Below are 55,381 nucleotides of genomic sequence, written 5' to 3'. Positions count from 1 at the left end.
CGTTCCCGCACTGGCGCTCGCACCGGCTCCCGCGCCGCGGCCGATTCCGGCACGCGCCCCGCGCGTCCACTGACGCTCGCGACCTGGCCCGCGAACGCTTGACCGCGGGCCGGGCGCGCGCTTTCAAGGGCTCGCGCTCGGCTCCGGGCGCCACGAGGAGGGGACCTGTTGCCGACCGCACGCTCTCGCACGCGCCGCAGGGCGCGTTTCTCCTGGCTCACGCGCCGCGCCGCACGGCGCGCGATCGCGCTCGGCGCCGTCGCGCTCGCGACGCTCGCCGGCTGCGGCGACGCCGGACCGCAGAGGCCGCAGCCGGGCGCGCTCGAGCCCTTCGGTGACGTCGACGCGTTTCTCACCGCGCGCGGCATCACCGGCTCGACGGAAGACCTCGCCTTCACGCCGGACGGCGAGCGCCTGGTGATGGGCGTGCCCGGCGGGTTGATCGCGCTCGACCCGCAGGGCGAGGCGAGCTCGCTGCCGCTCACCGGCGATCCGCTCCTGAACCCGCTCGGCGTCGCCTACGACCGCGCGGGCAACCTCTGGGTCGCCGACTCGGCGGGCAGCGCTCTGCGCCGCGTCTTGCCGTCGGGCGAGGTGACGACGCCGCTCACGACCGACGGCGAGCAGCCGCTCGTGGCGCCGAACTACGTCGCGATCGACCGCGAGGATCGCGTGCTGCTGAGCGACCCTTGCCTCGGCGAGCTGATCCGCTTCGACCCGGTGACGGGCCGCGTCGACGCCGTGCTGCGCTTCGACGTCGCGGACGAGGGCGGCCCGAACGGCTTCGCCTTCGCGCCCGACGGCCGGCTCTGGATCGCGACCGAGAACACGGCGCTGTTCTGCGGTCACTCCTTCGTCGGGCTCACCGACCCGGTCGCGAGCCTGCTCGTGGTCGACGTCGACGATGAGGGCTTCGGCACGCCGGAGACCGTGGTCGCGGACTTCGCGCTCTTCGGCGACGGCGTCGCCTTCGACGCGGCCGGCAACCTGTACGTGATCTTCGACACCGAGGTGAACTTCACGCTCGAGGAGAGCGCAATCTGGTTCCTGCCGCCGGGCGGCGCGGTGCTCGAGAAGCTGGTCGGCGTCTCGGACCGCGTGCTCGCGAACCTCGCGTTCGGCAGCCGGCCGTTCGGCGACCAGACGCTCTACGTCTCGCTGCTCGCGGTGCCGCCGTTCACCTCGCCGAATGCGCGCGGCGCGGAGCGCATCGAGGTCGGGATCCGCGGCTTGCCGCTCCTGCCGTGAGCGTCGCGACGTCCCTGCAGCATCTCGTCGGCGCCTGCGTGCGCCACGCGACCGGCGCCGTCGTGCGCCACGCGTTGGGCAGCGTCGTGCGCCACGCCGCCGGCGCGCTCGCGCGCTGAAGCAGGCGTAGACATGGAGCTCCCGCCCGGGGTCGCGCTGCTCGTCCTGCTCGCCGCCGCCTTGCACGCGGCGTGGAACGTGCTCGTCAAGATCGGCGGCGACCGCCTGCTCGTGCAGACGACGATCATCGGCACGGGGTCGCTCGCGAGCGCGCTGCTGCTGCCGTTCGTCGCGCTGCCGAACCCCGAGAGCGTGCCGTTCCTCGTCGCGAGCGTGGCGGTGCACAACGTGTACTTCTTCTTCCTGCTGCGCTCGTACGCGGTCGGCGACCTAAGCCAGGTCTATCCGATCGCGCGCGGCACCTCGCCGCTCGTGGTCGCGCTGCTCGCGGGACCCCTCGCGGGCGAGCAGCTCTTCGCGACCGGCTACCTCGGCGCGACGCTGGTCACGCTCGGCATCGCGAGCCTCGCGAGCGGGCGGCGCGCGATGGAGGACGGCCGCGCGGTGACCTACGCGTTGATCACCGGACTCCTGATCGCCTCCTTCACGCTGATCGACGGCATCGGCATCCGGCGCGCGGAGAGCGCGCTGTCCTTCATCTTCTGGATGCAGGCGCTCGAGATCGTGCCGCTCGGCGGCTTCGTGCTGCTCTTTCGTCGCGAGCGCGTGCGGCCGTTCCTTGCCACGAACGGCGTGCGCGGCGTGCTCGGCGGCATGCTCGGCGGGGTCATGGCGGCGACGGCGTACGCGCTCGTGCTCTGGGCCTACAGCCGCGCGGCGCTGGCGCCGGTGTCGGCGCTGCGCGAGACCAGCGTCGTGATGGCGGCGCTGTTTGGCGCGCTGTCGCTCGGCGAGCCGTTCGGCCTGCGTCGCGTCGTCGCGTCGGCGGTCGTCGTGCTCGGCGTCGCGCTGCTCAACCTTTGACGTTTGCACCCGGGCGACGTCGCGCAGACAATCGCCGCCCGATCTCATGCCGGCTCTCTCGGAGACGACGCGGCAGCGGCTCCTGCTGCTCGCGATGGCGCTGCTGCAGGCGGGCTTCCTCGTCGTGCGCGCGCGTCCCTACGGCAGCGCGGCGCACGGGCTCGTCGCGACGCTCGCCGGCGCGGGCTTCGCAGCCGCGCTCGCGCTCGCGTTCGTGCCGGCGTCGAGCGCGCTGCGCCTGCGCGAGCTGCTGCTCGGTGCTGCGGCGACGCGCGGGCGCGCGCTCGCCGTGCTGCTTGCCGCGACCGTGGGCGTCGGCGTCGCGAGCGCGTTCACGCAGCAGGCGCCGAGCTGGGACGAGAAGTGGGTCCTGCACGCCGCCGAGACCTGGGCGCGCGGCGGCGCGCGGGAGCTGTTCGCGCGCTACGGCGAGAACCCGTGGCTCGGCCCGCAGCACCCGCCGCTCGTGCCGATGCTCTACGGTACGCTCGCGGATCTCGTCGGACCGCGTCTCAAGGCGCTGCGCCTCCTGAACCTCGTCTTCGGCTGCGGCGCGATCGCCGCCGCCTACCTGATCTTCGAGCAGCTCTACGACCGCGCGACGGCGTTGGTCGCGAGCCTCGTGCTGCTCGCGTCGCCGCTCTTCGTGCGCATCGCGTCGGCCGCGACCAACGACATGCCGCTCACGTTCTTCTTCCTGCTCGCGGTGCTGCTCGCGCTGCGACTCGTCCGGGAGCCGCGCGACGGGCTCGCGGTCGCGCTCGGGCTCGCGATCGGCGTCGGCATGCTCGTCAAGTACACGATGCTGCTCGTCGTGCCGGTGCTGCTCGTGCTCGTCCTGATCTTCCGCGCGACGCCGCTCTTGCCCCGCTACCTGCCGACGGTGGGCGCGATCGCGCTCGCCATCGTGCTCCTGTGGCTCGACTTCGCGTGGGAGGCGGGTCTTCTCGGTGCGCAGCAGGACCGCATCGCCCAGCTGGTGACCGTCGCGAGCCGCTCGCCCGGCTGGGCGCTCGACTCGATCTTCACCAAGACGCCGTCGGCGCTCGGCGTCTACGTCGTCCCCTTCGTGCTGCTCGGCGCCGTGCGCGCGTTTCGCGACCGCAGCGCGAGCGACGTGCTGGTGCTCGCGTGGATCGCGCTCGTCAGCGTGCCGCTCGTCCTGACGCTGCCCGACAACCGCTACTTCCTGCCCGCGTTCCCGGCCTTCGCGCTGCTCGCCGCGCGCGCGCTGCTCGCGCGTCCCGCGTGGACCGTGCCCGCGCTCGCGCTCGCCTGGGTGCTGTGCGCGCTGACGCTCGTCTTCTACGCGCGCATCGACCTCGCGCAGAGGGTATTCCTCTTCCATTGACGGCGACGCCGAAGAGCGACGGAGAACTTCGCCGCGTGGTTCTCGACGCGGCACGCGAGTTCAACGCCGGGCGCTTCTTCGAGGCGCACGAGGTGCTCGAGGAAGCGCTCGACGACGTGCCCGACGCGCTGTGGCCGCTCTTCCTCGGCCTGATCCAGGTCGCAGTCGGCTACCACAAGCTCGCGCACGGCTACGACGGCGCGGCGCGCATGCTCGAGCTCGGGCTCGTCAAGCTCGCAGATCTGCCGGACGACGCGCTCGGCATCGCGCTCGGCGCGCTGCGCGCGCGTGCGGCATCCGACCTTGCGCGGCTGCAGGCAGGGCAGGGCGACGCGATCGACCTGCGCGCGACGCCGCCGCGTCTCCTGCCGGCGCGCTGAGCTCTGCCGTGCGCGCGGGCGTCGGCGTGCTGCAGCGGAGCGTCGCGTGCCCAGCTCCGCCCGTGCGCGCGCTGCTCACTCGTCCTTCTGCTCGATCGCCTCGCCCGCGAGCACGAGCTCGCCGCGCTGGTTGCGGCAGGTCGTGCGGCAGCGCAGCCGCTTCTGCGCGGGCAGGATCTGCACGACCTCGGAGCGCGCGGTGATCGTGTCGCCGACCCGCACCGGGCGCAGGAAGCGCAGCGTCTGCTCGACCGACAGCGCGCCCGGGACGCCGAGCAGGAGCGCGTTCGCCGCCGACACCAGGCTCGCGGTCAGCATGCCGTGCACGACCCGGCTGCCGAAGCGCGACGCGCGCCCGTAGGCCTCGTCGAGGTGCGCGGGGTGGTGATCGCCGCTGAGCCGCGCGAAGGTCTCGACGTCCTCCTGCGTGAAGGTGCGCGTGACCTCGGCGTGGTCGCCGACGCGGAAGTCGGCGAAGCGCTTCTCTGCGTAGGTCGGTGGCACCGCGGCGCACTGTAGCGAACCGGGCGACGCTCGGACACGAGCCTCGCCGCGCCGGACGACGTGCTAGTGGCGTCCGGCGCGGTCTGGTAGTCGTGGGCCGTGTCTTGGGACGAGCGCTGCCCGGTCGAGCGGACGTCGTGCGTGGCGAAGCGAGCCCGCGCGAGCGTCGCTCCGCGCTCGACGCGCTCGCAGATCCGCGGGCCCCGCACGCCGACGCGCGCGGTGCGCCGCACGCCGGCGCTCTGACGCGCGCCCCGCACGGCGGGACGGCTTCCCCAATGGCGAACGACGCGCGCTGGGACCGCCTGCGCTACGGGCCGCTGCTGCGGCTCGCGAGCGCGTCGCCCGCGGGCGCCCGGCTGTTCGCCGCGCTCGCCTCGCACGTCGAGCACCGCCGCGACCCCGAGCGTCGCCGCGTCGCGGAAGACCGCATCATGCGCTGGCTCGGTGCGACTCCGAGCGAGGCGGCGCGGATCTTCCGCGCGGGTCTCTACTCCGAAGCCCTCGAGGAAGCCGATTCGGCGCGCTGGATGCGCCTCGAGAGGCCGCCCGTCGAGGAGGTCGAGCTCGCCGGCTTTTCCCGGCAGGGCGGCAGGCCGCGCATCTACGGCGCGCTGCACGCCGGCAGCCCGGTGCACGCCTACCTCGCGATGCGCGCGCGCGACGAGCCCGACGTGCGCATCATCGCGCGCGAGCTCGACGAGCGAAACCCGATGCCGCGCGCGAAGCTCGCGTTCGCGATGCGCAAGGTGGCGTGGGTCGAGCGGATGGCGGGGACGCGCTTCATCGACACCGACGCGAGCGCGATCCTGCTGGCGCGCGACCACCTGCTCGCCGGGCGTCCGCTCTTCGCCGCGATCGACGTCCCCGGCGACGTCGTCGCGCGCGCGGGACGCGTGTCGCTGTTCGGCGAGCCGGTGCTGATCGCGGCGGGCGTCTTCCACCTCGCCGCGATGACCGGCGCGGACATGCAGCTCGTCGTGTCGATGCGCCGTGGTGACGGATTCGTCGCCCGCTGCCGTCCGCCGATCGAGGGCAAGAGCGTCGACGAGCTGCTCGCGGCGATGGCGCGCGAGATGGAGGCCGTCATCCGCGAGCAGCCGGGCGAGCTCTGGTTCTGGCCGTACTTCGTCGCGGCGGAAAGCGGCGGTCGCGAACGGAGTCCGTAACGGAGGGCAGCGCAGTGCCGGACGAGACGCTCGACGACAAGGTGCAGAACTGGTTCCAGCGCCAGACGCGCGAGGTGGCCGAGCCCGCGACGCCGCCGTCGCTCGCGGCGCTGATCGCGCGCCGCGGCGCGGAGCCGCCGGCGGAAGCCGCGCTGCGCGCGCACGCGCTCGGTGCGCGCGGTCTGCGCCTGCCGCCGCAGGAGCTCATCGACTGGGTCGGCGGCGGCGACGTGCACGTCTTCCAGACCGTCGGCCTGCTCAACACCTGGCAGGTGCTGGTGTACTGCCGGCTGCGTCCCGACGAGCGCGTCCTCGAGCCGGGCTGCGGCTGCGGACGCAACGCGCGCTGGCTCGCGCCGTACCTCTCGAACGGCGGCAGCTTCGACGGCTTCGACGTCCACCGGCCGTCGATCGAGTGGGCCGCGGAGGCGATCACGCGCGTCTACCCGAACGTCCGCTTCCGCCACGCCGACGTCGCGAACAGCAACTACAACCCGTCGGGCACGCTGCGCGACTCGGAGTACGTCTTTCCGTACGACGCCGGCGCGTTCGACGTCGTGTTCCTGCCGTCGGTGTTCACGCACCTGACGCGCTCGGGCTTCGAGCACTACGCGCGCGAGATCGCGCGCGTGCTGGCGCCGGGCGGCCGGGTGCTCTCGTGGCATTTCTTGCTTGACGATACCGCGCGCGAGCTCGTGCGTGCGGGACGCTCCGCGCTGCCGCTCGCTCCGTGGGACGACGTCTCGTGGGTGATGGAGCCCGAGAACCCGTGCGCGGCGATCGCGTTCGACGAGGCGTACGTGCTCGAAACCTTCGAGCGGGTCGGGCTGCGTCCCGAGTTCGTCTCGCACGGGACGTGGTCGGGGCGGGTGCCGGACGGCCTGGTCGACGCGCAGGACCGCGTCCTGGCGGTGAAGCCCGGCTAGCGCGGGCTCACGCGCTGGGTGGCTAGGCGCTCGACGTCTGCGAGACCAGCGACTCGACCAGCGCGACCAGGTCGTTCACCGAGCGCGCGTCGATCAGCCCCTCGCTCGGCACGCGGACGTCGAACTCCGAGTCGAGCGCGGTCGCGATCTCGGCGAGCGTCAGCGAGTCGGTCTCGCCGAGCTCCTCGATCGGCACCGTCGGCCGCACGTCCTCGAGCGGCACGCGCATCACCTCGGCCACCACCTTGCGCACCCGGTCCAGCGTCGTCATGGCAGGCAACCGACGTCGGGTAGCACGCGCTCCTTCGCGCCGCCACGCGACGGGAAGCGCTTGCCGCGCTCCGCGGGGCGCGATAGGCGCAGACTCGGCGCGGGACGCAGCCGAGCGAGCCGCGCGAGCGAGGAACGCCTACGGAGCGTGCGAGGTCGAAAGGGCGGGCCCGCACGGGCGGGTCGAAGGCCGGCGAGCCGGAAGGTGGCCGCGCCGCCGCGTCGCTGCGCTACGCGGCGCTGGTCGACACGGACGGCGAGCGGCTGATCGCGGACTTCCCCGACTGCCCCGGCTGCCGCGCGGTCGCCGACGCCGAGGAGGAGATGCGCCGGGTGGCGCGCGACGCGCTCGAGCGCTGGCTCGAGCAGTCGCTCGCGGCGAAGCGCGTGCCGCCCAAGCCGTCGATCGCGGTGATCTCGCGCGACTGGTTCGAGTGGATCGAGATCTCGCCGGCGCTCGCCGAGAAGCTGGAGCAGCGCTGGGCGGAGGTGCGACGCACGGCGGGTCCGCCGCGGACGCGACGCTGACGGCGTCGCCGGGCGTCGGGGGTCAGGAGGAGAGCAGCAAAAGGAAAGGGCTCCGCACGGCCGCTGCCGCGCGGAGCCCTTTCTCGTTTCAGTTGTTCGCCGCGCCCTCGAGGATCCAGCGGCGGATCGCGTCGAGCTGCTCCTGCGTGAGCGGCGGCGCGTTGAGCGGCATGCGCGAGCCGATGCCGGTGCCCTCGACCTTGTTGAACAGGTAGCTCAGGTCGGGATCGAACGGGTCGACGTAGAACTTCTGCCGATCCTGCGTCGACGTCACCAGGAACGTTCCGGCCCACGAGTGGCCCGTGCTCAGGTCGACGGGGCCCGCGCCGCCCTCGACGTGGCACGCGAGGTTGGTCGCGCACGTGGCGGTGAAGATCGGCTGCACGTTGCCGCTCAGCGTCGACGCGGTGCCCGGCGGGTAGAGGAACGAGCCCGGCAGCGTCACCTCGGAGATCTGCACGAACGAGCCCGGGTTGCACGGCGCCTCGGCGCACGGACCGGCGCCGAAGCAGCGGAAGCTGAACTGCGACTCGGCAGGGTTCGGGGACGGCGCCTCGCCGATCTGCTCGCACCAGATGAACTGCGGCTCCGCGCTGTCGTCGGTGAAAAAGACGTTGCCGGTGATGGTGCGGTCCTCGAGGTTCCAGGTGATCGCCCAGCGCTGGTTGGGCGGCACGTCCTTGTTGATCAGGTAGCGCCCCGAGTCGGGCGTGAGCTGGATCCCGGACGTGCGCTGCGCGTGCGCGGCGTCCGCGAGTCCGAAGGCGATGACCGTCGCGATGGCGGCCCGGCTTCCCCAGGCCAGCAGAAGGCTCTTGCCGTGTCGTGACATCCGTAGCTCCTCTTTTCCCCGTGCGTCCCGTGCGGTGACCGCAGCGGGATGCGCCGACGCGATGGGCCCTCCGGCCACGCGTCCCTGCGACTTCATGGATCGGCCCGTGCGGTGGGACCCCACCCGGCCGCGGGCCGATGGTGTCACAGGGCCTGCGGGCCGACAATGCATAGACGGGGTTCCGGGGGCCGCGTTACGTCCGTACGCACGTCGATTCCGCCCGCTCGCGCGGACCAGGTTGGTGCGGCGGGCGCTCGCGCCCGCCGTCGGCGTCGCTACTGCTCGATCCGCACCGTCAGCGTCACCTGACCGCGGAGCTCGATCTCGCCGGCGCTGATCGTGGTCTCGGGCGCCGCCTCGGCGTCGGCGACCGCGGCCTTCATCATCATCGGCACTGGACGCGGCGGGAAGATGCGCTGCTCCTCGATGCGCAGCACCGGTCCGACCCGCACGCCGGCTCCGGTCGCCGCGGCCTCGGCGCGGGCGCGCGCGTCGTCGACCGCGAGACGCAGCGCCTCGCGCTCGAGCGCGTCGCGCTCCTTGAGGTCGAAGCGCACGCCGCCGACGTTGGTCGCGCCGGCCGACACCGCGGCGTCGATGATCTTGCCGACGCTCGCGACGTCGTCGAGCCGCACCTCGATCGCGTCGCGCGACAGGTAGTCGCGCGCGATGCGGCGTCCCTGGTCCCAGTCGTACTCGAGCTGCAGGTCGTAGGCGACGGTCTTGATCTGGTCGTCCTTGACGCCCGCGGCGGCGAGCTTCTTGCGGACCGCGTCCATCGCGGCTGCGGTCTCGCGTTGCGCCTCGCTCGGGTTCTTGTCGCGCGACTCGACCGAGACGGTGACGAACGCGCGGTCCGGCGCCGCGCGCACGACGCCCTCGCCGTTGACCACGATCGAGGGCGGCTTCTGCTCCTCCTGTCCCTGCGCGCGCGCCGCGGGCGCCAACGCCAAGGGGACCAGAGCGAAAACCGAGAGGGTCGCGACCAGGTGCCTCATGGGGCCGTCCTATACGGGGGGTCGCGGCCTGTCGAATCGGGCAGTACAGTCGCCAGGGTGGCGCGGCGGAACCGGGTCGGGACCATCTCGCTGACGGTCGCGGTGGCTGGCGCCGTCGCCTCCCGAGCTGCGCTCGCGGTCGGACCCTACGCGGGCGCGCCCTGGCTCGAGGTGATCGCCGCGGGCTTCGAGGCGGCCGTGGTCGGCGGGCTCGCCGACTGGTTCGCCGTGACCGCGCTCTTCCGCCACCCGCTCGGCCTGCCGATCCCGCACACCGCGATCATCCCGCGCCGGCGCGAGAAGATCATCGAGAGCATCGTCTCGATGGTGCAGAACGAGTGGCTCTCGCCCGAGGTGATCGGCGCGCGGCTCGCGCGCATCGCGCCGAGCGCGCTGCTGCTCGAGTGGCTCGAGGACCCGTCGCACGTCGAGCGCCTCGGCGGTCCGATGCGCGATCTCTTGCGCGCGCTCGCGCGCACGCTCGGCGAGGAGGAGGTGCACGCGTTCCTCGAGCGCACGATCCGCAACCAGCTGCGCGACGTGCCCGCCGATCGCACGGCCGCGCGCTGGCTCGCGACCGCGGTCGACAGCGAGGACGCGGCCGCGGTCGTGCAGTCGCTCGCGCTGTCGCTCGCGAACCTCGCCGACCGGCCGAGCACCGCGGCCGAGCTGCAGTGGTGGATCGAGCGCTCGGCGGAGAAGCTGCGCGAGAGCGGCAAGCGGGTCGTGCCGTTCTTCCTGCGGCGTCCGGTCGTGCAGCGGAAGATCGTCGAGGCGGCGTGCTCCTACGCGTCCTCCGAGCTGCGGCTCGCGGCGCACGACCCCGAGCACCCGCTGCGTCGCGCGGCGCTCGCGACCGTGCGCCGCTACGCGCAACGCCTCGCCGACGGCGATCCCGAAGCGACCGCGCAGCTCGCGCGCGTGCGCGACGCGCTCTTCGAGAGCATGGAGCTGCGCCCGATCGTCGCCGATGCGCTCGCGCGCCTGCGCGAGCAGCTCGACCGCGAGCTCGCCGACCCGCGCGGCGCGCTGTCGACCTTCCTCGACCGTCAGATGCGCGACGGCATCATCCGCCTGCTGTCCGACCCGCAGCGCCGCGAGACCTTCGACCACTGGGTGCGCGCGACCGCGATCGACCTGCTCGAGCGTCACCACGACCAGATTGGCTTGACGGTGCGCGAGAACCTCGAGGCGCTCGAGACCGGCCAGCTCGTGCAGCAGATCGAGGACCGCGTCGGCTCGGACCTGCAGTTCATCCGCCTGAACGGCGCGCTCGTGGGCGGGCTGATCGGGCTCGTGCTGGCGGTGCTGAACCGCGTGCTCGGCTGAGCGCCGCCGCGTGCTCGGCGGAAGCGCTCCGTGTGACGGACGTGTCGGGGCGCCGCCGCAGCGGCAGCAACGGCGAGCGCCGCTTCACGGCACATCACCGCGCGGAAGCGCACGCGTCCCTCGACCCCGCGGCGCGCACGGCAACGCGTGCGGCGTCGGCTCGCGGAGAAAAGCGGTCACGTCGGCGGGCGACGAACGCTCACGCGCCGCCGCTGAACGGCGTTCAAGCCGATTGAACGCCTCGGCGACGGACACGCAGGAGAAAGGAGGTCCGCCATGAACATCCTGCTGTCGGCGACGGCCGTGGTCGCGCTGCTCGTCGCCGGATCTGCGCACGCGTCGGAGCTCTCGACGTTCGAGTCGAAGCTGCAAAAGTACGCAAAGCGCAACAATCGGATCAACTCGGTCTGCGTCTGCCAGGATGGCGGCGCGATGCACGGTCGGGCCGGGTACGTCGGCGACGAAACGGTCACGCCGCAGTCCGGGACGCGAGCCGTCAGCGTGAGCTGCGGGATCCCGAGCTTCGGCCCCACCGGGAACCTCACCGGGGTCCACCTCTGCCACCCGTTCGTGGTGCTTGCCCAGTGAGGAGCGACGCGATGAAGAAGCCCGCCATTCTCGCCGTGCTCGCCGTTTCGACCGGGTTGCTCGCCTCCGCGACCGCGGCAGGCGCCGCGACGGATCTGCAGAAGCTCAAGAAGAGAGTCGCCGCCTATGCGGCGCGTCGGACCGACGGCCTCGAGGGCTTCTGCACGTGCCCGAACGGAAGCTCGCCCTACGGCCGCGCCGGCCGCCTGCGCTACCAGCTTTCGACGACTTCGTCGGGCCAGCGCGGGATCACGGTCTGGTGCCAGACGGAGCTCTACGACGCGCAGGGCGATCGCCTGTCGACCGACGTCTGCTTGACGTTCCAGCCGATCGGCAAGTGATCCCGCCGCGCGGCTAGATCCGCGCTTCTTCGAGATCGTCGAGCGCAGCGCGTGGTACGCGCGGTCCGAGCGCGCCGCACCAGCGGTCGCCCGGGCCGCGCACCATGGCGCCGTCGTCGGCGATCCCGAGCTCGCTGCGCACCTCCGCGAGCGGGCGCTCGACCACGCTCCACGGATCCCAGTCCAGCGCGACGACGTCCTCCGTGCAGCACTCGCCGCGCTCGACCGCGGCGACGTAGGCGCGCGGGTCGAACTCGGCGCGCCACGTGGAGAGCGTCGGGTCCGCCTGCACGGCGATCTGCAGCTGGAGGAACAGCAGCGCGGTCGAGCCGCCGTAGCCCTGGCCGCCGGCGCCGCTGTAGAAGCCCGCGAGCGCGAGCTCGCCGCGCGGCGTGGTGTCGTAGCCGGTCAGCACGTGGTGCACGTCGTGCTTGAACAGCATGCGCGAGTGCATCGCGCCCGGCTCGCCGGGGATGCCGAGCTCGTTGTCGCGCCAGTAGTCGAGCAGCGCTCGGCCGACGGTTCCCTCGGGATGCGCCGCGAAGGCGTGCACGCGCGCGGCGAGCTCGGGGTCGGCGTCGCGGTGCACGAGCCCGCGCAGGTAGAGCGCCACCGAGCGCGCGAAGCTCGAGCGGCCGACGTCGGCGCGCGAGCCGCGGTAGGCGTCGAGCGCGAGCATCGTGTAGTGGCGGCGCGCGGTCCGCTCGGCGCTCTCGACGTCGTGCTCGCTCGCGCGGAAGCGCTCCGCGAGCCGGCGCACGACGCGTCCGCGGTCGTGCTGGTACTCGGCCTCGAGCAGCGGCAGCGCGACCGACAGATGAAGCAGGTTGGCCCGGACCTCGGGATCGAGCACGCGGCGCTCGATCTCGTTGGGCAGGGTCACCGGCAGATCGTCGAGGTCGACGCGGGCGCGCAGCACGTGCTGGCGCAGACCCTCGAGCGTCGTTTGGTGCACCGGGTCGAAGGGCAGCAGGCCTTCCGCCGTGGCGACCGCCTTCAGGGTCTGCAGGATGACGCTGGCCTCGGCCGGCGTGCGATCGAACAGCTTGCGCATCTCTCCTCCGTCCGCGGCCGCGCGTGGGCCGATGCCCTAACGTCGGCCGGGTACGGAGGAGACTTGATCCTCGACGCTCAGCGGCGCTCGACGATCACGCCGGGCGGCGGCTCGGCGAGCAGGAACGGCGCGAAGCTGCGGTCGCCCGCGAGGTAGACCTTGAGGAAGGGCAGAACCCAGCGCTTGACGCGCTCGTGCGCCTCGTCCTGCGTGAGCGTCGCCGGCGGATTGCAGTCGGGGCCGGGGAAGCAGCCGTCGGAGAAGGCGTAGTGCCCAGCATCCTCGATGCCGACCAGCAGCTTCGGAGCGCTCGAGCGCTCGTAGGCGGCGAGGATGCCGGGGTTGTTCACCACCGAATCGATCGCGCCGAACATGGTGAGCGACGGGACGTCGAGCGACGAGTTCGGCCCGGTCGCGGCCGCGAGCGGCATCGCGACCACGAAGCGCTCGTCGATCGCGGTCGCGAGATAGGTCGTGAGCCCGCCGAAGGAGTGGCCGCTCATGCCGAGGCGCCGCTCGTCGATCGCGCCGAAGAGCGGCGAGCTCGGGTCGCGGTTCGCCTCGAGCATCTGGTCGAGCGTGAACACGACGTCCTGCGGGCGCTCGACGGCCGCGGCGGCGAGCGCCGACTGCGCCTGGCAGTCCGGGAACTCGAAGATCGTGTTCCCCGGGTGCGGCGGCGCGACGACGATGAAGCCGTGCGAGGCGAGCCACGGCGTCAAGAACAGGCTCTGACGGGGATAGCCGCACGAGCCGTGCGAGAAGACGAGCAGCGGGTACGGTCCGCCGGAGAGCTCGAGCGGCGCGTCGCGCACCGCACGCTCCCCTTCGTCGATCGGTCCCGAGCCGTCCTGCGCCGGGTACCAGACGAGCACGTCGAGGACGCGCTCCTGCGACGGATCGACGGCGGACGGCTTGACCAGACGCAGCTCGCGGACGCCCGGGGTGTACGGCCCGTTCTCGCGGGTGTCGACGCAGGTGCCGGCGGTCCACTCGAGGACGTCGGCGCAGGTCTCGAGCTCGGTGCACGGACGCCGTCCGGTCGGGCTGCGCAGCGGGCTCACCGGACGGCGCAGCGACGTGTCGAGCGCGGGCGGCGGCGTGATCGGCAGCCGCGTGACCCCGCCGCCGGTCGTGCGGCAGCTCGCCGGCGACGTGATCCGGCACGAGATCCCGGCGCCGGTGCCGCGCGGCACGCTCGCGCAGGCGACGTCGTTCGTGCCGCACACCGAGCCGCGCACGACGTCGCGCGCGGTCGCGGCGCAGCCCTCGCTCAGCTCGCCGCGCTCGCGCGCGAGCTCGATCTGCGCTCTCGCGCAGGTCTCGTAGTCCGCGCGCGTCCGACCCGGCGTGCCGTCGTACGAATCACACGGACACTCCTCGTCGATCGCGGCGCGCACCGCGGCGAGCGCGCGCTCGTCGGCGAGCGCCGTTTCGCCTTCGCGGCACTGCGCGCGCGCGTCGGGCGCGCCCGGGCCGAGGGCCAGGGCGGCGAGCAGCAGAAGCGTGGTGAGCGAGATCCGGGTCGGCGTCATGCGCGGGATCATGATTGCGCCGAGGCTCGCGCACAAGACCGATAGCGCACGTCAGGGCGCGTACGCGTGGCGCGGGAACGCGTTGCCGATGCGCCGCAGGATCTCGAAGATCCAGAAGATCTGCGGGTAGACGATCGGCTTGCCGCTGGTCAGCAGCGCCCCTGCGACGTCGCGCTCGGGATCGGCCCAGGTGACGATGTTGGTGAAGCCGATGTGGCCGTAGGCGTGCGGCGTGTACGGTCCGTAGAGGCTGAACCACTCGCCGCCGAGCATGAAGCCGAGGCCGTAGCGGAACGGCAGGACGAGCGTGAAGTCGGGCTCGAGGTAGGAGTGCTCGGCGGTCGCGCGCCGCACGGTGCGGCGGTCGAAGATGCGCACGCCGTCGAGCTCGCCGCCGCGGCGCAGCAGCTCGTAGAAGCGCGACGCCTCGTTCGCCGTCGCGACGACGTTGCCGGACGGGAAGATGCTCGTCAGGAAGCGTCGGTCGTTGCTCATCTCGACCACCTGCTGCACGGGCAGGCCGAGCGCGCGCTGGAAGAGCGTCGAGACCGGCGGCAGCGGCGGCGGACCGGTGAAGGCGTTGACGGCGACCTGCGGCACGTCCTCGGGGGCGACGCCGTAGTTCATCCAGCGGAAGCCGAGCGGCGCGAGGATGCTCTCCGCGAGGTAGGTGCGGATGTCCTTGCCGGTCACCCGGCGCACGACCTCGCCGAGCAGGAAGCCCGTCGTCACCGCGTGGTAGGCGAGGCGAGTGCCCGGCCGCCACAGCGGACGCTGCTCGCAGAGCAGCTCGACGATGCGGTCGGGGTGCTCGAGCAGCGTCGGGTCCATCGAGTCGGCGGGCGGGTTCGGCACGCCCGCGCGGTGCGCGAGGATGTGCCGGAACGTGATGCTCTCCTTGCCGTGGCGCGCGAACTCCGGGATGTACTCCGCGATCGCGTCGTCGAGCCGGATCAGATTGCGCTGGTCCATGAGGTGCAGGACCATCGCGGTCACCGGCTTCGAGCCCGACAGCAGGCAGAAAGGCGTGTCGGGCGTCGCCAGCACCTTCGGCGCGTCGGGCGGGTCGTTCGGCGAGTTGCCGCGCGCGTGGCCGATCGCGCGGTCGAGCACGACGTGGCCGCGCCAGCGCACGCAGAGCGCGATCGCCGGGTGCGCGCCGCTCGCATAGAGGCTCTGCACCGCCTGCCAGATGCTCTCGACGGCGTCGCGGTCGAGCCCGAGGTCGCGCGGCGGGACCTCGGCGTCGGGTCGCACCGTGGTCACCTCGTCGAGCGACTCGGGCACGCGGCACAGCGGGTAGAGCGCGGACAGCATCGGAGCGGCTTCGCTCTAGCGGAGGCGCGGAGAGCGGGCCATACGCTTCGTGCGACGCGGCCGAGGCGCTGCTGCGCGCAGCCGCCGCGGCGCGTGGCGCACCGTCGGGACCAGCGCGACGCTCACGTCCGCTTCGTGGCCTTCCCGTCCTTCCCGTCCGCGCCGTCCGCCTCGTCGGGCTTGCTCGCGTCGTCCCGCTTCTGACGCAGCCAGACGCGCATCGCGCCGTCGTTGCCGTCGCGGTCGAGCTCGCGCTCGAAGCGCTCGACCAGGTCCGTCTTGTGCTGCTCGAGCCAGCCGGGGATGGCTTGACGCAGCACGCCGACGCCGCCCGGGCTGCCGCGGCCCTTGCCGTAGACGATCCGGATCACGGTCTCGCCGGCGGCGTGCGCCTCGGTGACGAAGCGCTCGGTCGCCTCGATCGCCTCGCGCGGACGGAGACCGTGCAGGTCGAGCGTCGGAACGAGCCCGAAGACGTCGCGCAGCACGGTGCGCAGCCGCGCGCGAAAGCCAGTCATCCTCGTCGTCAGCGCCCCCTTGCGACCGCCGGCTCCCGCGTGCCGCCGAGGAAGAGCACGAAGGCGAGCAGCGCGGCGCCCGCGGCACAAACGAACATCGTACGGTGGCCGAAGGCGTTCACCACCGGACCCAGCGCGAACGAGCCCGAGGTGATGCCGAGGTTGAAGGTGCCGTTGTAGAACGCCTGCACGCGACCCAGCTGACCTTCCGCGGCGAGGTCGACGCTGAACGCGTTCAGGGTCGGGTAGACGACGCCCTGCGCGAGCCCGAACGACACGCCGGCGACGAGGAAGGTGAGCGTCGAGTCGACGCGGGCGAGCCCGTAGATCGAGACCGCGAGCCACGCCATGCCGGGCAGGATCATGCGCCTGAGCCCGATGTCGTCGGCGAGCTTGCCGGCCCAGAGCCGCGTCATGATCGCCATCGACGTGTAGGCCAGGAAGAAGACCGACACCGGGCCGAGCCGCGCGTCGACCGCGAAGGTCGGCACGAAGGTCATCACGGCGCCGAACGCGACGCCGCAGCAGAGCGTCGCGGCCAGGCTCACGACGAGCGCGCGCGGCATCGGCGCGCTCGCGCCGCTCGGCGCCTTGGGCAGCTCGGGCTCGGGCAGCGTCCAGGCGAGCGCGAGCCCGATCACCGAGAAGGCCGCTGCGACCGCGAACAGCACGTGGAAGCTCGCGACACGGAGGATCTGCTCGCCGAGCGTCGGGGCGAGGGCGTGCGTCGTGAGCGTCGAGATGCCGAAGAAGCCGAGCGCGGTGGCGCGGCGCTCGGGCGGCGCGAACGCCGCCGCGAGCGTCGACGCCGCGTTGAAGCCCGCCGCGAACGCGAGACCCTGCAGCCCGCGCAGCACGAACAGCGGCCAGCCGAGCTCGCGCACGAAGGCGAACGCGAGCGACACGACCGCCATCAGCGCGAGCCCGCTGCGCAGGAACACGCGGCAGCCGACGCGGTCGATCAGCGTGCCGACCAGGAAGACGCCGACCAGCCCCGCGATTCCCGTCGTCCCCATGACGAAGCCGACGGTCCGGTCCGTGCCGCCGAGCGCGCGCACGTGCAGCGGCAGCAGGAAGAAGGACGCGAACGTCATGAAGAAGCAGAAGTTCGCGACCGTCAGGCGCAGGAAGCGGCCGGACAGGACGCGAGCGTGCACGGGTTGCGCTGGGGCCGACAGCATGCGGCATCATGTGTCGCCGTTGCGCCGACCCGACGCAAAACCCGGCTCAGAGCGTCTTCAGGAACGCGACCAGATCTTCCTTCTCCTGCTGCGTGAGCTGCGTGCCCAGGACGAGGTTGAAGAACTCGACCGTGTCCGCGAGCGTCAAGAGCCGATCGTCGTGCAGATACGGTGGCGACTCCTTGATGCCGCGCAGCGGGAAGGTCTTGATCGGGCCGTCCGCGGCGGCGACGCGGCCGTTGATCATCTGCGCCTTGTAGAAGCGCTCGACCTGCAGGTTGTGCATCAGGTTGTCGGTGTAATACGGCGGGACGTGGCAGGACGCGCACTGGCCCTTGCCGAAGAAGATCTCCTCGCCGCGTAGCTCCTGCTCGGTCGCGCGCTCGCGGATCAGGCGTCCGAAGACGTCGAGCTTCGGCGCCGGCGGGAAGTCGAGTAGCTCCTGGAACTCCGCCATCGCGTGCACCTGGCTGCCGCGCTCGAGCGGGTTGATGCCCTTCTTGGTCGCGATCACCGGGTCGCCGTCGAAGTAGGCGGCGCGCTGCTCGAACTCGGTGAAGTCCTCGATCGTCTTGAGCGCGCGCTGCGAGCCGAACAGGCGCTGGATGTTGACCCCGCGCAGCGACGGCGTGTCGATGCGGTGGCGGAAGGCCTGCGGGCGGATGTCGCCGACGAGGTGCGTCGACGCGTTGGTGTGGCCGTTCGCGTGGCAGTCGAAGCAGGCGACGCCGCGGTGCGGCTCGGCCGAGCGGCGGTCGTCGGTGAAGTTGAACTGCTGCTGCGGGAACGGCGTGACGAGCAGGCGCAGGCCGTCGAGCTGCTTCGGGTTCAGGATGCCGTTGAACAGCTCGTAGAAGTTCTCGTTGGTGACCAGCTGGCCCTGCGAGACGTCGCCGAGGTCCGGACGCGTCGTCAAGTAGATCGCCGGCGGGAACTCGGGCAGGAAGTGCTCCGGGATGTCGAAGTCGACGTCGAAGCGCGTCAGGTCACGGCCCTCCTGACGCTTGATCTCGTCGATGTGCATCTTCGGGAACACCATGCCGCCTTCCTCGTGCTTCGGGTGCGGCAGCGGCAGGAAGCCCTTCGGGAAGAGGTCGCGCTCGCGGATCTCGTCGGGGGTCATCTGCGCGAGCTGCTCCCAGGTGACGCCGGGCGGCAGCTTGACGCGCACGCCTTCCTGGATCGGCTTGCCGCGCGACATCTTGGTGTCGGTCGACGGCTTGTTCGACAGGTCGTAGCGGCTCTCGAGGAGCTCCTGCTGGCGGCGCATGAACTGCGGCTTCTCGTCGCTCAGCTGCTTCATCAGCGCCGGGAAATCGATCTTCTCCGCGACCGGCGCGAAGCTCGTGTCGCCGCGCTGCGCGATGCCCGCCTGCTTCAGCTCCTCACCGATGCGCTGCGCGGGCGTGAGATCCTGCGCTTGCTGTCCTTGCGCCTGGGCTTGCTGGCGCGCTGCGGGCTGCCGTTGCTGCTCGGTCTGGGCGCTCGCGGGAAACGGCGCGGCGAGCGAAGTCGTGAGTAGGGTCGCCGCGAGCGCGGCGAGCGAAGCACGAAGATCCATGTAACCCTCCCCGATCCGTCGACGATGGTCGTCGTCGGGCCTCACTTTGTCGTGCGCCCGATGCAGGAGCAATGGCTCGGCCGCATGGCTTTCGCTCGTGCAGGCGCGCGATCAAGCGGTCGCCGCGCGTGGCCGATACGCCGGCAGGAGCCGTCTCGTACGGGCGGCTGGAGGCGCGCCCATGTCCCAATTCCTCGAGGTCATCGAATGGCTCGACGAGACCGGCACCGAGATCGTGCACCGGGTGCCCGAGTCCGGCTCGGGTGAGACCAAGCTCGGTGCGCAGCTCATCGTGCGCGACAGCCAGGCGGCGATCTTCTTCAAGAGCGGCCGCGGGCTCGACGTCTTCGGACCGGGACGGCACACGCTGTCGACGCTCAACCTGCCGATCCTGACCAAGGTCCTGGCGCTGCCCTGGGGCTTCACGAGCCCGTTCCGCGCCGAGGTCTACTTCGTCAACCTCAAGGTCTTCACCAACCTGCGCTGGGGGACGAAGGATCCGGTCGCGTTCAAGGACCGCGAGCTGGGGCTCGTGCGGCTGCGCGCGTTCGGCGCCTTCACCATGCGCGTCGTCGAGCCGCTGCTGTTCGTGAACAGCCTGGTCGGCACGCAGGGCGTGTTCTCGACCGCCGACATCGAGGACTACCTGCGCGAGGTGATCGTCTCGCGCCTGAACGACTACCTCGGCGAGAACGTCGAGAGCGTGCTCGACCTGCCGCAGCGCTACGACGAGATGGGTCAGGCCGTGCGGGCGCGCCTCGAGAGCGACTTCGCGAAGTACGGCATCGCACTCGTCGACTTCCTGATCGGACGCATCACGCCGCCCGAGGAGGTCCAGCGCAGGATCGACGACCGCGCCGGCATGGCGGCGATCGGCGACCTCGACGCCTACTTGAAGTTCCGCGCCGCGAACGCGCTCGGCGGCACGGGCCATGGTGGCGGCGGTGGGGCGAACGGAAGCGGCGCCGGGCACGACGCTGGCGCGGCGAACGCGATGGAGATCGGCCTTGGCGCCGGTCTCGGCATGCTGCTGCCCGGCATGGTGCTGCGCTCGCTGCGCGGCGAGCCGATCACGTCGTCCGCGATGCTCGAGCGCGAGGGCTTGCACTGTCCCGAGTGCCACGCCGCGGTGTCGCCGGACTGCCGCTTCTGTCCGCACTGCGGGCACCAGCTGGTGGTCGCGCGCAAGTGTCCGCGCTGCGACAAGAACGTCACCGCGCAGGCGAACTTCTGCCCGGCGTGCGGCGTCGATCTGAGCCGCAAGCTGACCTGCACCGCCTGCGCGACGCGGCTCCCGCACGGAACGCGCTTCTGCTTCCACTGCGGCGAGAAGGTGGTCGAGCCCGCTCCGCCGCAGGCGCGCTAGATGATGCGCGCCGCCGCGACGTGGGGCGCAGCCGCGCAGGCGTCGCACGTCGTCGCGACGAGCTGTCCGCGCTGCGGCGCGCCGCTCGACTTCGCCGAGGCGAGCAACGCGGTGCGCTGCGCGCACTGCGGGGTCGTGCTGCTCGTCACCGGGCGGCGGCAGGTGCTGAGCTACACGGTCGCGCCGCGCATCGGCCGGCGCGAGGCGCGCGAGCTCGTGGGTGGCGTGCGTCCCGTGCGTGCGCCCGCGACGTCGCACGCGGAGCCGCGTCTGCTGCTCGTGCCGTACTACCGGCTCACGGCCGAGGAGCTCTCGTGGCAGCGCCAGCGGATCGTCACGCGCCGTCGTTCGCCGCTCGAGCGGCTCGATCACCTCGGCGAGAGCCTGCTCGACCTCGCGTCCTCAGCTGGCGTGGCCAGCGAGAAGCGCGAGACGATCGAGCTCGTCGGCCGCCGCATCGAGCGCAGCTTCCTCGCCTGCGAGGCGGGCGGCGTCGCGAGCTGGTCGCTGGGCGTGCGCACCGGTGTGCTGCGCCTCGAGCTCTTCCGGCGAGACGCGCTCGACCCGACCACCACCGTGCTGCCGCCGACGCTCGCGCGCGACGCCGCGCTCGCCCGCGCGCTGACGCCGCTGCGCGACGTCGACCTCGTGCACCGCGACGTCCTGCGCGCGACGCTGTCGCTGATCTACTTCCCGCTGTGGGTCGTCGAGACCTCGGCGCGCGGCATGCGAGGCGTGACCGCGCGTGTGGCTGTGCTCGACGCCGTGTCGGGCGCGATCGTCGCGCGCGACCTGGATCCCGCGGCGCTGGCCTCCGCGGCGTCGGCGAGCGCGCCGCCCGATCGCGTGCTCGGCTTCCGGCCGCTCACCTGCCCGAACTGCGGCTGGGATCTGCCGCTGCGTCCGGAGGACGTCGTCTTCCACTGCGCGTCGTGCGAGCGGACGTGGGAGCTCCTCGGCGAGGAGCTCGAGCAGATCGCGAGCACGGTGGTGACGCCGCCGACGGCGACGACGCGAGGCGAGGGGCGAGGTGCGCGCGCTGTCGCCGCGCATGCGGGCGCGCACCGTCTGCCGGTGTGGGAGGTCAGCGCCGCGACGCGCGTCGTCGGGCGTAGCGTTTCGCGGCAGGGCGCGTTCGTCGACCGTGGCAGTCGCGCGGAGCTGCCGCAGCGTCTCTACGCACCCGCGTTTCGCTGGCGCGCGCTGAAGGCGCTCTGCGACCTCGGCGCGCGTCTCTCGCGTCGCGCGCCGGAGATCGAGGACGAGCTCAGCAAGGCGCCGCCGCTCGTCGGCTGCTCGCTCGACCGCAGCGACGCCGTGACGCTCGCGCGGTTGATCGCGCTGCGACTCGTCACGCCGCACGAGGTGCCGTCGATGCGCCGTGACGACCTGCCGACGGTCGAGCTCGGCGCGCCGCGCCTGCGGCTCCTGTGGCTGCCGTTCGCGGGCGACGCGTACTCGGTGCGCGAGCCCTTCACCGGCAGCGCGCTCGCGCGCCGGTCGGTGGAGGAGCTGGTGGCGCGAAATTGATGTCCTGACGTCTGTTTGTGCTGGTCCGACGGGGATCTTACCGCGTGCCGCATCTTTTTCTTGAAGACGTCCGTCGTCTGCTCTAGGCAGGGAGCGTCCTGCCTCTCGAGCGAAAGGTATCCTCATGATCCGGCGCGCCTTCCGCATCCTCTGGTGCTTCCTCGCTCTCGGGCTGGCGCTCGCCTGCGCGGCGAGCGTCGACGCGCTCGCCGAGGCCGCGGCGTCCGATGGCGATCCGCCGATCGCCGAGATCGTCGTCCGGTTTCGCGACGAGTGGCGGCGCGAAGCCCCCGACGAGCGGCGTCTCCAGCTCGTTCGCGACGCATCCGGCCTCGCCGTGGTCGCCGCGCGCACGAACCGCGACGGATCGGAGGTCTTTCGACTCCCCGAGCCGCTCTCGACCGGAGCGCTTCAGACACCGCTGAACGCGATCCGCATGCAGGACGAGGTTCTCTACGCGGACCCGGTCGTCCCGCCGTCGACGCTCGCTCGCGCGCAAAGCGCGAGTGCGCCGAGCGAGGAGCGGATCGAGGAGATCGTCGTCAAGCTCAAGGATGAGCAGTCGCAGCTCGACGCCGCGAACGATCGCCCGCTAGCGGACGCCACGGTGCGTGCGCTGTCGCAGATCGCCGGCGTCGAGCTGCGCTACGCGCGACCGATGTCGGGCGGCGCGCACGTCCTGCAGCTCGCAAGCGCTCTGAGCCTTTCCGAGGCGCAAGCGATCGCGTCCCGCCTGCACGAGGACTCCGCCGTGGAGTACGCCGACGTCGTGACGCGCGCGGTGCCGCTGCGGGTTCCGAACGATCCGTTCTACGGACTGCAATGGCACTACTTCGAGCCCGTCGGCGGCGTGAACCTGCCGGCCGCGTGGGACGTGACGACGGGGTCTCCGAACGTCGTCGTGGCCGTCGTCGATACCGGGATCCTGCCGGATCACCCCGATCTCGCCGGGCGCATCGTGCCCGGCTACGACTTCATCAAGGATCCACAGCGGGCCAACGACGGGGACGGCAGGGACCCCGACCCGCGCGACCCCGGAGACTGGTCGTCCCCGGGCCAGTGCGGTTCCTCCGATCCTGGCGAATGGAGCTCGTGGCACGGCACCCACGTGGCGGGCACGATTGGCGCCGCGTCGAACAACACGCTCGGAGTCGCCGGGGTCAACTGGACGTCGAAGATCCTTCCGGTTCGCGTTCTCGGCCGCTGCGGCGGGACCCTGGTCGACGTCGCCGACGGCATCCGCTGGGCAGCGGGGCTTGCGGTCGCCGGAGCGCCGACCAATCAGAACCCGGCACGCGTGATCAACCTGAGCCTGGGCAGCGAGCGGCCATGCGGCGCGCTGTACCAGTCGGCGATCGACGACGCCGTGGCTGCCGGTGCAATCGTCGTCGTCGCGGCCGGTAATGCCGCGACCAACGTCGCGAACCACGCGCCAGCCAACTGCAATGGCGTCATCACCGTCGTCGCGACGAACCGCGAAGGAGGCCGTGCGTACTACAGCAACTTCGGCCAGCTGGCCGAGGTCTCGGCGCCCGGCGGGGATCTGAGACCTCGGTACGACGGTCCGTACGGCGTCTTGCCCTACGACGCCGTCTTGTCGACGTCGAACGAGGGCTTGGGCGCGGCGGCCGCCCACGATTACAACTACAAACAAGGCACCAGCATGGCGGCGCCGCACGTCTCGGGCATCGTCTCGCTGATGCTGTCGGTGAACCCCTCGCTGACTCCGTCCCAGGCGCTCGCCCTTCTGCAGAGCACGGCGCGACCCTTTCCCTTCGGCAGCACCTGCAGCACCTCGCTGTGCGGCGCCGGCATCGCGAACGCCGCAGCCGCCGTCGCCGCCGCAAAGCCGGTCTCGCCGTCGCTCGGCGTGCTGGAGAACCCACCCCCGGGCGGCGCCGTCAGCGGCATCGGCCTCTTCTCCGGCTGGCACTGCGACGCGAAGGACGTTCGGTTGGTGGTCGACGGTACGCACGTGATCGAGGCGGCGTACGGGACCTCGCGCAACGACACGCGCACCGCATGCGGCGACACCGACAACGGCTTCGGCGCGCTCTTCAACATGGCCATCCTGGGTGACGGGATGCACGAGGTCGTGGCGTACGCGGACGGCCTCGAGTTCGGCCGCGCGCGCTTCCGCGTGACGACCTTGGGCGAGCCGTTCGTCCGCAACGCTTCGGCCACGTACACGCTGCAGCACTTCCCCGCCTTGGGCGCGAGGACGCGCGTGCGCTGGCAGGAAGCCAACCAGAACTTCGTCATCATCCCTGCGGTGCAAGACGCGCAACCGGAGGGAGCTTCGATCGTCGCGTCAGTCGCGAAAAAGACCGACATCTCGACGGAGCCATCGGCCACGGGCGCTGGCGTCCTCGAGATCCCGCACCACGGATCCTTCCAGAGCGGAATCGGCGTGATGTCCGGCTGGCACTGCGACGCCTCCGAGATCACCATCGTGGTCGACGGCACGACCACGATTCGTCCCAGCTACGGCACGTCCCGAAGCGACACGCGCGGAATCTGCGGCGACACCGACAACGGCTTCGGCGTGCTGTTCAACTACGCCAACCTCGGCGCAGGAACCCACGAGGCGGTGGTGTACGCCGACGGCGTCGAGTTCGGCCGCTCGACCTTCACCGTCACGACCTTCGGCAGCCCCTTCGTGACCGGCCTTGCCGGGAGCTACCTGCTCCCCGACTTCCCGGCTCCCGGCACCGACGTCGTCATCACCTGGCAGCAGAGCGCGCAGAACTTCGTGATCACCGAGCGCCGCACGCGCCCCGGCGACACCTCCTCCGCCGCGTTCCTGGAGCAGCCAATCGACCTCTTCGAGTAGCGGCGCCAACGCCCACCGGCACGGACGCATCCGCGCGCGAGCCCGCGCCGTGCGCACCCGCAGGGACGCAAGCCGTCCGCGAGCTGCACGTCGCTCGCGTTCAGCAACGGACGCGCGCCGTGCTCAGGCGAAAGCGCGGCGCGCGTAGTGACGAATGCGCCTACTCGACGTCCTGAAACCGCGCGTCGCGCTTCTCCAGGTTCGCCTGCACCGCCTCGATCTGATTCGGCGACCCAATGAGCGCGCGCTGCAGCGTCGCCTCGAGCCGCAGACCGTCCGCCGGCGGCCCGAACCAGCTCTCCTGGAACAGCCGCTTCGCAGCGCGGATCGCGTCCGGGCTCTTCGTCGCGATCTCGCGCGCCATGTCGAGCGCGCTCTCGCGCGGCGTCGCGGACGTGCGCGTCGCGAGCCCGAGCTCGACCGCCTCGCTGCCGCTCACGATGCGACCGGTGAAGGTCAGCTCCTTCGCGACGTCGAGGCGCACGAGATGCCGCAGCGTCTGGCTGCCGGTCATGTCGGGGATGAGCCCCCACTTGATCTCCATCACCGACAGGCGCGCGTCCGGCGCGACCACGCGGATGTCGGCGCCGAGCGCGATCTGCAGACCGCCGCCGAACGCGACGCCGTGCACCGCGGCGATCACCGGCACCGGCAGCTCGGCCCACACGTACGCCGCGGACTGGGCGAAGTTCGCGGGCGAGCCGTCGTGGTGCTCGAGCAGGTTCGGACCGGGGCGCGAGCCGCCCGCCATGCTCATGAAGCTCATGAAGTCGAGTCCGGCGCAGAAGCCGCGACCCTCGCCCGACAGGACGACCGCGCGCACCTTGCGATTGCGCGCGAGGGATCGCCCGGTCTCGACGAGCGCCTCGAACATCGCCTGGTCGAGTGCGTTCAGTTTCTCCGGACGGTTCATGCGCACATCGGCCACGCCGCCGTCGATCGCCACGGTCACCCTGTCGGACATCGCTTTCTCCTGGTTGCCATCGGCGCAGAACCCGCGCCGGTGCCGGACTCTGCCATGCGAGGGGCGCTCGTTCCATCCTCGCCCCCGGCGCGCTAAGCACGCGCAGGACCGCATCGCACGGAGGACGCGATGCACGACCACGACGAGGTGTGCCGCGTGAGCGACGTCGAGAACGAGCAGGGGTGTGCCGTCGACTGGAGCTGGCTCGAGGGCTGGACGGTGGAGTCCGCGACCTCGGACCTGCAGCACCTGCGCATCCGCTTCACCAACGGCGAGACGCTGCTCGTGCAGGCGGCGCTCTGGCAGGGCAAGCCGTTCCTCGCCTTCAAGCCGCACACGGCGCCGCGTCGCAGCGGCGACGAGGCGGGCACCGGCGGCAAGACGGACGGCGGCGACTGACGGAGCCGCGCACGCCCGTCGCACGGACGAGCGTCGGCGAGCCCCCGACCTCGCGAGCGCGACCGCTCGCCGAGCCGGACGCGGGGCTCGCGCGGGAGCGCCGCGCTAGTTCTCGCTGGGACGCACGACCCGCAGGCGTCCGGGGCGCCGCCTGGGCGGCGTGATGCGCAGCTCGACGTCGTGGTTGAGCTGCATCAGGTGGCGCAGCAAGCGAAAGATCGAGACCTCTCCGAGCCGGCCGTTGATCAGGTTCGAGATGCGCGCCTGACCCACGCCGAGCGCCTTCGCGGCGTCGACGCGCGACAGCCGTCTCGTCTGGATCACGCGGACGATTTCCGCGGCAAGCGCGGCCTTGATCGCTTCGGTCTCGCGCGCGTGCGCTCGCGGTGTCGCCCCGCGACACTGAGCCGTTCCGGCTCCTGTCGGTCCGCGGCACGGCGGCGCTTATGAACGATCGTCTCGCGGCGGTCAACGGCTGGCCGGGGAGGGGATCGGTTGGCACCGGCGCCGCGCCATGCCCGCCGTCCGCTCGCAATCCGACCTCGGGACGCGGCCGCCCGAGCTCAGTTCAGCTCGTCGAGCGTCATCGAGAAGCTCGGCGCGAAGTGCTCGAGGAAGTACGCCACCTCGGGCTGCGGGAGCGCGCGCACGTCGCGCGCGAGCGCCTGCGCGGCCTTGGCGAAGTCCTCGTTGCCGGCGCGGATCTCCTCGAGGCACTTGAGGTAGGCGCAGAGCTTGTCGGCCGCGTGCACGAGCTCCCACTCGGTTCGCTCCGCGTCGGTCGGGAAGAGCAGCGCCGCGTACGCCTCGCGCAGCGCCTCCGGCAGCATCCCCCAGAGCCGCTGCCGCGCAACCTCCTCGATTTCGGCGTGCGCCTGGCGGATCTTCGGGTTGAAGTGCTTGATCGGCGACACGATGTCGCCCGTGATGACCTCGCCTGCGTCGTGGAACAGCGCGAGCGTCGCGACCCGCTCGGGGCTCACGGCGCCGCCGAAGTGCGTGTTGCGGACGACGGCGAGGGCGTGCGCCACCAGCGCCACCTGGAGGCTGTGCTCCTGCAGGTTCTCGACGTAGGTGTTGCGCATCAGCCCCCAGCGCTTCACGAAGCGCATCTTCGACAGGTAGGCGAAGAAGTGGCTCATGCCGGCTCTCTTACCACGGCCGCGGCATGGGCCCCGCGGGCGGCGGCGCCTCGGGCCGGTGGGGGCCGGGCGGCCGACCGCTCGGGCGAGCGCCGCGGCAGGCGCCGTGTCGGGACGCGCTCAAGGTTTGCCCGCGACCTGCCGATGTCACCGCATATGGGTCTCTCCGGGCGCGCCGCCCGGTCGCTCGCGCTGGCGTGCGGGTCGTTGCTCGTCGCCGTCGTGGGCGGCGCCGGCGAGGTCGCTGCGGCGACCGCGGGCGCCGAGGCTCGCGCGAGCTCGGTCGCGATCGCCGTCACGGCGCTGCTCGCGCTGTCCTGCGTCGCGCTGATCGTGCTGCTCGCGCTGCTCGTCCGTCAGCGCCGCCGGCTGCGGATCGTCGCGCGCGAGCGCGACCACGTCGTGGCGCTCGGCGCGTTTCACGCTTCGCTCCTCGAGCAGGTCAACAACGCCATCGTCGCGAGCGACCTCGAGCACGTCATCACCTACTGGAACCCGTGCGCCGAGGCGCTCTACCAGTGGCGCGCCGACGAGGTGCTCGGGCGCAAGAGCCACGAGGTCGGCTTCCTGCAGATCGACGACACGCTCGGCCGCACGATCACGCAACGCCTGAAGGAGGCCGGAAGCTGGGCGGGCGAGATGACGACGCTGCGGCGCGACGGCAGCCCGCTGCCCGTGTACTGCACGATCGCGCTGCTGCGCGACGCGAGCGGACGCGCGGTCGGGCACGTCGCCGTGCTGAACGACGTCAGCGAGAAGCACGCGGCCGAGGAGAGCCTGCGCCGCAGCGAGCGTCGCTACCGCGAGCTGGTCGAGACCTCGCACGATCTCATCTGGTCGGTCGACGCGGACGGTCGGCTGTCGTTCGTCAATCGCCACGCGGCGCACCGCATGCTCGGCGTCGCGCCCGAGCAGATCGAGGGCCGCCACTTCACGGAGCTGATCCCGCCCGCGCTCGTGCAGGGCGACGTCGACGCCTTCCAGCGCGCGCGCGCCGGCGAGCCGCGCTTCCACTTCGAGATCGCGTACCGGCGCGCCGACGGACGTCCGCTCCACCTCGACGTGAGCGGCGTCACGGTCTGCGACGACCAAGGACGGCTCGTACACTCGACCGGCACCGTCGCCGACGTCGCCGAGCGCAAGCTCAAGGAAGAGGAGAGACTCCGCTACACGAAGCAGCTCCAGGAGCTCGCGCGCGCGGCGGTGCTCGTGACCTCGGAGCTGTCGAGCGACGCCGTGCTGCGCATCGTCGCCGAGCACGCGCGGGCGATCATCGGCGCGCGGCGCGCGTTCGCCGGTGCCGAGATCGGACGCTCCGAGACGCCGCTCTTCGCGGCCGCGCCGGCGTCGGAAGAGAAGACGCGCGCCGGCATGCGCGAGTTCGTCGTCCGCGGCGCGCCGTTCGCGCAGCCGTCCGCGCGCGCCGGCTGTCTCGTGAGCGCGCTCACGCGCCGCGACGGCAGCGCGATGGGCAGCGTCGTCGTCGAGGACAAGATCGACGGCGAGTTCAGCGCGAGCGACCAGTCGATCCTCGCGCAGCTCGCGAGCCTCGCCTCGGTCGCGATCGTCAATGCGGAGCTGTTCGACGAGATCCAGCGCGCCTCGGCGCGGCTCGAGGAGCGGGTCGCCGAGCGCACGGCCGAGCTGCGCGAGGCGAACGCGAGCCTCGAGGCGTTCACCTACACCGTGTCGCACGACCTGCGTGCGCCGCTGAACGCCATGCGCGGCTTCGCGGACGTCCTGGTCGAGGACTTCGCGCAGCAGCTCGACCCGGCGGGCCAGCGCCACCTCGAGATGATCGTCAAGGCGGCTGATCGCATGGAGAAGCTGATCGCCGACCTGCTCGAGTTCTGCCGCATCGGCGGCAACGACCTGCCGCGCGAGCCGCTCGAGCTGAACGCGGTGGTGCGCGCCGCTGTGCTGCAGGTCGAGACCGTGCTGCGCCGCCAGCGCGCGCGCGTCACGGTCACCGGGCCGTCGCTGGTCGTGATGGGACACCAGGGCAGCCTCGTCCAGGCGATCGCGAACCTGCTGCTCAACGCCGTCAAGTTCGTCGCGCCGGACACGATCCCGCGCGTCCGCGTCGAGCTCGAGGCGGGAAGCGGCGTCGCGCGGGTCTGGGTGCGCGACAACGGCATCGGCATCGCCGAGGAGGACCGCGAGCGCATCTTCGACCCGTTCGAGCGCCTGCACGCGCGCGACGTCTACCCCGGCAGCGGGCTCGGGCTCGCGATCGTGCGCCGCGCGCTCGCGCGCATGGACGGGCGCGTCGGCGTCGAGTCGACGCTCGGCAAGGGCAGCTCGTTCTGGATCGAGCTGCCGCTCGCGGACGGGGCGCGCGTGGGCGGGGCCGAGCGCTCAGCGGCGCCGAAGCGCGGACCCGAGCGCGCCGACGCGACGGACGAGGGCGGCTCGGCGCACGAGGTCGTAGCGGCGGTGCGCGCCTGGGCCGGCCGCTGAGCGCGCGCGCCGTCGCGCACTCGTGCGCTTCGCGCGCTACTCGCCGAACAGCTCGCGCAGGTGGCCGTTCAGGAAGACGCCGTACGGGTCGAGGCGTCGGCGCAGCGCGCGGAAGTCGTCCCAGCGCGGGTAGAGCGTCGCGAGCTGCGCCGCCGTGAGGTTGTGCAGCTTGCCCCAGTGCGGGCGTCCGCCGTGCTCGCGGAAGATCGGCTCGACGTCGGCGAAGAACTCGTCGCACGGCAGCGACGCGTCCTGGTGCAGCGAGATCGCGACGCTGTCGCGCTGGTAGGCCGGGCTCAGCCAGCCGTCGTCGGCCGCGACCGTGCGGTACTCGACCGGCCACACCACGTCGGGATGGCGCTCGCGCATCCGCGCCCGCACCGCGCGGAAGCACGCCAGACCCGCCTCGGCCGGGACGGAGTACTCCATCTCGTTGAAGCGCAGCTCGCGGACGCTCGGAAAGATCTTGTAGCTCCAGTCGATCCGCTCGCCCTTGCGTCCCTCGAGCGGATCGGCCGGGGCGTCGGTCGGGTCGAGCGCCTTCATCTCGGCGTAGTCCTTGTGCGGGTACCAGAAGAACTCGAAGTGCCGGTGCGCGCGGACGTGCTCGTCGAGGTGGTCGAGGCACTCCTCGACGCCGACCTTCCAGATGCGCTCGTGCAGCCGGTAGGCGGGAACGAGCTGCAGCCGCGCCGCGGTGACCACGCCGAGCGCGCCGAGCGAGACGCGCGCCGCCGCGAGCAGGTCGGGATCGCGCGTGCCGTCGATCACGAGCAGCTCGCCCGTGCCTGTCAGCAGACGCAGCCCGACGAGGCGCGACGAGAGGTTGCCGAGCGTCGCGCCGGTGCCGTGCGTTCCCGTCGCGAGCGCGCCGGCGAGCGCCTGCACGTCGACGTCGCCCTGGTTCGCGAGCGCGAGCCCCGCCTCGCGCAGCGGCTCGCCGAGCGACGACAGCCTGGAGCCGGCGCGAATCGTCGCCTGCTGCGTCGCGCCGTCGATCGACTCGATGCCCTGCCACGCGTCGAGCGACAGCAGCACGTCGTCGGTCGCGACGAGCGGCGTGAACGAGTGTCCGCTGCCCGCGACGCGCACGCCGCGCTGCGCTTCCGCCGCGCTCACGACCGCGGTGGCGATCTCCGCTTCGTCCGTCGGACGCAGCCACCTCGCAGGCGTGCAGCGCACGCGCCCCGACCAATTCGTCCACAGCTCCGACACGACTCGTCGTTCTCTCTCGCGAGCGACGGTTTGGCAAACTTTCCGCGTACGGCGCTCGTGCGTCGCGCGCGGTTTTTGTGATAAAGCGGCGGCGCTCGTCCGGGGCTGCGTCAAGCGCAGGTCGCGGCACGCGGAGGGAAGGACGCGATCGGGAATGCGCAGCGGACCCGGGACGGCGATCTCACGGGCGCGTGACGCGAAAGGGAAGGGGGTGAGCTGCAGGGCCTAGCGAACGGAACGATCCACTCTCCTTGAGTCGCGAAAGCTTCACGGAAGAAACCGAATTCTTGTCGCACGCCTTTCGAGGAAGCGTGCGCACCGAAACCTCGTCGCCGCGTGCGGCGTCGCAATGGAGTGCGAAAGGAGAGCTCCACGATGCTCAGGAACGCTCGCCCCATTCCGTTCCTCGTTCTCTTCCCGTTCCTCTTCCTGTCGTCGTTCCTCGCAGTACCTGCCGCGGAGGCGGTTCAGACCGGTGGCTCGATCTCGCTGTACCCCAGCAGCTGGGGACGGCTGGTGAAGGGCGACGTCATCGACGTCGACATCGTGGTCAACAACACCAGCACGGACACCCCGGCGCTCGACTTCCCGAACGACGGCGTCGACCCGGTTCCCGCGAAGCTCACCGGCTCGATCACCGTCTTCCTGGCGTGCCTCGACCACGACTGCACGAGCCAGGCTTCGGGCAAGCTGCGGTTCGTTCCCGGCAACAAGAACGGCTGCACCGCGAAGCACGCGAACACCGCGTCGTGCGTGCCGGCCGGCGACGACGCCGTGATCGTCAACCTGAAGCCGGCCGGGATCACGATCCCCGGCGGCGGCAGCGTCGACGTCGCGACGATCCAGCTCGAGGTGCTCGAGGTCAACGTCCTCGAGCTCGGGCTCAAGGCGATGACCGGTCCGGCGGCGCTCGAGGCCTGCTCGTCGAGCCTCGGCACGATCTGCGCGCAGTGCGACGCGATGGGCTGCACGACGCTCGCCTTCAAGTCGATCGAGAGCCCGCCCGTCGTGCCGTGCGCGCCGGCGCGGATCATCCTGCGCGGCAACGCCGCGACCCCGGACTTCTTCGAGTTCCACGCCTTCGCCGAGGCCGGGGTGATCGATCCGACGACGGAGCCGTTCACCATCTCGCTCGGCAACGCCGCCGTCGACCCGATCTTCGCCTTCACGATCCCGCCAGGTCAGTTCAAGCGGCAGGGTCAGACGTTCACCTACCGGAACAACGCCGCACGCCAGACCGGCGGCGTCGCCTTCGTGAAGATCTCGCCGCGCGCCGGCGTCAACGGCGTGTACAAGGTGGACATCCAGGTGTTCGACGCCGGGATCGAGAGCGCGGCCACGCGGCCGCAGATGACGGTGCGCTTCTCGATCGGCAACGACTCCTTCGTGTCGACCGACGTCTGGAGCCAGAAGCCGAACGGCTGGTTGCTGCGCGCCCCGACGCTCGCACCGTAGCGTCGGGAGCGGGGTGGGGGACCCGGCGAGGCATGCGGGAGGGGCATGCCTCGCCGGGGGAACGTCCGGGGCGGGGGAAACGGCCGGGGAGTGCCGGCGCCCGGACGGGGGAGTCGTCAGTCGGCGCGTGTCCTCACTCGACCGTCACCGTCAAGCTCGCCGCTGCGGAACGTAGATCTGCTGCAGCGTCGCGTGCTCGACGACACGCACGCCGAGCGGGCTGCTCGTGATCCCGTCGAGGCTCGCGGTGATCGACGCGTCACCGGCGGCGTGCGCGGTCGCGAGACCGTTCGCCGCGACCGTGACGATCGCTTGCGCCGAGCTCGACCAGCGCACCTGCTCGGTGAGATCGCGCCACGCGCCGGTGTCGTACTCGCCGTTCGCGCGCAGCGTCAGCAGGTCGCCGCGCAGCATGGTGACGACGGTGGTGCAGCCATCGCCAGCGCAGGGCAGGGTGTCGCTGTCGCTCGATGAGCCGGGCGGAGGAGCGCCCTCCGCGAACGGCAGCCCGATGCCGCCGTCGGCGTAGACGTAGATCGCCTGCAGCGTCGGCTCGCTGACGACGGTCACGGAGGAGGGTTCGCTCGTGGTCTCGCCGAGGCGCGCGCGCAGCTCGCCCGCGCCCGCACGCGCGCCGGTGAAGACGCCGTCCGTGACGCTGCCGAGATCGGCGGGCGAGACGGTCCACTGCACCTCCTCGCTCAGGTCCTCGACCGAGCCGTCCTCGTACTCGCCGACGGCGGCGAAGCGCAGGCGGCCGCCGATCTCGACGACCTTGCGGCACGCAGGCGCCCAGAGGCCCCGGTCGCTGGGCGGCGTCGCGCCGAGCGAGGGCTCGTCGCGTCCGGTCCGCCGCGCCGGGTGGTAGCAGTCGACGTTCTGCACCTCGATGCGCTCGAGCGGAGGCCGCGCGATCACCTCGAGCGCCATCGGACCGCTCGCGAGCTCGCCGAGCTGCGCCTCGATCGTCGTCGCGCCGGGAGCGAGCGGCGTGATCTCGCCGAAGGCGTCGACCGCGGCGACAGCGGGGTTCGACGAGCGCCAGCGCACGAGCGCGCTCACGTCGAGCACGCCGCCGTCGTCGAGCAGCAGCGTCGCGTGCGCCTCGGCGCGCTGTCCGACGCGCAGCCGCTCGGGGGCCGCGACCTGCAGCGCCTCGATCTCCACCACGACGCAGGTCGCGACCTCGCGCAGCACCGTGCAGCGGTCGAACGCGCCGTCGCGATCGGTGTCCTGCCAGAGGCGCGTGCCGTCACCGAGCTCGACGATGCGCCCGCCCTCGAGGACGACGTGCACGTCGTGCGGTGCGAAGATCTCCTCGACCTCGCGGCCGCCGCGCGTGAACCACGACGTCGTGCGCGCGCGCCCCCAGGCGATCTCGCCGAGCACCGACGCCGTGCCGCGCTCGCCGACCGAGAACGGCAGCGTGGCGGTGACCAGGTCGCCGCCGAGCGAGCGCGTGATGCGCAGCGTGTGACGACCGGGCGCGAGGCCGCCGATCTGGAAGGTGCCGTCGCCGGCGGTCGTGCCGGTCGGTCCGCCGTCGATCGACCAGTCGGCGTGCGCGAGCGCGGCGCGGCGTCGCGCGCCGCCGCCCTCGTCGCTCCACGACTCGGGCGGCGTGCCGAGCGCCCGCGCGTCGCGGCGCGCCACCTCGTCCTGCACCACGAGCAGCCCGGTCACGACCGCCGCCGGGGCGGCGGGTCCGCCGCTGCCGCCACCGCAGCCGGCGAGCAGCAGCAGGGCGGCCGCCACCGTGCGTGCCGATCCCCGACGCGACCTCCGACGCGACCTCGAAGCCCCCTCGCGCATCGTCGAACCCCTCTCGGACGGCAGCCTATAAACAAGAGTTGTTAGTTTGGCAAGCGAGTTTCGTTTTGGTAGCTCGAAAGGTCATGTCCGCCCCGTCCGCGAACGCCCGCAAGGGGATCCGCGACATCTTCTACGAGACCCGCGTGCTCGCCGGCCGCGAGTACACGCTGAAGCGGTTCGCCGAGGAGGTGCTCGGCGCGAGCATCGACCCGGTGATGCTCGGCTACATCGAGAAGGGAAAGCGCTTCCCGAGCGAGGCGCTGGTGCGTCGCCTCGCCGCGTTCCGCAAGCAGGACCCGCGCGAGCTGCTCGCGATCCTCGCTCGCGACCGCATGCTGCACGCCTTCGGCAAGGAGCTGCGCCGCGTGCTCAACGCGCCGGCCGCGCTCGGCCACGTCGACGACATCGAGCTCGCGCTGCTCGCCAGCCAGGCGATCGCGGCGCTACCGGACGACGGCTCGCCGATCACGCTCGCGCGCTGGCGGCGCGAGATCCGCGCCAGCGCCAAGGACGAGATCGACGCCGAAGCGCTCGCGCAGGTCGAGAAGCTGCTCGCGCAGCGCGAGCTGATCGCCATCGAGCGCGGCAAGGTGCGCCGCCTCGGACGTCACTTCGTCGCGGTCGAGACCGAGGAGCGTCAAGCACTGGCGCTCGAGTTCTGCGCGCTGTTCGCGAAGGGGCTGCTCGACAAGCTCGTCCTGCCCGACAAGCCGACGGGTACCTACATCCGCAACCACTACCTCAACATCGACCGCTCGCGCCTCGAGGAGTTCGAGCGCCGGCTCGATGCCGAGCTGCGCAAGCTCGCCGAGGAGTACGCGGCCGACGCTTCGGAGGAGACGAGCTTCCTGAACGTTCTCGTGACGGCGACGGTGCTGTGAGGGATCGAACGATGAACGGTGGATGCACGCGCTGGTCGGTCGTCGTCGCGTCGTGGGCGGCGCTGACGGTGCTCGCGTCGCTCCCCGGCTGCGGCGGCAGCGGCTCGAGCGGCTTCGACCCGGCCTTTCTGGAGGGGCTGGTGATCGAGCAGGCGCTCGACGGGCGCACGTGCCTGCCGCACGACGAGCTCGTCATCTGCGCCGCGGGCGCGAGCGCCGGCGGACCGCCGAACCTGCCGGGGCTCGACGCGCTGAGCATCGACGGCCGCGTCGATCGCGAGGCGTTCGAAGGCTGTCTGCGTGCGCGCGGCGAGGCGTGCCGGCTCGACATGGAGCTGACGGGGCAGGGCGTGCCCGAGGGCGCGGAGCTCCGCCTTGCGGTCCGGCTGCTGCCCGACGGCGTGTGGCGGGTCGGGGCGCCCTTTCAGCTGCCGGTGATGCCGGGCACCGTCGCGCCGACGCGCGCGGATCTCGAGGTGGGTCCGCTCGGCGACGACGTGCGCGGGCTGCAGGTCGCGGTGCTGGTGTTCGCCGCGCCGAGGGACGTGCCGCAGCAGGTCGGGGAGCTCGCGAGGACGGGGGCGCGCTGGGCGTTCGTCGTCGCGCTCGAGGCGACGCGCTGACGCGGTAGCCGCCAGGCGCTGAGGAGCCGGCGTCGCGCGCGACGCGGGCGGTGTCGCGCGCGCGGTGCGGCCGAGCTCGTCGTGACGCGCGCTCGCGCCCGCCGCTCACGCGACGATCGGCACGCCGTGCGCGCGATCGTCGGTGAGGATCTCGAACGCGGCGCGGTGCCGCGTCGCGAGCGTGACCGGCGCTCCGCCCGCGCGCTTGTCGACCAGCGTCAGCTCGCACGACGCGAGCTTGCTGTTCAGGCAGTGCTTGACGCCGCCCGGAGGGTTGTCGTAGCGCAGCCCGACGAACGCCGCGCGCGGCGCCGAGATCCGCCCCTCGACGGCGTAGGCCGCGTCCTCCGAGCGGAACGTCCAGTCGAAGTACGTGAACCGCCCGCGCGCGCGCACCGACCGAAGGAGCGAGTTGAGCGCGATCTCGCGCCCCTCGTGACGCAGCACGAGCAGCGTCATGAACGGCGTCCACACGGGACCGAGCTTGAGACGCGCGGTCGCGACCTCGAGGAAGCTCTCCGGCGCGTCGTCGAAGCCCGCGACCTGACCCCAGGCGTAGTGGTCGGTGTGACGCGAGCCCCAGTTGTGGTTCTGGCTGCCGACCCAGTCGAAGACCGGGTACGCCTTGCCGTCGACCGTGAGCGTGCCGCGGAACGTCGCGAGCGGCAGCGGCACGAGCGTCTTCGCGCGCGGCAGCTTCGCGTCGTAGAGAGCGGGCGGCAGCGCGAGCAGCGGCTCCGCGTCGCCGGTGAAGCTCAGGTCCCAGGCGATGGTGTGACCGCCGCTCGCCGCGGCGCCCACGACGCGTCCGGGCTCGAGCCGCGCGTCGGCGACGTAGGCGCCGAGACGATCGTTGCGGAACTCGCACTGCGCGATCGGCACCTCGGTCTTCGCCGCGGTGTGGATGCCGCGCTTGCCGTCGAACACGACGGCCCAGAGCTCGCCGCGCGCGTCCTCGGGGCGGCCCTCGGGCGAGAAGATCGTGTAGCGGATCCAGAACGCCTGCGGGCGCCTCGGGTCGTTGGCGCGCACGAAGAAGCTCTCGTAGTGGCCGGTGCGCCATCCCGGCTGCCAGCGCGTGTCGTTGGCGCGCCGACGCGCCTCGTCGACGGTCGCCGGCATCGTCAGCGGGCGTCGTCCTTTGCGGACCGAGCGGCGACGGCGAGCGCACGCGTGTGCATGGCGCTCCCATTCACCGTTCGGCCGACGGACGCAAGGCGTCCGCCGGCTCGTTCCTCGGAGACGTCAGAGGAGCTGCACGATCCCCGTCGAGAGGTCGTAGACGCCGCCGACGATCGCGATGTGACCGTCCACCTCCGCCTCGCGCAGGATCGGGCTCTGCTCGCGGATCGTCTGCATGACCGCGACGACGTTGTCGGTGATCGCCTCGCTCAGCGTCTGTGCGCCTGCGATCCCCGGCGTGATCGCGTCGACGATCGACTGGATGTGGCCCGGCGGCGTGGCGCCGGTGAATGCGGCGTTGATCGCGCCGCAGCTCGAGTGCCCGAGCACGAGAAGGACCTGTGCGCCGAGCGACACGTAACCGAACTCGAGGCTGCCGAGGTTGGTCGGCGAGGCGGCGATGTTGCCGGCTTCGCGGACGACGAAGATGTCGCCGATGAACTGATCGAAGATCAGCTCGGGCGCGAGCCGCGAGTCGGCGCAGCTCAGGATGCTCGCGAACGGCGCCTGCGACGTCGCGTTGTCGGTCCAGATGCGCTCGATCTCCGCCGTCGAGCGGACGCGCGGCGTCTGGTCGATCCAGCGCTGGTTGCCCTCGATCAGAAGCTGCAGCGCCTCCTGTGGATTCTGCGGGTCGGGCGGCGGCGGAGGATCCTCGTCGCTCGACCCGCCGCAGCCGAGGCCCATGGTCAGGCCGGCGGCGACGGGCACCGCTGCGAGGGCGCCGCGCAGCAGCGACCGGCGGTCGATCTCCGTTGGGGGACGGCTCCGGCAAGCCGTGGAGCCTTCTCTTTGCTTCGAGCTCGGCATGAGCACCTCCGGTCCGTGAGCGTCCGACGCTCCGGACGTGAACGGGCTCCGACGGCGCAAACCCGTGTGCGACGCTTACGTCGCGTCACCGTCCTATCGGCCAGTGGCGCGGGAGCATTAGGACCGCGTCACGACGGGAGCTGCGGCTCGTCTCGTGAACGGGCGGAGCGGGGGCGCCGGCCGCAGCGTCGTGAGCGCGCAGCGATCCGCCGCTCACGGCGTCCGCACGCGCACGCGCGGCCGAGCGAGCGCGGAGCTGGGGCTCCGTCGAGCTCGGCTCGACGGGACGAGGGGGCGCGTGCCCCCTCGCGACGTCAGCTCAAGAATCCGAGCTGCCTGTCCATCGCCTCGGCGTCGAAGTCCTCGAACTGCAGGATCCCGAGCCGGTCGAAGGCCTCGCGCACGCGCGGCGTGAGCATGCCGAGCTTCTTCAGATTCGGCACGATGCGCGTGAACAGCAGCCGGCGGAACATCTGCAGCGACTCCGACTCGAGCACGTGCCGGCGGACGTCCTCGGGGTTCCAGCCCATCATGTCGGCGATGTCGCTGCCGATCAGGCGGTCGCGCATCAGCTCGCACGCGTAGATGACGAAGTCCTCACGGTCGCGCCGCTCGCCGGGCGACAGATCGTCGTAGTAGCCGCGCAGCGACAGCACGCCGAAGGCGACGTGCCGCGACTCGTCCTTCATCACGTACTTGAGGAGCTCCTTGAGCAGCGGCTCCTGCGCGAGCTGGTACAGGTTGCCGAAGGCCGCCATCGCGAGGCCCTCGATGATGATCTGCATCCCGAGGTACTTGAAGTCCCAGCGGCTGTCCTTGATGGTCGCGTCGAGGAGCTCCTTGAGGCTCTTGTTGATCGGCCACTGCCACTCGAGCTTCTCGTTGAGGTAGCGCGCGAACACCTCGACGTGACGCGCCTCGTCCATGGTCTGCGTGCCGGCGTAGTACTTGGCGTCGATCCACGGCACGCCGCCGACGAGCTGCGAGGCGACGATCAGCGCGCCCTGCTCGCCGTGCAGGAACTGCGAGAGCTGCAGCGAGATCTGGCCGTGGTGCAGGCGGATCCGCTCCTTCTCGCCGAGCTTCTGGTAGGGCGGGTAGTCCTTCAGCGGATTGGTCTCCGCCGGCACGATGCCGCGCTCCGGATCGACGTCCGTGTCCCAGGCGAGCTGCGAGGTGCCGTTCCACTGCTCGCGCTTCGCCTTCTCGTAGAGATCGCGCAGGCCCTGCTTCGCCGTGTCGTAGCTCCAGACGTAGTGCGTATCGAACGATGCGAGCAGCGTCTCGAGCTCGCGGTCGGGGTTGGCATGATTCGCCTGCGCGGCGCCGGCGGACGTGTTCATCTCGACCTCCGTTCGCTTCTCGGGCCTCGGGTCTCGTGACCCGCTGACCACGTCCGCCTATCCCCGTCTGTCAGCCCAGTCAAGACGAATGCGACGTCGAGTTCGCTTTTTTCGCTTTTGCGTGCGCCGTGCTACCAGCGGCGGCGTGGCGGCCACACGGCAGGCGACGTCGAAGAAGGTCCCGCGCGGCATCCGGACGCCCCAGCAGGCGCGCAGCCGACGTACGCGCGACCGCATCGTCGCGGCCGCGATCGCCGCCTTCGAGGCCGACGGCTACGACGACACCACCACCGCCGCGATCGCGCGCCGCGCCGGCATCGGCGTCGGCACGCTCTACGCGTACTTCCCCGACAAGCGAAAATTGATGCTCGAGATCCTCGACGGCACGGTGCGCGCGATGTCGGACATGGTGGCCGACGCGCTCGCCCCGGAGCGCTGGCGCGAGGGCGATCACCGCGCACACGTGCGCGCCGTGATCGACGCCGTCATGAGCTCGCGTCTGATCAGCCCCGGGATCCAGCGCATCCTCTGGGAGCGACACCTGCGCGACCCGGAGTTCCGCGACGCCGTCCTCGCCATCGAGCACCGTCTGCGCGGCGCGCTCGAGCGGCTGTTCGCCGAGCTCAAGAAGCAGGGCGTGCTGCGTCCCATCGCGCCGCACGCCGCGGCGTTCGTCGTCCACGCCGCCATCGAGTGGATCTCGTCGCGCCTCGTGCTCGGCGAGGCCGACGTGCCGCACCCCGACGTCGTCGAGGCCGCGACCGACATGGTGTCGCGCTACCTGTTCGACGAGCGTCGGGTGCGGTAGGACGTCGCCTCGCCGCGGCTTCGGACGACACGGCTGCGAACGCGCGTCAGCCGCGCGCCGACGTCAGCTCATCCCGAGCAGCGAGCGCGCGATCTGCGACACCTGGATCTCGTCCGTGCCCGCGTAGATCTGCAGCACCTTGGCGTCGCGGCAGAGCTGCTCGACCTGGTACTCGGCCATGTAGCCGTTGCCGCCGAAGAGCTGCACCGCCTCGAGCGCGACCTCCATCGCCGCCTGCGCCGCGTAGAGCTTGCACGCCGACGCCTCGGCGAACGACATCCGCTTCTTCGCCGCCGACATCTCGATCTGGCGGAAGACGATGTTCTGCAGGTTCATGCGCGCCACTTCCATCTTGGCGAGCTTGAGCTGGATGAGCTGGAACTCGCCGATCGGGCGGCCGAACTGCACGCGCGTCTTCGCGTACTCGATGCACTTCTCGAGGCACTGCTCGACGATGCCGAGCGCCATCGCGGCGACACCGGTGCGCTCGACGCCGAAGGTCGCCTTGGCGCCGGAGCGTCCTTCCGACGCGGCCTCGGACTCGCCCATCAGGCGGTCCTTGCCGACCCGCACGTCCTCGAGGAAGAGCTGTCCCGTCGGCGACGAGTGCAGCCCCATCTTGCGCAGCGGCTTCGACTGCTCGAGGCCCGGCATCCCCTTGTCGAGGATGAAGCTCAGCACCTTGCGCTCGCGCGGGTCGTTGCCCTCGTCGAGCTTGCAGATGAAGACGATCGTGTCGGCGTAGGGGCCGTTGGTGATGAAGGTCTTGCTGCCGTTCAGCACGTAGCCGTCGCCGTCGCGGCGCGCGGTCGACTGCATGCTGCCGAACGCGTCCGAGCCGGAGCCGGGCTCGGTGATCGCCCAGGCGCCGATCTTCTCCATGGTGAGAAGCGGCAGCGCCCAGCGCTCCTTCTGGCGCAGCGTGCCCTTCGCCATGATCGCGCCTGCGGTGAGTCCGACGCTGACCCCCATCGCGGTGACCATGCCCGGGCAGTAGCGGCACAGCTCGATGATCGGGATGAGCTGCAGCGCCGCCCCGTCGGTCGACCCGGCCTCCTCGAGGCGCTGCTCCTCGGACGGCGCCTCGCCGCGCGCCGCGGCCTCGGCAGCCTCACGCTCGCGCTTCACCTGGCGCTCGAAGCGCGCCTTCGCCATCTGGTCGATGCCGAAGGTGCGCATCATCTTGCGCAGGATGTCGTACGGCGGCATGTCGCCGTGCTCGAGCTCCTCGAGGTTGGGCTTGATCTCCTTCTCCACGAACTGCCGGATGGCGTCGCGGAGCATGAGGTGCTGTTCGGACCACTCGATCATGGGCCGGCAGGGAAACGGATCGCACCCGCCCCGTCAAACCTCGATCCAGCGCGGCGTGGCGGGTCGCCTGGCGGCCGCCTCCCGCTGCTCGCCGCGCGGCAAGTTGCGCGGTAAACACGGCGCCGTGCGTTCCGTCCGCGCCGGTGCCACACGCTTCGTCCTCGACCCCGTGCTCGAGCGCTACGCCTACCGCTGCTGGCCCAACGGCTGTCCGCGCGACCGCACCTGCTGCGTCGGGCTCACGGTCGAGGTGTCGCGGCGCGAGGTGCGCGCCATCGACACGCTGATGGACGAGCTCGCGGAGCTCGTGCCGTCGCTGCGCGAGGCGGACGGCTACGCGAACGTGTTCGTCGACGAGGAGCCGCCGGACCTGCTGATCGAGGCGGACGACGACGGCGCGTGTCCGTTTCTCTTCCGCACCCGCAAGCACGCGCTGTGCTCGATCCACCACGTCGCGCTGCAAACCGGACGTCCGGTGCCGGCGTACAAGCCCGCCGCGTGCCGGCACTGGCCGCTGACGCTGGTGCGCGACCGCGACGGCGTGCGCGTCACGCTGCAGCCGCACGCGCTCAAGATCGGCTGCGTCGCGCCGCGCGAGGAGCTGCCCGGCCAGCCGACGGTCGCCGAGGCGTACCGCGACGAGATCGCCGAGCTGCGCGCGCTCGTGAGCTCCCCGGGCCGCACGCGGCAGGCGCCCGGACGAGAGCGCAGCGCTCGTGCGGCGGAAGGAGAGCGCGCGGCGGCGCGCCCGAATGGAAAGCGCACCGTGCGCGCGGTTGAGAGGAGAGCGCGAGGTGCGCGCGGCTGAGCCGAGCCCGGCGGGCGGGCTCGTGCGCACGCCGCGCCGGCCGCGCGGCTTCGTCGCGCGCGGACCGCGTCCCGCGCGCTGGGACGATCCGGCGCTCGCGCCGCGCGCGGGCGAGGATCTGTGCTTTCTCGCCGGCGACTGGCGCATCCTGCAGCGGCTCGACGGCCACCGCTGGTCGCTCGACGACCTGGTCACCGCCTGGCGCGCGGCGTCGGCCCGCGCGGATGCTCCGCCCGCGCGCTTCATCGACCTCGGCTGCGGCATCGGCTCGGTGCTCATGCTGCTCGCGTGGCGCTTCCCGCACGCGCGCGGCGTCGGCGTCGAGGCGCAGCAGCTGAGCGTCGACCTCGCGCGCCGCTCGCTCGCCGGCAACGGCGCCGACGACCGCGTCGAGGTCCGGCACGGCGACCTGCGCGATCCGACGCTCGTCCCGGAGGGGGCGGTGTTCGACCTCGTCACCGGCACGCCGCCGTACGTTCCGCCGGGCGCCGGGCGCGTGTCGCCGCGCCCGCAGCGCGGTCCGTGCCGCATCGAGCAGCGCGGCGGCATCGAGGACTACTGCCGGGCCGCCGCGCGGCTGCTCGCGCCGGGCGGCGTGTTCGTCGCCTGCGCGGGCGGCGCGCAGACGCCGCGGGTCGCCGCCGCGGCGCACGCTGCTGGATTGTGCTTGACGGAGAGCCGCGACGTCGTGCCGCGCGCGGGCAAGCCGCCGCTGCTCGCGGTGCACGTCATGCGCCGACGCGACGACGCGGTGCTCGACGCCGACGGCAGTGCGAACGCCGACGCCGGCAAGGACGCGGACGGCGCGAGCGCCGGGTCCGTCCGCCACGCGCCGCCGCTCGTCGTGCGCGCGGCCGACGGCCGCTGGACGGAGGAGTTCGCCGCCCTGCGCCGCGACATGGGCATGCCTTGAGCGCGCACGCTCGCTGGCGCGACGGGCTCGTGGTGCTCGCCTGCCTGGTCTGCCAGGTCGGCATGGGCGTCGGCGGCTACCTCTTCCCGGTGTTCCTCAAGCCGGTCGCGGAAGACCTCGGCTGGTCGCGCACGATCTACGCGGCGGCGAACCCGATCACGAGCCTCTTCGTCGCGCTCGCGGGACCGTTGGTCGGCTGGCTCTCGGACCGGCGCGGGCCGCGCCTCGTGCTGGTCGCGGGCAGCCTGATCATGAGCGCCACGCTGCTCGGCGCGTCGCGCATGGAAGAGGTCTGGCAGTTCTACGTCGTCGCGGTCGGGATCGGCGTCGGCGTCGCGTGCCTCGGCGACCTGCCCACCGCGAGCGCGATCGCGGGACGCTTCGACGCGCGCCGCGGGCTCGCGCTCGGGGTGGTCTACATCGGCTCGAACATCGGCGGCGCGCTCGGCGCGTCGACGGCCGCGGCGCTCGCCGCCGAGAGCGGCTGGCGTGCGGCGCTCGCGACGATCGGCGGCACGCTGTGGCTGCTGCTCCTGCCGTTCGCGCTGCTGGTGTCGCCGCCGCGCGCGCGACGGGAGAGCACGACGGCGCAGGCCGACGGTGGCGCGTCCGCGGCGAGCGAGCACCGCGCGACGCGCGCGCGTGGCGCCGACGCGGCCGCACCAGCGGCCCAGCTCGCGTCCTCCGACGACGTCGCGGGCGCCGTCCGCCAGCGCGACTTCTGGCTGCTGCTCTGGGTGCTGCTCGCGTTCTACCTCTACAGGCTCGGCGTCAACACGCACCTCGTCGCGTACCTGTCGGATCTCGGCTGGGCGCACGGCGAGGCGGCGCTCGGATTCAGCTTGACGGTGGGCATCGGCATCGTCGGCAAGCTCGGCGCGGGGACGCTCGCCGACCGCGTCGGACCGCGGGCGGCGACGGTCGGCAACTTCGTCGTCATCGCGATCGCCTCGGCGCTGCTGCTCGTGCCCGAGGTGCCGTTCGCGATCCCGCTCTTCCTGATCCTGCACGGCGCCGCGACCGCGGCCGAGGACGTCGTCATCCCGCTGCTCGTCGGACGGCGCTTCGGCACGGCGTATCTCGGCAGGATCTACGGCCTGCTGCTGCTGACGCTCGTCCCGGGCGGCGTGCTCGGGCCGATCGTCGCGGGCGCGGTGTTCGACGCGTCGGGCAGCTACGCGGCCGTGTTCACGGCCTTCTTCGTGTGCAACCTGACCGCGGTCGCGGCGCTCTCCGCCGTGCGTGCGACGCGCGCAGCTTGACCCGGGCGTCGCGGCTCCGCACGATCCGCGCACATGAGCAACGGATTCTTCTCGCCGGGCGAGGTGCACGTCGGCCAGGACCTCGGCGGACGTCAGGTGGTGGTGACGCGGGAGGAGGTGGAGCACTACGCCGCGGGGACCGGGCTCGAGCGGCTCGACCCGGAGTTCGCGCCGGCGCTGCTCTTTCACTCGGAGGTCTACCGCGACCTGTCGTGGTATTTGCCGAACATCATCGGCAACCTGCACGCGCGTCAGGAGTGGGAGCTGTTCGCGCCGTTCACGATCGGCGCCGAGGTGCGCTCGCGCGTCACGGTCGTCGACCGCTACCGCAAGCGTGACCGCCTCTACGTCGTCGCCGAGGTGCTGTGGACGACGCCCGAGGGACGCTGGCTGCAGCGCAGCCGCACGCACCAGAGCTTCCTCGCGCACGAGCTCGGGGAGGGCGAGCTGGCGGTCGACCGGCAACGCGAGAAGCGCTCCGACCGGCGCTTCGAGACGCCGAGCGAGGGCGAGGAGATCCCGCCCGGCGAGCGCACCGTGACGCTCGCGATGTGCCAGGCGTTCTCCGGACCGCACCGCAACTACCACAACGACCGCGAGATGGCGCGCGCGCTCGGCTTCCCGGACATCGTCGTGCAGGGGATGATGCCGATCTGCTTCGTCTCCGACACGCTCGCGGCGTACTTCGGCGCGGGCTGGCACTACGGCGGCAAGCTCGACGTCCGTCTCGTGAACGTCGTCTGGGTCGAGGATCGGCTCAAGGTGCGCGGCCGCATCCGCGAGGTGGTGCGCGAGGGCTCGAAGGAGCGCTGCCACCTCGACGTCTGGTGCGAGAAGGCGGACGGCACGATCGCGCTGATCGGCACGGCGAGCGCGCTGCGCGGGGATTGAGCGGGCGCGCTGCGCGGGCCGCGCGCGCTTTCGCGGTCCGCCGAGCGCACGGCGAGCGTGCTGCGCGGACGAGGGCCGCGCGCGTCGTCCGTCGGTTCGCGCGCGTGCCGTGGCGCGCGGCGGCCGCGCATGCGAAACGGTCGCGCGTGCAAGCGCCGCTCGACGCCATCGACACGCTCTTCCTCGACGTCGGCAACACGCTCGTCGGCATGGACCTCGACCTCGTGTGCGAGCTGCTCGCGCGCCGCGGGATCGTCGTCACGCCCGAGGCGGTCGCGCGCGCCGAGGCGGCGGCGCGGCCGCACCTCTCGCGCCTGCTCGCGACCGGACGCTCGAGCGAGGAGCGCGACAGCTTCGTCTTCCACGTCGCGACGACGCTCGCGGGTCTCGGCGTGCCCGAGCCGCGTCGCGCCGAGATCGCACCGCAGCTCGCGCACGACATGAAGGCGGTCGGCACGCGTCGCCTGTGGTCGCGCCTCCTGCCCGGCGTGCCGCAGGCGCTCGCCGAGCTGCGCGCCGCGGGCATGAAGCTCGCGGTGGTCAGCAACTCGGACGGCACCGTCGAGCAGGGCCTCGAGAAGATGGGCCTGCGCGACGCGCTCGACGCCGTGCTCGACTCGGCGCGCGTCGGCGTCGAGAAGCCGGACCGGCGCATCTTCGAAAAGGCGATCGAGGCCGTCGGCTGCGCGCCCGAGCGCACGGCGCACGTCGGCGACCTGTTCGCGGTCGACGTGGTCGGCGCGCGCGCGGCCGGCCTGCACGGCATCCTGGTCGACCCGTACGGCGACTGGTGCGACGAGCCGTGCGCGACGGCGCCCGACGTGCCGACGCTCGCGCGCGATCTGCTCGCGGCGCGCGCGTCAAGCAGAGGGTAGCTCGAGGCGCGCGCACAGACCGCCGAGCGCGCTCGCTTCGAGCGCGAGCGAGCCGCCGTAGAGCGCGGCGAGGTCGGCTGCGATCGCGAGCCCGAGACCCGAGCCGGGCTTGGCGTCGTCGAGCCGCGTGCCGCGCTGCAGCGCTGCGTCGGTCTGCGCGGCGTCGATGCCGGGGCCGTCGTCCTCGACCTCGAGCCGCAGCCGGCCGTCGACCGCGCGCGCTTGCGCGACGACCCGCGTGCGCGCCCACTTGCAGGCGTTCTCGAGCAGGTTGCCGAGCATCTCTTCGAGATCCTCGCGCTCGCCCGCGAACGAGAGCTCGCCTGCGACGCCGACCTCGAGCGCGAGCTCGCGCTCCGCGTGCAGGCGCAGCAGCGTGTCGCGCAGGCGCTCGATCACCGGACGCACGTCGCAGCGCGCGCCCGGCACGCCGTGCGCGCCGGCCGCCGCGGCGCGCGTCAAGTGATGATCGATCAGCCGGCTCATGGCCGCGACCTGCGCCGCGATCGTGCGCGCCGCGTCGGGGCCGGTGCGCTCCGCTTCCACCGCGACCACCGCGAGCGGCGTCTTCAGCGCGTGCGCGAGATCCGCGGCGCTCGCACGCGCGCGCTCGAGGAGCCGCGCGTCGTGGTCGAGCAGCTCGTCGATCGCGCGCGCGAGCGGCTCGACCTCGCTCGGGTAGTCCGTGCCGAGACGCGCGCGGCGTCCGGCGCGCACCTCGGCGACGTCGTGCGCGAGACGACGCAGCGGGCGCAGGCCGTAGGCGATCTGCAGCGCGACGGTGGCGACGAGCCCGACGCCGAGCACGCCGAGCGACAGCGCGAGCAGGCGATCGAAGCGCGCGGTCTGGCTGCGCAGCGCCTGCTCGGGACCGGCGAGCGTCACGACGATCGGCTGCTCGCGGCCCGGGAAGCGCAGCTCGCGGCGCACGATCTTCAGCGGTTCGCCGCGCGGCCCCGCGACGGTTCCGTCGGTGCTCTCGACGCCGCCCACGCCCGACGGCAGCCGCTCGTCCCACAGCGAGCGCGAGCGCAGCTCCTGCGCGCCGTCGGTCACCTGCCAGTACCAGCCGGAGTAGACCTGCTCGAAGCGCGCGTCCGGGACCTCGCGCCGCATCTGGAGCGGCGCCTCCGGCGGCGCCTCGAGCGCCGCGACGACGGCGAGCAGCAGCGAGTCGAGCTGGCTCTGGAAGGCGCTCTGCGCCGAGGCGCGAAACGCGAGCGACAGCGCGACGCCGCCGCCCGCGAGCGCGAGCACGAGCCACAGCGTGCTCACCGCGAGGAGTCGCGTACGCAGCGAGCGCCGCTTCATTCGGCGGGCGCCCTCAGCTTGTAGCCGAGCCCGCGCACGGTCTCGATCAGGTCGACGCCGAGCTTGCGGCGGATGCGGCTCACCAGCACGTCGATCACGTTCGAGTCGCGGTCGAAGTCGCCGTCGTAGGCGTGGTCGATGATCTCCGAGCGCGTCACGATGCGTCCCGCGCGGTGCAGCAGGTACTCGAGGATGCGCAGCTCCTGGGCGGTGAGGCGCACCGGCACGCCGTCGACGCTGACCTCGCCGCTGCTGGTGTCCATGCGCAGCGGACCGCAGCGCAGCTCGGGCGAGGCGAAGCCCTGCGCGCGGCGGATCAAAGCGCGCAGCCGCACCACCACCTCCTGCATCTCGAAGGGCTTGGTCACGTAGTCGTCGGCGCCGGCCGAGAAGGCGGACAGCTTCTCCGGCCAGCGCCCGCGCGCGGTGAGCACGAGCACCGGCGTGCGGACGCCCTTCGCGCGCCAGCGCTCGAGCACGGTGACGCCGTCGAGCTTCGGCAGCCCGAGGTCGAGGACGATCGCGTCGTAGGGCTCGACCGAGCCGAGCGACAGCGCGCGCTCGCCGTCGGCGGCGTGCTCGACGACGAAGCCCGCGTCGCGCAGCGCCGCGACGAGCGCCTCCGCCAGGCGCTGCTCGTCCTCGACGACGAGGATCCTCACGGCGTCCGCTTGCGGGCCGCCTCGAGGCCCGCGCCCTCGCCTTCGAGGAAGGTTCCGTCGCGCGCGTCGTACTCGAGCTCGAGCACGCTGCCCGAGGGGGTGAGGATCTCGACCTCGTAGATCCAGCGGCCGTCGTCGCGCTCGAGCTCGACCTCGATGACGCGGCCCTCGAAGCTCGCCTCGACCTTCTCGAGCAGCTCGGCGAGCGGCATGATCTCGCCCGCCTCGCGCGCCCGCAGCGCGCGCTCGTGGTCCTTCTCGGCCCGTGCCGGGCCGGCGCCGAGGAGCACGACGGCGAGCGTCGCCAAGGCGAGCCATGTGCGCACCGCGCTCTCCCTACGATTCTTGGATGAACGTAGGATGAACCGCGGAGTCACGGAGGATTCACGTGCGGTCGCTAGCGTGGGGATCGTCGCCGGCGAAGGTTCGCCGCAGCGACGTCGACGAAAGGAGCAGAGAGATGAGAAGGATGTCATGGGTCGTCGCCACGGTCGCGGGTGCGCTGCTGCTGTCCACGCCCCCGCTCGCGCTCGCGCAGCAGGGCACGGGCTCGGCCGCCAGCTCGAACGCCACCTCGCTGTCCCCGGCCGAGGTCGTGCGCAAGATCGAGGCGGCGGGCTACCGCGACGTGCGCGACGTCGAGTACGACAACGGCCACTGGGAGGCCGAAGCGATCGACAAGAACGGCCGGCGCGTCGACCTGAGGATCGACCCGTCGACCGGCGCCGTCGTCCTCGACGAGGACTGAGGCCTTGCGGCGCGCGGCGGGCCGGCGCCTCGCCGGCCGGCACCGCTGCGCGGCCGCGCGCTTCACTCGAGGACCCCGTACGCTCGCTGCGGCCCGTGCGCGGCGCTCGCCCGCACCTCGTCGAGCGCGGCTCTCAGGTCGGCGAGGAACTCGCCGATGACCGGCGCGTGCACCGCGTTCACCATGCAGTGCAGGCTCGGCGGCGGCTTCTGCTGGTCGACCCACCACCGGCGGCGCACGAGCGCCTCGCCGACCGCGAAGGCGTCGACGTCCTCGAAGGCGTCGACGTCCTCGAAGGTGAAGGCGACGAGCGTCGTGTCGGGCTCGGCGAGGACCCGCACGCCGCGGATGGCGCGCAGGCCCGCGACCAGCTCCTCCGTCGCCGCGCGCGCGATGCGCGTCAAGCGCAGATAACCCTCCTCGCCGAGATGGTTCATCACCGCCCACGCGGCGGCGATCGGGCCGCCGCTCTTCGTGCCGAGGATGCCGGAGCTCGCGTACAGCCCGCCGAGCCAGCGGTCGGTGGAGAACGTCTGGTGCTTGCGCAGCTCCTTCGTGCGGTGCAGCAGCACCGACGCGCCCTTCGCGGCGTAGCCGTACTTGTGCAGGTCGACCGAGATCGACGTGACACCGGGGACGCGGAAGTCCCACGGCTCGATGCGGTGGCCGAGGCGCTCGAGCATCGGCAGCGTGATGCCGCCCATGCAGGCGTCGACGTGGCACAGGACGTCGCGTGACGCGGCGATCTCGGCGATCTCCGCGACCGGGTCGACGACGCCCTGCGGGTACTGCGGCGCCGACGCCACGAGCAGCGCGGTGTTCGGCGTCACCGCGTCGGCCATCGCGCGCGGGTCGGCGCGCCAGTCGTCGCGCACCGGCGCGCGCACCGAGCGCACGTCGAAGTAGGCGGCGGCCTTCTCGAACGCGGCGTGCGCGCTCGTCGGCAGCACCATCTCCGGCGCCGTGATGCCGCGCTCGCGGGCGCGCGAGCGCGCCGCCTTGACCGCGAGCAGGATGCTCTCGGTGCCGCCGGTGGTCATGAAGCCCGCGGCCTGCGGACCGCCGTGCAGCAGGTCCGCGACCATCGCGACGACCTCGGACTGCATGCGGCGCAAGCTCGGAAACGCCGCGACGTTGAGCGCGTTCGCCGACTGCAGGCGCGCGTGCGCCTCGGTCGCGAGCGCCAGCACGTCGGGGCCGGCGTGGTAGGCGAGGCTGAAGACGCGTCCCGACTGCCAGTCGACGTCCTGCGCGCGCAGGGCGTCGAGCTCGTCGAGCACGGCCGCCGCGGAGCGGCCCTTCGCCGGCAGCTTCATCGCGCCGAGCCGGCCGCGCCCGCGGAGCTCGCGGCGCCGTCGGCAGCAGTGTCTTCCGCCGCCTGCGGCTGCGTCGCCGCGTCGACGCGCTCGAGCCACGCGACCACGTTCTTCCGCGACTCCACCAAGCGGCCGCCCTCGTCGCTCGCACGGATGCAGGCGAGCTGCGCGAAGACGGAGATGTCGGCGAGCGTCAGGCTCTCGCCGAGCAGGAACGGACGGTCCCCGAGCAGCCCCGAGAGCGCGTCGACGTGCCGGTCGACGTCGCGCAGCACGGCTGCGATCGGACGTCGTCCGAGGCCCTGCGCGGCGAGCGTGCGGCGCAGGACGCGCGGCAGCCCGAGCGGCGCGACCCGCCGCATGAGGTTGCCCTCATACTTGACGAGCTCCGGGATGAAGCGCTGCGCGTTGTGCGGCAGCGTGAAGCGCAGCCGCATCTCGTAGAAGTAGAGGCTCTCGTCGGCCCAGTCCTCGAGCACGTGGCAGAGCGCGCGCTCGCGCGGGTCGGTCGGGATGAGACGCGGCCGCGGGTAGCGGTGGTCGAGGTAGTGCGCGATGTCGGTCGAGTCCGCCACCACCTGATCGTCCTCGACGATGAACGGCAGCTTGCCGGCGGGATTGCGCGTGCGCACGACCGTCAGCGTCTTCGACGGCGGCACCTCCTCGATCTTGTAGGGCACGCGCTTGACGTTGAGGATCCGCCGCACCTTGTCGCAGAACGGCGAGATCTCGAACTGGTAGAGCGTGAGCATGATCGACGCCGCTTCTCAGCGACCGGTGAAGCGCGGGTCGCGGCGCTCGAGGAACGAGGCGACGCCCTCGCGGAAGTCCTCGGTGCCGAAGCTCTTCACCATCTCGCGATCGGCCTCCTCGATCGAGGCGCCGAGGTCGACGAACAGGTTGCCGTAGAGCTGACGCTTCATGATGCGCAGCGAGCGCGGCGAGCAGCGGGTCGCGAGCTCGTGCGCATACTCGCGCACCTCGGTCATCAAGCGGTCGTGCTCGATGACGCGGTTGACGAGCCCCATGCGCAGCGCCTCGTGCGCGTCGATCAGGCGACCGGAGTAGAGCAGGTCGCACGCGTTGTGCATGCCGATCAGGCGCGGAAGGATCCACGCCGAGCCGTGCTCGGCGACGAGACCGCGGCGCGAGAACACGGTGCCGAAGCGCGCGCGGTCGGACGCGAAGCGCATGTCGTAGAACAGCATGTAGGAGAGGCCGAGCCCGGCGGCGACGCCGTTGACCGCGGCGATCACCGGCTTGGAGAGCGCCATCGGGTAGCTGTAGGGGCCGCGCAACGCGGCCGGCAGGCTCTCGTCGAGCGGCGGCAGGTCGGCGGTGCTCGCCGTCAGGTCGTCGCCGGCGCCGCCCTTCTGGAACGACACCAGCATGTCCATGTCGGCGCCCGCGCAGTAGCCCTTGCCCGCGCCGGTGACGATGATCACCCGCACCGCGGGGTCCGCGTCGGCGGTGCGCAGCGCGTGCTCCACCTCGGCGCCCATCTTGAGCGTCCAGGCGTTGAGCTTCTCCGGCCGGTTCAGGGTGACCTCGGCGACGCCGTCGGTCACCTCGTAGAGGATCTCCGCATAGCTCATGGGTGCTCCTAAGGTCCGCTGTGGTTTGCCGCGGTTCTACTGCTTCCCACGCACGACGAAAAGGACGCGCCGCGCACGGTTCCGCATTCCGACAGCGGAACCACGGGCCTACAATTTGACGGAAGCGGCCCCTCCAAGCTCCCGGGTCGCGTCCGCCCTCATGCTCGGCCTCGCGGGCGCCGATTCCTCGGGTGTTCCGAGACCGCGCGATCGGAGGTCCGATGACAACCCAACGAACGAACCGCGGCGTGCTCGCCGCGTTGACGGTATGCTTGACGATCGGCTGCCTCGTGGCGGCCGCTCCGGTCCGCGCGCAGGACGCGACCGCCTTCGAGGAGTCGCGCAGCCCCTGGGCGGTCGCGCCGCCGGTCGGCGAGCACGACATCCCCGGCGTGGAGCGCGAGGGCACGCTGCGCGTCATCCGCTTCAGCAACGACCGTCAGATCCTGAACGACAAGGGGACGGTGGTCGGCTTCGCGGCGATCGTCGCGCGCACCGGCGAGATTCCACCGACGCACGAGCGGGCGCTCGACGAGAAGTCGCTGCTCGAGATCATGCGCCGCGGGCAGGGGAACGCGGAGTAACGCGGGTCACTGCAGAAGAGCGCTGGTGTCGAAGTAGAGCTCGACCGACTCGTCGCAGTCGTCGCACGCGAGGCGCGCGACCCGTAGCGTCCGGCCGTTGGACGAGCGCGTGCCCTCGCCGGCGAGGCTGAGGAAGGACCCGCACGCGCAGCGCCGCCGCCGCAGGAAGGCGTCCATGTCTTCGAACGAGCGGATCGGGATCGCATCCTCGGCGGACGTTCCCGGACCGCTGCGCACCGCGCGGCGCGCGCGCTCCTGGCGCACGCGCCGCATCCCGAGCGCGGCAACCGCGGCGACGATCGCCGCGACGAGCAAGATCGTGATCATCGTCCGTGACCCCGGATTGTGGTAGGCCGGAGGCATGGCGGAGGACAAGGGTTTCCGACTCGGCGACGTGCTGCCGTTTCTCTACAAGCGGCATCCCTGGCACGGCGTCGACATCGGCTCCGCCGCGCCGCGCAAGGTCACGGCGTTCATCGAGATCGTCCCCACCGACACCGTCAAGTACGAGCTCGACAAGGCGACCGGCTACCTGCAGATCGACCGTCCGCAGAAGTTCTCCAACGTCTACCCGACGCTCTACGGCTTCATCCCGCAGACCTACTGCGGCGAGGAGACCGGCAAGTTCTGCGCGGAGCGCACCGGACGCCAGGGCATCGTCGGGGACGGCGATCCGCTCGACATCTGCGTGCTGTGCGAGCGCGACATCTCGCACGGCGACATCCTCGTGCAGGCGATCCCGATCGGCGGCCTGCGCATGATCGACGGCAACGAGGCCGACGACAAGATCATCGCGGTCCTCGAGGGCGACGCGGTGTACGGCAACTGGCTCGAGATCGAGGAGAGCCCCGAGGCGCTGATCGAGCGCCTCAAGCACTACTTCCTCACCTACAAGCAGGCGCCCGGCTCGACCAAGCAGCACGTCGAGATCACCCACGTCTACGGACGCGAGGAGGCGTACGAGGTGATCCGCCGCACGCAGATCGACTACGAGAACAAGTTCGCCGGCCTGCGCGAGATGATGGCCGTCGGGAAGCTCTGAGCGCGAGCGCGCTCGCCGGGCTCGGCGGCGCCGCAGGTGGCGCAAGCCCGCCGGCCACCAAGCGACCGTGCGGCGCGTCCGCTACTTCGCGAGCGGCGCGTCCGACAGCGGGTACTTCTCCCAGTTCGGCGCGTCGAAGTGCCACCACTCGGTCGGCAGCGGCTCGAAGCCCTCGCGCACCATCGCGACCTCGAGGATGCGCATGTTGCGCACCGCCTGCGGGTCGCCGCGCATGTTGGTCCGGTGCGCGCGCTCGCTGAAGTCGTCGTAGTCCGTCGGCATCGGCACCTCGACGCCGTTCGCGTCGACCATCGTGACGTCGACCGCCGCGCCGCGGTTGTGCTTCGAGCCCTCGACCGGCCGACCGTCGCGGAACACCGGCTTCACGACGTAGCGCGGATCGGGCACCAGCTCCCAGAGACGCTGCTGCACGGAGATCGGGCGGTAGCAGTCCCAGACCTTGAGCCCGAGGCCACGCGTCTGCAGCTCGCGGTGCACGCGCGCGAGCCGCTCGGCGACGTCCGGTCGCAGCAGGCAGCGCGCGACCGGATAGACCGCGACGCCGGTGAAGTTGTTGGTGGTCGCGTAGCGGATGTCGATCTGGATCGACGGCTCGACGGTCGCGAGGTCGACGAAGCCTTCGGGCGGTGGTCCCGGCTTGCGCGTCGCGGCGGACGGCGCCGAGCCGCGGTCCGCGCGCAGGGTCCAGCCGCGCTGACGCCCGCCGCTGCACGCGGGAAGCAGCGCGACACAGACGAGCGCGAGGGCGAGGAGCGCGCCCGAGCGCCGCGGCCGGCGGCGGACGTTCTCGCCGTCGCCGCGGCGCCCACGTTTGCGCGACCACGGCCGGACGCTAAGAGCCGCACGCGTGCTTCCCCTGCTGCGTGACGGCTTCCTGCTCGGCTGGTCGGTCGCCTGGCCGCCCGGCCCGATCAACGCCGAGATGATCCGCCGCGCGCTCGCGCGCGGCTTCTTCCCGGCGTGGGTCGTCGGGCTCGGCGCCGTGTCGGGCGACTTCCTGTGGGCGCTCGCGGTCGGCTTCGGCGCGTCGCGGCTCACGACGATCCCGGGCGTGACCCTCGCGCTCGGCGTCGTCAGCACCGCGCTGCTGCTCGCGCTCGCGGCGGTGTTTCTGCGCGGCGCGTCCGCGTCCTGGCGCGCGTGGCGGGCGGGCGAGCCGCTGCCGACGCCGCGCTCGCTCGACAGCGCGCGCGGCGGGTACGTGCTCGGGCTCGGGCTCGCGCTGTCCTCGCCTTGGAACCTCGCGTTCTGGCTCGCGGTGATGGGGCAGCAGGCGACCACGGGCGTCGATCCGCGCGGCGCGCTGATCGTCGCCTGCGCGGTGATCGCGGGCGCGCTGACCTGGACGCTGCTCCTGTGCTCGGCGGTGCATTTCGGCGCGCGCTTCGCGACGCCGCTCTGGCAGATCGTCACCCAGGCTTCGACGGGTCTCTTGATGCTGTGGTTCGCCATGCGAACCGCGTTTCGCTTGCTCGCTAGCTGATCTCCGCCGTTCATCTGCCTCGTTTGCCGAAGCGGCCGAGGTTGAGGCCGCCGAGCTTGATCGCGAGCCAGTAGAGGTCGCCGTCCGCCGCGGTGACGTCGCCCTGCGCGAACGTGCGCCGCAGCGCGCGCACGGTGGTCTTGGTCATCGCGACCGGCACCGCGGGCTGTCGGACGATGCGCGCCGCGATGTCGCGAGCCTTTTCGACTGCGTCGTCGGCGAGGTGATTCACGAGCCCCCACGCGAGCGCGTCCTGCGCCTGCACGCGATCGCACGTCGTCACCAGCTCGATCGTCCGCGCGGGGCCGATCTCCCGCACCAGCAAGGGCAGGGCGCCCCAGGTGAGCGGCATGCCGATCTCGACCTCGGGGATCGACATCCAGGCGTCGCGCGCCATCACGCGCATGTCGCAGGCGAGCGCCAGGACGGCGCCACCGCCGATGCAGAGCCCGTTGATCGCGGCGATCGTGATCTGGTCGAGCGCCTCGATCGCGGCGACGGTGCGGTCGCCGATCCGCGCGCGGTGGCGGCGCTCGAGGTCGTTGCGCGGCGCGCCTTCCTCGCGCACGTTCGCGAGATCCGCCCCGGCGGAGAACGCGCGACCCGCGCCGGTCAGGATCACGACCCGGGTGTCGAAGTCCGAGCGCAGCTCGCCCAGGATCTCCTGCAGCGCGAGGTGCTCACGCGGGGAGAGCGCGTTGAGCTTCTCGGGCCGGTCGAGCGTGATGGTCGCGACCGCGCCGTCGCGGTCGAGACGAACGGTCGACGGCTCGACCTTCGCTCGTGCAGCGCGCTTGCGGGTCGTCCGCGCGGCGCGCCGCGCGCCCTTCACCATGCCGCAACCTCGCTCGGGATCTCCAACATCACCTCCGTCGGACGCGGTTGCGTATCGCATCGCAGCCGCGCCCGCCAGGGCGTGGCGCGTTGCGTCGGCGTGTCAGCGTACGAGGCCCGCGCCGAGCCCGATCATCGCGCCCATCACGAGCGCGAGCACGAGACCGGCGATCATGCCGAGCACGCAGACCAGCACGGCGCGACCCGTCGTCACCCCGAGCGCCTGTCGGACGCCGAGCACGAGCGCCGCGATCGTCCAGACAAAAATCGTCAGCCCGATCGCGGCAA

59 protein-coding genes (2 of these 59 running past the window's edge) are annotated in these 55,381 nt (G+C 72.1%); 30 read left to right on the top strand and 29 right to left on the bottom strand.

The window, feature by feature from the left end:
- From VIS07_12235 to VIS07_12210, 6 genes are all read left to right on the top strand, one after another.
- Positions 1-73: the 3' portion of a hypothetical protein gene (locus VIS07_12235; protein ID HEY8516275.1), read on the top strand. Its footprint begins 194 nt before the window's first position; the window shows 73 of its 267 coding nt (coding positions 195-267); its start codon lies beyond the left edge, outside the window; it ends in the stop codon at positions 71-73.
- 95 nt (positions 74-168) lie between these two features.
- Positions 169-1,248 (top strand): hypothetical protein, encoded by a 1,080-nt coding sequence (locus VIS07_12230; protein ID HEY8516274.1) that lies wholly within the window; start codon positions 169-171, stop codon positions 1,246-1,248.
- Entirely contained in the window at positions 1,245-1,367 is a 123-nt protein-coding gene (locus VIS07_12225) for a hypothetical protein (protein HEY8516273.1), read from the top strand. The genes VIS07_12230 and VIS07_12225 overlap by 4 nt, the downstream gene beginning before the upstream one ends.
- A gap of 13 nt (positions 1,368-1,380) precedes the next feature.
- The gene (locus VIS07_12220; GenBank protein ID HEY8516272.1) at positions 1,381-2,232 is read left to right on the top strand and encodes an EamA family transporter; all 852 of its coding nucleotides are present in this window, start codon (positions 1,381-1,383) and stop codon (positions 2,230-2,232) included.
- Positions 2,233-2,278: 46 nt separating this feature from the next.
- Positions 2,279-3,583 (top strand): glycosyltransferase family 39 protein, encoded by a 1,305-nt coding sequence (locus tag VIS07_12215; protein ID HEY8516271.1) that lies wholly within the window; start codon positions 2,279-2,281, stop codon positions 3,581-3,583.
- Positions 3,584-3,618: 35 nt separating this feature from the next.
- On the top strand, positions 3,619-3,963 hold the full coding sequence (locus VIS07_12210) for a DUF309 domain-containing protein (protein ID HEY8516270.1): 345 nt from the start codon (positions 3,619-3,621) through the stop codon (positions 3,961-3,963).
- 75 nt (positions 3,964-4,038) lie between these two features.
- On the opposite strand, the gene VIS07_12205 is transcribed toward VIS07_12210, so the two are convergent.
- Positions 4,039-4,467, bottom strand: a complete 429-nt coding sequence (locus tag VIS07_12205; protein ID HEY8516269.1) for a MaoC family dehydratase — start codon at positions 4,465-4,467, stop codon at positions 4,039-4,041.
- Positions 4,468-4,745: 278 nt separating this feature from the next.
- Here VIS07_12205 and VIS07_12200 point away from each other — a divergent pair, with 278 nt between their 5' ends.
- Both VIS07_12200 and VIS07_12195 read left to right on the top strand, forming a co-directional pair.
- Complete coding sequence (locus VIS07_12200) at positions 4,746-5,636, top strand: hypothetical protein (protein ID HEY8516268.1); 891 nt, start codon at positions 4,746-4,748, stop codon at positions 5,634-5,636.
- Between the two features lie 14 nt (positions 5,637-5,650).
- On the top strand, positions 5,651-6,562 hold the full coding sequence (locus VIS07_12195) for a class I SAM-dependent methyltransferase (protein HEY8516267.1): 912 nt from the start codon (positions 5,651-5,653) through the stop codon (positions 6,560-6,562).
- 22 nt (positions 6,563-6,584) lie between these two features.
- Here VIS07_12195 and VIS07_12190 read toward each other — a convergent pair whose 3' ends face one another.
- Entirely contained in the window at positions 6,585-6,833 is a 249-nt protein-coding gene (locus VIS07_12190; protein HEY8516266.1) for an acyl carrier protein, read from the bottom strand.
- Positions 6,834-7,156: 323 nt separating this feature from the next.
- On the opposite strand from VIS07_12190, the gene VIS07_12185 reads away from it, so the two are divergent.
- Positions 7,157-7,360, top strand: a complete 204-nt coding sequence (locus VIS07_12185; GenBank protein ID HEY8516265.1) for a hypothetical protein — start codon at positions 7,157-7,159, stop codon at positions 7,358-7,360.
- A gap of 88 nt (positions 7,361-7,448) precedes the next feature.
- On the opposite strand, the gene VIS07_12180 is transcribed toward VIS07_12185, so the two are convergent.
- Positions 7,449-8,192 (bottom strand): cytochrome c, encoded by a 744-nt coding sequence (locus VIS07_12180; protein ID HEY8516264.1) that lies wholly within the window; start codon positions 8,190-8,192, stop codon positions 7,449-7,451.
- A 275-nt stretch (positions 8,193-8,467) separates the two neighbouring features.
- Positions 8,468-9,190, bottom strand: coding sequence for an SIMPL domain-containing protein (locus VIS07_12175; protein HEY8516263.1), 723 nt, complete (start codon positions 9,188-9,190; stop codon positions 8,468-8,470).
- Positions 9,191-9,247: 57 nt separating this feature from the next.
- On the opposite strand from VIS07_12175, the gene VIS07_12170 reads away from it, so the two are divergent.
- The 3 genes from VIS07_12170 (at position 9,248) to VIS07_12160 (ending at position 11,448) form a co-directional block, all read left to right on the top strand.
- The gene (locus VIS07_12170) at positions 9,248-10,519 is read left to right on the top strand and encodes a DUF445 domain-containing protein (protein HEY8516262.1); all 1,272 of its coding nucleotides are present in this window, start codon (positions 9,248-9,250) and stop codon (positions 10,517-10,519) included.
- 276 nt (positions 10,520-10,795) lie between these two features.
- Complete coding sequence (locus tag VIS07_12165) at positions 10,796-11,107, top strand: hypothetical protein (protein HEY8516261.1); 312 nt, start codon at positions 10,796-10,798, stop codon at positions 11,105-11,107.
- Positions 11,108-11,118: 11 nt separating this feature from the next.
- On the top strand, positions 11,119-11,448 hold the full coding sequence (locus tag VIS07_12160; protein HEY8516260.1) for a hypothetical protein: 330 nt from the start codon (positions 11,119-11,121) through the stop codon (positions 11,446-11,448).
- Between the two features lie 13 nt (positions 11,449-11,461).
- On the opposite strand, the gene VIS07_12155 is transcribed toward VIS07_12160, so the two are convergent.
- The 6 genes from VIS07_12155 to VIS07_12130 all read right to left on the bottom strand — a co-directional run bounded on the left by VIS07_12155 (position 11,462) and on the right by VIS07_12130 (position 18,614).
- Positions 11,462-12,502, bottom strand: coding sequence for a hypothetical protein (locus tag VIS07_12155; GenBank protein ID HEY8516259.1), 1,041 nt, complete (start codon positions 12,500-12,502; stop codon positions 11,462-11,464).
- 77 nt (positions 12,503-12,579) lie between these two features.
- On the bottom strand, positions 12,580-14,037 hold the full coding sequence (locus VIS07_12150) for a hypothetical protein (protein HEY8516258.1): 1,458 nt from the start codon (positions 14,035-14,037) through the stop codon (positions 12,580-12,582).
- A gap of 51 nt (positions 14,038-14,088) precedes the next feature.
- Positions 14,089-15,354: a serine hydrolase domain-containing protein gene (locus VIS07_12145; protein ID HEY8516257.1), complete on the bottom strand. Its 1,266-nt coding sequence runs from the start codon at positions 15,352-15,354 to the stop codon at positions 14,089-14,091.
- Positions 15,355-15,476: 122 nt separating this feature from the next.
- Positions 15,477-15,872: a Smr/MutS family protein gene (locus VIS07_12140; protein ID HEY8516256.1), complete on the bottom strand. Its 396-nt coding sequence runs from the start codon at positions 15,870-15,872 to the stop codon at positions 15,477-15,479.
- An 8-nt stretch (positions 15,873-15,880) separates the two neighbouring features.
- The gene (locus VIS07_12135; GenBank protein ID HEY8516255.1) at positions 15,881-17,029 is read right to left on the bottom strand and encodes an MFS transporter; all 1,149 of its coding nucleotides are present in this window, start codon (positions 17,027-17,029) and stop codon (positions 15,881-15,883) included.
- A 70-nt stretch (positions 17,030-17,099) separates the two neighbouring features.
- On the bottom strand, positions 17,100-18,614 hold the full coding sequence (locus VIS07_12130; GenBank protein HEY8516254.1) for a cytochrome B6: 1,515 nt from the start codon (positions 18,612-18,614) through the stop codon (positions 17,100-17,102).
- A gap of 181 nt (positions 18,615-18,795) precedes the next feature.
- On the opposite strand from VIS07_12130, the gene VIS07_12125 reads away from it, so the two are divergent.
- The 3 genes from VIS07_12125 (at position 18,796) to VIS07_12115 (ending at position 24,343) form a co-directional block, all read left to right on the top strand.
- Positions 18,796-19,980: an SPFH domain-containing protein gene (locus VIS07_12125; GenBank protein HEY8516253.1), complete on the top strand. Its 1,185-nt coding sequence runs from the start codon at positions 18,796-18,798 to the stop codon at positions 19,978-19,980.
- Entirely contained in the window at positions 19,981-21,510 is a 1,530-nt protein-coding gene (locus VIS07_12120; protein ID HEY8516252.1) for a zinc ribbon domain-containing protein, read from the top strand. It begins immediately after the preceding gene.
- A 337-nt stretch (positions 21,511-21,847) separates the two neighbouring features.
- Positions 21,848-24,343, top strand: coding sequence for a S8 family peptidase (locus VIS07_12115; protein ID HEY8516251.1), 2,496 nt, complete (start codon positions 21,848-21,850; stop codon positions 24,341-24,343).
- A 160-nt stretch (positions 24,344-24,503) separates the two neighbouring features.
- Here VIS07_12115 and VIS07_12110 read toward each other — a convergent pair whose 3' ends face one another.
- On the bottom strand, positions 24,504-25,307 hold the full coding sequence (locus tag VIS07_12110) for a crotonase/enoyl-CoA hydratase family protein (GenBank protein ID HEY8516250.1): 804 nt from the start codon (positions 25,305-25,307) through the stop codon (positions 24,504-24,506).
- Positions 25,308-25,436: 129 nt separating this feature from the next.
- On the opposite strand from VIS07_12110, the gene VIS07_12105 reads away from it, so the two are divergent.
- Positions 25,437-25,706: a hypothetical protein gene (locus VIS07_12105; protein HEY8516249.1), complete on the top strand. Its 270-nt coding sequence runs from the start codon at positions 25,437-25,439 to the stop codon at positions 25,704-25,706.
- A 105-nt stretch (positions 25,707-25,811) separates the two neighbouring features.
- Here the strand turns inward: VIS07_12105 and VIS07_12100 are convergent, their stop codons facing one another.
- Together VIS07_12100 and yfbR are read right to left on the bottom strand one after the other, a co-directional pair.
- Positions 25,812-26,063, bottom strand: coding sequence for an XRE family transcriptional regulator (locus VIS07_12100; GenBank protein ID HEY8516248.1), 252 nt, complete (start codon positions 26,061-26,063; stop codon positions 25,812-25,814).
- Positions 26,064-26,269: 206 nt separating this feature from the next.
- Positions 26,270-26,848: a 5'-deoxynucleotidase gene (gene yfbR, locus VIS07_12095; protein HEY8516247.1), complete on the bottom strand. Its 579-nt coding sequence runs from the start codon at positions 26,846-26,848 to the stop codon at positions 26,270-26,272.
- 207 nt (positions 26,849-27,055) lie between these two features.
- On the opposite strand from yfbR, the gene VIS07_12090 reads away from it, so the two are divergent.
- Positions 27,056-29,308, top strand: a complete 2,253-nt coding sequence (locus tag VIS07_12090; GenBank protein HEY8516246.1) for a PAS domain-containing sensor histidine kinase — start codon at positions 27,056-27,058, stop codon at positions 29,306-29,308.
- Between the two features lie 36 nt (positions 29,309-29,344).
- On the opposite strand, the gene VIS07_12085 is transcribed toward VIS07_12090, so the two are convergent.
- The gene (locus VIS07_12085; GenBank protein HEY8516245.1) at positions 29,345-30,523 is read right to left on the bottom strand and encodes a D-arabinono-1,4-lactone oxidase; all 1,179 of its coding nucleotides are present in this window, start codon (positions 30,521-30,523) and stop codon (positions 29,345-29,347) included.
- 375 nt (positions 30,524-30,898) lie between these two features.
- On the opposite strand from VIS07_12085, the gene VIS07_12080 reads away from it, so the two are divergent.
- Positions 30,899-31,978, top strand: coding sequence for a hypothetical protein (locus VIS07_12080; protein ID HEY8516244.1), 1,080 nt, complete (start codon positions 30,899-30,901; stop codon positions 31,976-31,978).
- Between the two features lie 150 nt (positions 31,979-32,128).
- Here VIS07_12080 and VIS07_12075 read toward each other — a convergent pair whose 3' ends face one another.
- Positions 32,129-33,733 (bottom strand): Ig-like domain-containing protein, encoded by a 1,605-nt coding sequence (locus VIS07_12075; protein ID HEY8516243.1) that lies wholly within the window; start codon positions 33,731-33,733, stop codon positions 32,129-32,131.
- Between the two features lie 140 nt (positions 33,734-33,873).
- Between VIS07_12075 and VIS07_12070 the strand changes: the two genes are divergently transcribed.
- Both VIS07_12070 and VIS07_12065 read left to right on the top strand, forming a co-directional pair.
- Positions 33,874-34,671 carry a hypothetical protein gene (locus VIS07_12070; protein ID HEY8516242.1) on the top strand — a complete coding sequence of 266 codons (798 nt, stop codon included), beginning with the start codon at positions 33,874-33,876 and terminating at the stop codon, positions 34,669-34,671.
- A gap of 11 nt (positions 34,672-34,682) precedes the next feature.
- Positions 34,683-35,294 (top strand): hypothetical protein, encoded by a 612-nt coding sequence (locus VIS07_12065; protein ID HEY8516241.1) that lies wholly within the window; start codon positions 34,683-34,685, stop codon positions 35,292-35,294.
- A 105-nt stretch (positions 35,295-35,399) separates the two neighbouring features.
- Here VIS07_12065 and VIS07_12060 read toward each other — a convergent pair whose 3' ends face one another.
- From VIS07_12060 to VIS07_12050, 3 genes are all read right to left on the bottom strand, one after another.
- Entirely contained in the window at positions 35,400-36,416 is a 1,017-nt protein-coding gene (locus VIS07_12060) for a hypothetical protein (GenBank protein HEY8516240.1), read from the bottom strand.
- A 123-nt stretch (positions 36,417-36,539) separates the two neighbouring features.
- Entirely contained in the window at positions 36,540-37,187 is a 648-nt protein-coding gene (locus VIS07_12055) for a carbonic anhydrase (protein HEY8516239.1), read from the bottom strand.
- A 413-nt stretch (positions 37,188-37,600) separates the two neighbouring features.
- Entirely contained in the window at positions 37,601-38,629 is a 1,029-nt protein-coding gene (locus tag VIS07_12050; GenBank protein ID HEY8516238.1) for a ferritin-like domain-containing protein, read from the bottom strand.
- 145 nt (positions 38,630-38,774) lie between these two features.
- Here VIS07_12050 and VIS07_12045 point away from each other — a divergent pair, with 145 nt between their 5' ends.
- Positions 38,775-39,437, top strand: coding sequence for a TetR/AcrR family transcriptional regulator (locus VIS07_12045; protein ID HEY8516237.1), 663 nt, complete (start codon positions 38,775-38,777; stop codon positions 39,435-39,437).
- Between the two features lie 63 nt (positions 39,438-39,500).
- Here the strand turns inward: VIS07_12045 and VIS07_12040 are convergent, their stop codons facing one another.
- Entirely contained in the window at positions 39,501-40,748 is a 1,248-nt protein-coding gene (locus VIS07_12040; protein ID HEY8516236.1) for an acyl-CoA dehydrogenase family protein, read from the bottom strand.
- Positions 40,749-40,872: 124 nt separating this feature from the next.
- Between VIS07_12040 and VIS07_12035 the strand changes: the two genes are divergently transcribed.
- The 5 genes from VIS07_12035 (at position 40,873) to VIS07_12015 (ending at position 45,497) form a co-directional block, all read left to right on the top strand.
- Positions 40,873-41,556, top strand: coding sequence for a hypothetical protein (locus VIS07_12035; protein ID HEY8516235.1), 684 nt, complete (start codon positions 40,873-40,875; stop codon positions 41,554-41,556).
- Positions 41,543-42,469, top strand: coding sequence for a methyltransferase domain-containing protein (locus VIS07_12030; protein HEY8516234.1), 927 nt, complete (start codon positions 41,543-41,545; stop codon positions 42,467-42,469). The genes VIS07_12035 and VIS07_12030 overlap by 14 nt, the downstream gene beginning before the upstream one ends.
- Positions 42,466-43,731 carry an MFS transporter gene (locus VIS07_12025; protein ID HEY8516233.1) on the top strand — a complete coding sequence of 422 codons (1,266 nt, stop codon included), beginning with the start codon at positions 42,466-42,468 and terminating at the stop codon, positions 43,729-43,731. The genes VIS07_12030 and VIS07_12025 overlap by 4 nt, the downstream gene beginning before the upstream one ends.
- Positions 43,732-43,764: 33 nt before the next feature.
- Entirely contained in the window at positions 43,765-44,622 is an 858-nt protein-coding gene (locus tag VIS07_12020) for a MaoC family dehydratase (protein HEY8516232.1), read from the top strand.
- Between the two features lie 146 nt (positions 44,623-44,768).
- Complete coding sequence (locus VIS07_12015) at positions 44,769-45,497, top strand: HAD-IA family hydrolase (GenBank protein HEY8516231.1); 729 nt, start codon at positions 44,769-44,771, stop codon at positions 45,495-45,497.
- Here the strand turns inward: VIS07_12015 and VIS07_12010 are convergent.
- Genes VIS07_12010 through VIS07_12000 form a run of 3 tightly spaced genes read right to left on the bottom strand, consistent with a single transcriptional unit; the run spans position 45,483 to position 47,796 of the window.
- Positions 45,483-46,808 (bottom strand): ATP-binding protein, encoded by a 1,326-nt coding sequence (locus VIS07_12010; GenBank protein ID HEY8516230.1) that lies wholly within the window; start codon positions 46,806-46,808, stop codon positions 45,483-45,485. The two genes, VIS07_12015 and VIS07_12010, sit on opposite strands and share 15 nt — an antisense overlap.
- Positions 46,805-47,470: a response regulator transcription factor gene (locus VIS07_12005; protein ID HEY8516229.1), complete on the bottom strand. Its 666-nt coding sequence runs from the start codon at positions 47,468-47,470 to the stop codon at positions 46,805-46,807. Before VIS07_12005 ends, VIS07_12010 begins: the two co-directional genes overlap by 4 nt.
- Positions 47,467-47,796 carry a PepSY domain-containing protein gene (locus VIS07_12000; GenBank protein HEY8516228.1) on the bottom strand — a complete coding sequence of 110 codons (330 nt, stop codon included), beginning with the start codon at positions 47,794-47,796 and terminating at the stop codon, positions 47,467-47,469. The genes VIS07_12005 and VIS07_12000 overlap by 4 nt, the downstream gene beginning before the upstream one ends.
- A 134-nt stretch (positions 47,797-47,930) precedes the next feature.
- Between VIS07_12000 and VIS07_11995 the strand changes: the two genes are divergently transcribed.
- Positions 47,931-48,218: a PepSY domain-containing protein gene (locus VIS07_11995; protein ID HEY8516227.1), complete on the top strand. Its 288-nt coding sequence runs from the start codon at positions 47,931-47,933 to the stop codon at positions 48,216-48,218.
- Between the two features lie 62 nt (positions 48,219-48,280).
- On the opposite strand, the gene VIS07_11990 is transcribed toward VIS07_11995, so the two are convergent.
- The 3 genes from VIS07_11990 to VIS07_11980 are packed head-to-tail and all read right to left on the bottom strand — an operon-like array spanning position 48,281 to position 51,129.
- Entirely contained in the window at positions 48,281-49,534 is a 1,254-nt protein-coding gene (locus VIS07_11990) for an aminotransferase class V-fold PLP-dependent enzyme (protein ID HEY8516226.1), read from the bottom strand.
- Positions 49,531-50,286: a glutathione S-transferase family protein gene (locus VIS07_11985; protein ID HEY8516225.1), complete on the bottom strand. Its 756-nt coding sequence runs from the start codon at positions 50,284-50,286 to the stop codon at positions 49,531-49,533. Before VIS07_11985 ends, VIS07_11990 begins: the two co-directional genes overlap by 4 nt.
- A gap of 15 nt (positions 50,287-50,301) precedes the next feature.
- The gene (locus VIS07_11980) at positions 50,302-51,129 is read right to left on the bottom strand and encodes an enoyl-CoA hydratase (GenBank protein ID HEY8516224.1); all 828 of its coding nucleotides are present in this window, start codon (positions 51,127-51,129) and stop codon (positions 50,302-50,304) included.
- Between the two features lie 221 nt (positions 51,130-51,350).
- Between VIS07_11980 and VIS07_11975 the strand changes: the two genes are divergently transcribed.
- A complete protein-coding gene (locus VIS07_11975) occupies positions 51,351-51,713 on the top strand; it encodes a hypothetical protein (GenBank protein HEY8516223.1) in 363 nt (120 codons plus the stop codon).
- A gap of 6 nt (positions 51,714-51,719) precedes the next feature.
- On the opposite strand, the gene VIS07_11970 is transcribed toward VIS07_11975, so the two are convergent.
- Positions 51,720-52,040, bottom strand: a complete 321-nt coding sequence (locus tag VIS07_11970; protein ID HEY8516222.1) for a hypothetical protein — start codon at positions 52,038-52,040, stop codon at positions 51,720-51,722.
- 34 nt (positions 52,041-52,074) lie between these two features.
- On the opposite strand from VIS07_11970, the gene VIS07_11965 reads away from it, so the two are divergent.
- Positions 52,075-52,755, top strand: coding sequence for an inorganic pyrophosphatase (locus VIS07_11965; protein ID HEY8516221.1), 681 nt, complete (start codon positions 52,075-52,077; stop codon positions 52,753-52,755).
- Between the two features lie 81 nt (positions 52,756-52,836).
- On the opposite strand, the gene VIS07_11960 is transcribed toward VIS07_11965, so the two are convergent.
- Entirely contained in the window at positions 52,837-53,691 is an 855-nt protein-coding gene (locus tag VIS07_11960; GenBank protein HEY8516220.1) for a M15 family metallopeptidase, read from the bottom strand.
- Here VIS07_11960 and VIS07_11955 point away from each other — a divergent pair.
- The gene (locus VIS07_11955; GenBank protein HEY8516219.1) at positions 53,624-54,259 is read left to right on the top strand and encodes a LysE family transporter; all 636 of its coding nucleotides are present in this window, start codon (positions 53,624-53,626) and stop codon (positions 54,257-54,259) included. The genes VIS07_11960 and VIS07_11955 overlap by 68 nt on opposite strands.
- 10 nt (positions 54,260-54,269) lie before the next feature.
- On the opposite strand, the gene VIS07_11950 is transcribed toward VIS07_11955, so the two are convergent.
- The gene (locus VIS07_11950) at positions 54,270-55,094 is read right to left on the bottom strand and encodes an enoyl-CoA hydratase/isomerase family protein (GenBank protein ID HEY8516218.1); all 825 of its coding nucleotides are present in this window, start codon (positions 55,092-55,094) and stop codon (positions 54,270-54,272) included.
- A 102-nt stretch (positions 55,095-55,196) separates the two neighbouring features.
- A protein-coding gene (locus VIS07_11945; protein HEY8516217.1) for a YIP1 family protein crosses the window boundary here: on the bottom strand, positions 55,197-55,381 show its final stretch. Its footprint extends 388 nt past the window's final position; 185 of the gene's 573 nt are visible here — the last part of the coding sequence; its start codon lies off the right edge, out of view; the stop codon is at positions 55,197-55,199.

The organism is Candidatus Binatia bacterium (assembly GCA_036563615.1).
Classification (GTDB): Bacteria; Desulfobacterota; Binatia; order UBA12015; family UBA12015; genus DATCMB01.
This window is presented reverse-complemented; position numbering and strand designations above follow the sequence as displayed.

Coding starts and splice junctions, on each gene's coding strand:
- VIS07_12105 (HEY8516249.1), top strand. CDS start 25,437: ATGCACGACCACGACGAGGTGTGCCGCGTGAGCGACGTCGAGAACGAG.
- VIS07_12200 (HEY8516268.1), top strand. CDS start 4,746: ATGGCGAACGACGCGCGCTGGGACCGCCTGCGCTACGGGCCGCTGCTG.
- VIS07_11965 (HEY8516221.1), top strand. CDS start 52,075: ATGGCGGAGGACAAGGGTTTCCGACTCGGCGACGTGCTGCCGTTTCTC.
- VIS07_12175 (HEY8516263.1), bottom strand. CDS start 9,190: ATGAGGCACCTGGTCGCGACCCTCTCGGTTTTCGCTCTGGTCCCCTTG.
- VIS07_11950 (HEY8516218.1), bottom strand. CDS start 55,094: ATGGTGAAGGGCGCGCGGCGCGCCGCGCGGACGACCCGCAAGCGCGCT.
- VIS07_11985 (HEY8516225.1), bottom strand. CDS start 50,286: ATGCTCACGCTCTACCAGTTCGAGATCTCGCCGTTCTGCGACAAGGTG.
- VIS07_12080 (HEY8516244.1), top strand. CDS start 30,899: ATGCTCAGGAACGCTCGCCCCATTCCGTTCCTCGTTCTCTTCCCGTTC.
- VIS07_12010 (HEY8516230.1), bottom strand. CDS start 46,808: ATGAAGCGGCGCTCGCTGCGTACGCGACTCCTCGCGGTGAGCACGCTG.
- VIS07_11970 (HEY8516222.1), bottom strand. CDS start 52,040: ATGATCACGATCTTGCTCGTCGCGGCGATCGTCGCCGCGGTTGCCGCG.
- VIS07_12145 (HEY8516257.1), bottom strand. CDS start 15,354: ATGCTGTCCGCGCTCTACCCGCTGTGCCGCGTGCCCGAGTCGCTCGAC.
- VIS07_11995 (HEY8516227.1), top strand. CDS start 47,931: ATGAGAAGGATGTCATGGGTCGTCGCCACGGTCGCGGGTGCGCTGCTG.
- VIS07_12060 (HEY8516240.1), bottom strand. CDS start 36,416: ATGCCGGCGACCGTCGACGAGGCGCGTCGGCGCGCCAACGACACGCGC.
- VIS07_12050 (HEY8516238.1), bottom strand. CDS start 38,629: ATGAACACGTCCGCCGGCGCCGCGCAGGCGAATCATGCCAACCCCGAC.
- VIS07_11975 (HEY8516223.1), top strand. CDS start 51,351: ATGACAACCCAACGAACGAACCGCGGCGTGCTCGCCGCGTTGACGGTA.
- VIS07_12160 (HEY8516260.1), top strand. CDS start 11,119: ATGAAGAAGCCCGCCATTCTCGCCGTGCTCGCCGTTTCGACCGGGTTG.
- VIS07_12190 (HEY8516266.1), bottom strand. CDS start 6,833: ATGACGACGCTGGACCGGGTGCGCAAGGTGGTGGCCGAGGTGATGCGC.
- VIS07_12165 (HEY8516261.1), top strand. CDS start 10,796: ATGAACATCCTGCTGTCGGCGACGGCCGTGGTCGCGCTGCTCGTCGCC.
- VIS07_12140 (HEY8516256.1), bottom strand. CDS start 15,872: ATGACTGGCTTTCGCGCGCGGCTGCGCACCGTGCTGCGCGACGTCTTC.
- VIS07_12065 (HEY8516241.1), top strand. CDS start 34,683: ATGAACGGTGGATGCACGCGCTGGTCGGTCGTCGTCGCGTCGTGGGCG.
- VIS07_12110 (HEY8516250.1), bottom strand. CDS start 25,307: ATGTCCGACAGGGTGACCGTGGCGATCGACGGCGGCGTGGCCGATGTG.
- VIS07_11980 (HEY8516224.1), bottom strand. CDS start 51,129: ATGAGCTATGCGGAGATCCTCTACGAGGTGACCGACGGCGTCGCCGAG.
- VIS07_12070 (HEY8516242.1), top strand. CDS start 33,874: ATGTCCGCCCCGTCCGCGAACGCCCGCAAGGGGATCCGCGACATCTTC.
- VIS07_12120 (HEY8516252.1), top strand. CDS start 19,981: ATGATGCGCGCCGCCGCGACGTGGGGCGCAGCCGCGCAGGCGTCGCAC.
- VIS07_12220 (HEY8516272.1), top strand. CDS start 1,381: ATGGAGCTCCCGCCCGGGGTCGCGCTGCTCGTCCTGCTCGCCGCCGCC.
- VIS07_12020 (HEY8516232.1), top strand. CDS start 43,765: ATGAGCAACGGATTCTTCTCGCCGGGCGAGGTGCACGTCGGCCAGGAC.
- VIS07_12180 (HEY8516264.1), bottom strand. CDS start 8,192: ATGTCACGACACGGCAAGAGCCTTCTGCTGGCCTGGGGAAGCCGGGCC.
- yfbR (HEY8516247.1), bottom strand. CDS start 26,848: ATGAGCCACTTCTTCGCCTACCTGTCGAAGATGCGCTTCGTGAAGCGC.
- VIS07_12125 (HEY8516253.1), top strand. CDS start 18,796: ATGTCCCAATTCCTCGAGGTCATCGAATGGCTCGACGAGACCGGCACC.
- VIS07_12185 (HEY8516265.1), top strand. CDS start 7,157: ATGCGCCGGGTGGCGCGCGACGCGCTCGAGCGCTGGCTCGAGCAGTCG.
- VIS07_12150 (HEY8516258.1), bottom strand. CDS start 14,037: ATGACGCCGACCCGGATCTCGCTCACCACGCTTCTGCTGCTCGCCGCC.
- VIS07_12130 (HEY8516254.1), bottom strand. CDS start 18,614: ATGGATCTTCGTGCTTCGCTCGCCGCGCTCGCGGCGACCCTACTCACG.
- VIS07_12040 (HEY8516236.1), bottom strand. CDS start 40,748: ATGATCGAGTGGTCCGAACAGCACCTCATGCTCCGCGACGCCATCCGG.
- VIS07_11990 (HEY8516226.1), bottom strand. CDS start 49,534: ATGAAGCTGCCGGCGAAGGGCCGCTCCGCGGCGGCCGTGCTCGACGAG.
- VIS07_12155 (HEY8516259.1), bottom strand. CDS start 12,502: ATGCGCAAGCTGTTCGATCGCACGCCGGCCGAGGCCAGCGTCATCCTG.
- VIS07_12215 (HEY8516271.1), top strand. CDS start 2,279: ATGCCGGCTCTCTCGGAGACGACGCGGCAGCGGCTCCTGCTGCTCGCG.